Genomic DNA, 51,943 nt, shown 5'->3' with positions numbered 1-51,943 from the left:
CCCCTCAAGATGAGATTTCCCATAACTTTAAGTTAGTAAGACCCCTTAGAGATGATGAGGTTGATAGGTCTGAGGTGGAAGCGTGGTGACACGCTTGAGCTGACAGATACTAATCGGTCGAGGACTTAACCAAGAAACTTCTGTTTAAAAGCAAGGAACGTCGGTTAAAGACGTCACGTCCTGTGACAACACCGATACTTGCATGATGTACGACGCACTTTCACTTTCAGTTTTGAAGGATTACCTTCATATGTCTAGTGGCAATAGCGAAGAGGTCACACCCGTTCCCATCTCGAACACGGAAGTTAAGCTCTTCAGCGCCGATGGTAATTGGGGGCTGTCCCCCTGTGAGAGTAGGACGTCGCTAGGCATTTTTTGTATATAATGAAATGATCATTCCACAGTAGCTCAGTGGTAGAGCAATCGGCTGTTAACCGATCGGTCGTAGGTTCGAATCCTACCTGTGGAGCCAATGCTTCCATAGCTCAGTAGGTAGAGCACTTCCATGGTAAGGAAGGGGTCATCGGTTCAAATCCGGTTGGAAGCTCTGTCTAGTGACAATGGCGAAGAGGTCACACCCGTTCCCATCTCGAACACGGAAGTTAAGCTCTTCAGCGCCGATGGTAATTGGGGGCTGTCCTCCTGTGAGAGTAGGACGTCGCTAGGCAAAGCGAGAGCAGTCAACTTAAGGTTGGCTGCTTTTTTGTACATAAAAAAACAAAATTGTTCTGGATTCAAGTGGAACGAGAATCGAGAATGCGGCAATAATAATAGATGTCTTGGTGATAGAATACTGTTGATCTAATTGTTAATGGTGGAGAAGATGTTTTTAGTAATCTGATCTTCCCTCACCTAAGTTCAGATTGATTAAGGTTGTAGACGGATGATCGTGTTCACTTAAAGTAAGAGCAACCAATAGGTCTCTATAATTAATTAAGGTTATTTTTTGAGTATCAATTGTTCAAACCACGACGGGAAGGATTAGAGAACATGATACCCAAGTGGTTTGATGAATTTGCTAAAATAAGAAGTAAACAAAGAATGGAATGTACAGTTCGAATGACTTTGAAAAACAACATTAAATACATTAGGTATCTTAAAAAATAAGCCATCATTAACCCAAATGGATACCAGGTTGATACTAGAGTGTTGGGAAATGTAATCTAACAAATATATATGTAAAAGGAGGAAAACTAAATGATTATTCCTATTAAAGACGGATTCACGATTTCAACTAATAAAAATGATTTAGATATTAATGTTATCTATAACTTTCTTCACAATGAAGCTTATTGGAGTAAAGGGATTCCAATGACTATTTTAGAAGATTCTATTCAGAATTCCATTTGTTTTGGTGTTTTTAATGGAAATCCTCAAGAAGGAAATGCAAAGCAAGTGGGATTTGCACGCCTTATAACCGATTTGGCTACTTTTGCTTACCTTGCAGATGTCTTCATTTTACCAAGCTATAGAGGTATAGGTCTCAGTAAATGTCTAGTGGAGCAGATTGTGAATTATTCAGGTATTAAAAATGTACGTAAAATTGTATTAGCCACTCTTGATGCCCATGATTTATATTCTAAGTATGGTTTTACCCCAGTAGATCCAGAAAGATATATGGAAATCAGCCACCCAAATATTTATATGCAAAAATAAAGTGAAGCTTCCCTCGCCGATTGTTAGTCTGACCAATCTAGCCTTTTTTTAGAATAGTTATCCTCTACAAAGGCACTTGATTATACTTTTAACCTTTTGAGATGGGGGTTTTACGGCCCATTAATGTGAGATAAAACTACGATTCTATAATCTTAATTACATATTTTCCTAAATTCTGATAGAATAGTAGTAAATAGATTAAGCAGGAGGGAGGCTTTTCGGTGCGTTTTAAAAAGTCAATCATTGTCTTTATTTCGTGTCTAATGGTTACTGTTTTTTTATACGGAATGTTTCCTTTACAAAATCAGGCCAATGCAATGTCAAAAAGTATTGCCCATGGGACTAGCACTTTAACTGTACGAAGTACCCCCAATGGCAAGTATATAGGTAAGTTAGCGAAGAATGAACCTTTTTATATTTATGGACAAACGGGTTCTTGGTATAAGATTATGTTTAATCATAAATATGCTTATACATACAAGACACATGTTTCAAAGAGTAAACCTCCATTGTGGTACAAAGGCTATGCTGGTTCGAGGCTAACGGTCTATGATATAAACACAAGTAAATCGGTGGGTACACTCCCTAAAAATGAACCGATAAATGTTTATGCCCAGCAGGGGAGTCAGCTTTCTATTGCTTATAAGACTGGTTATGCACATGTAAATGCGAAAAGTGTTAAAAAGGGTTCTCCCAAGGTATGGTATACAGGTTATGCAGCTGATCAATTGGTTGTACATGATCAATATAGTGATAAAGTTATTGGGACCCAATCTCTCGCTTCAAAAGTATCTGTATATGCACAGCAAGGGAATTGGTTAACGATTGGTTATAAGGGAAAATATGCACATACATATTATACTCATGTCTCGCGTTATTTGAAGAAAGGTATTGATATAGGAAATGCTCAGCACCTAAGGAACAATCCAATTATCGATTTTAAAAAAGTCAAGGCAGCGGGCTATGGCTTTGTTGCCATTAAGACAACTGGCGGACTACTCGATGTGAATCCGTATTTTCAAAAAGATTTAAAGGATGCTAATGCTGCGGGTCTTAAAACAAGTGTTTATCATATGTTTAATGCAACATCGACAGATAAAGCAAAGAAAGAAGCAGAGTACTTTGCTAGTAAGTTAAAAGGACAAAAAATTACAGGTTACGTTTTTGTTGATGTGGAATATGAAAATTTATTAAAACAAACAACGAGAGAAAATTTAACCTCCTACGTAAATACATTTTATCAACGATTGAATCAATTAGGATATAAAAAAATTGGCATTTACACGAGTACATCTATTCTACAATACGAATTGGATGAGAAGAAACTGAATAAAGGTATGTTATTATGGGTCGCGCGTTGGGGTAATACACTCGGACGTACAGCAAGCATGTGGCAATACACGAGTAAAGGAAAGGTCCCGGGCATTCAAGGAAATGTTGACATAGATGTCGCCTACACAAATAAAATTGGCGGTTGATTACTAAGCATGTGATCTTGATAAAATTCAAAAGACACCATCTCAGGTACTGCACCCCAAAAGCTAGAGTAAAAATCTAACTTTCGGGGGTTACTACCCGTGGTGTCTTTTTCATATCATGTATTGGTAAAAATGAACATCGCGATATGCATTAAATTTGTAACCTACTTCTTTAAAGCAGCCGATGTATATAAAACCAAACCTTTCATGAAGTTGAATGCTTCCCATATTACCACCGACGATACCTGAAATGACGGTATGATAGCCAAGTTCATGTGCACGCTGTAAAATTTCAGACATTAAGGCTTTTCCTATCCCCTGACGTCGATAACTTTCTGAAACATAGATCGATAATTCTACGGTTTGGGCATACGCTAATTTTTGCCGATAGGGGGATAAAGAACAATAGCCAACGACTTCATCGTTTATCTCTGCCACAATTAGCGGAAATCTGTCCCCGTGATGATCAAACCAAATTTTACGTTGTTCATAGGTTTGTTTGTCTAAATCAAATGTTGAAGTGAGTTTTACTATCGCGTCATTGTAAATACTGAGCATGGCAGGAAGGTCATCTAGTACGGCATCTCTTATTTTCAACAATATCACTTCCGTATTTTTATTAGATCAAGGGTGAACACTATCCATTCCTAGAGAACCGCATTGTACAGGATTCACCCAAATTCCGATTAAGTAAAAGCATATCATGGATTTAGATTTTAGGTAGTTTTTTTGAAATATAGAGCGGATTGTTGAAAGACACGTGCGGAAGGTATGAGCCTCCTACACTACAAGAAAAACAAAAGGCGACTGAAAAACCAATATTTTTAATAAAATTCCTTGTTTGTATCAGAAGAATACCGCGGGAAAGGTATTGGTCGTGGATTGATACAAGTAGTTTTTGACAATGCAAAAACACAAGTCATTCGTGAAGTATCTCCGAACGTCGATGTTGAAAATTTACGAGCATATGATTTATATAACAGGATGGGCTTTAAGTGCGTGTTCAAAAAGGTGGCAAATTAGAGGCAAGAAGGAAAAGAGCGGCGCTGTTTTGAGGACCGGCATTCCACATGACGTGGTAGCTTCAGGCGCCCGCCACAGGACGTGAGCGATTTTAGTTGAAGGTCCTCCTGTATCCCACTACATGAGGACCGGAAAAACAAGAGGGCGCCGAGATTCGCAGCTTATCATTTGGTGACTTTTTAAACAACTTCTTTAAGTTCACTGATGAAATAAAATTATATGATTTTGGTACAAACGCATGGTTAAAGATGTGTAAGAAAAGGACCTCTCGTATTGTAAAATGTCCTTTATAAAGGGTACATTTTATTGAACGAGGAGTCCTTTTGAATTAATCAAAGATATCGCCGAGCATATCCATAACTGATTTTTTCTTTTTTCTCTTTGGATATTTGTTATTATCATAATCTTGATGGTAATGTTTTTGATGATGATAATCGTCGTAATCATCATTATAGTTTTTATAATGGTGATCTTCGTTGTATTCAGGAGGACGATCATATCGTTGTCTATCTATATAGGGACCTTCTACATCGCTGACTTGTTTAAGAAGCTTATCTAATTCGCCTCGATCAAGCCATACTCCCTTACAATTTGGACAAACATCCACGAGAACATGGTTTTTATTGACTTCTTTCATCCGAACATCATCGCAAACTGGACAATAGATAAGAATCACTCCATTCTTTAATTTAGATAGTTTATTTACGATCAAAATTATAAAACGGTTTCATTAATTTATCGTGAATATACAAAAAATTAGCTTTATAGTGCGTGTTCAAAAAGGTGACAAACAAAAAGGGTTATTAGCTTTAAGTACGCTGGCATCCTGCAAGAAACGCCAGTACTAGCCCGTCCTGGGCGTCGGAGGCAAAGAGCGGCGCTGTTCCTTAGGACCGGCATTCCACAAGATGTGGTATCTTCACGTCAGCCACAGGACGTGAGCAATTTTAGCTAGAGATCCTCTTATATATACTACATGAGGACCGGAAAACAAGAGGACGCCGAGATTCGAACGATCATTTGGCGGCTTTTTGAACAAACTCTAATAGTTAAATTAATGGAATTCTAACATGGAGTTAACAGTACTTTTACATCATTTAGTTATACTCAAGGTAGAAAAAAGTAGGAGGTAGATGAAATGATTGATGATCGGGGTACTTTTTCTGAGAATGTAATGCTACAAAAGGAATCATCCCAAGCTAAACAATTGGAAATCATGAACATTAAACTCCGTAAGAAATTATTTATCACCAATGTGGTTCTTGGCATCACCATTACGCTTCTCGTCCACTTATGGCTTCAATAGATACCCTTCCTCAAATATGTTAATCCAATAAAATATAAATAACTTGTAACCGTACGCTTATGTAGGGTTTTATTTTTTGGTTAAATTTATAAGTGCCGTGTTTAAAAAGGTGACAAATAAAAAGGGTTACTGGCTAAGTACGCTGGCATCCTGCAAGAAACGCCAGTACTAGCCCGTCCTGGGCGTCGGAGGCTAAGAGCGGTGCAGTTCCTTAGGACCAGCATTCCACATGATGTGGTAGCTTCAGGCGCCAACTACACGTTGAGCGTTTTTGGCTGGAAATCCTCTTTATCCTCTACATGAGGATCGTACTAACAAATGGGCACCAAGATTCGCGTTATCATTTGGTGACTTTTTGATCAACCTCTATAAAGTAAAGGATCTAAAATCCCCTATTTTGGAAATAGACAACGAATGATATACTATTAACATTGAAAATAAAGTTAGGGAGTTGCTTATGCGTTTAATTTCAAGTGCTATTTTATTCATTTTGCTTTTGGCTGTTTTTTCTGGATGTTCAATTTGGACACGTTATTTTTCAGAGCCTCCTGAAAAATCAATTAAAACAACACAACAATTAGACACCCATGTAGAACAAAAATCCGAAACTGAAGATAAACCAAGTGTCAAAGTAACATCACAAAAAAATAACGATGGATTACCTGTTGTTGCTAACCCTGATAGTGTTTCAGTGCTTGTTAATAAACAATATGCATTACCAGATAATTATGCGCCTAAAGATTTAGTGTATCCGAATGTACCATTTCTATTTCAAAATAAAATAGAGAAAAGACAATTACGTAAACCAGCCGCAAAAGCGCTTGAAAAGTTGTTTGCAGGAGCAAAAAAGGACGGCATTGATTTGGCGGGAGTCTCCGGTTACCGTTCACATGCCACACAAACCGTTTTATTTAATAACTATGCAAAAAAGGATGGGAAAGAAAAAGCATTGATGTACAGTGCCTTACCAGGTACAAGTGAACACGAGACTGGGCTTTCCATTGATGTCTCGGGAATTGATGGAAAATATGCAGCGACTACCGCTTTTAACCACACGAAAGAAGCTAAATGGCTCATTAAGCATGCGAGTGACTATGGTTTCATTGTTCGTTATCCAGAGGGTAAAGAAAAAATAACGGGTTATGAATTTGAAGCGTGGCATATTCGATATGTTGGTGTAGCTATCTCAAAAGAGCTAGCTAAACATGGTTGGACCCTTGAAGAATATTACCATGCTGTTCCAGTATCAAAATAACAGGGCCGTGATCTGCATAGCATGATCGTTACCAATAATTATCGATAATACTTCTAAAAATGAAGGGTAATATATCTAATGTTCACATGATGTGAACCAAATAAGATTGCGGTGGTGGTTGTGTTGAATAAAGGAATAGGCTGGTTACCTATTATGGCAAGTATCGGTATTGGCGCTGTTGCTTATCAAATGATGAAACCGAACAACAAAATGGGTCAAGCAGTTAAAGGCCGTATTAATAAAATGATTGATCAAAAAGAATTGTTTCCAAATAGCTAATATGTTAAAAAAACGGAACCCTATTCGGGTTCCGTTATGAATATATACGCTTTATTTAGACATAAAAAGAAGCTCCTTAAGTCAAATCATGAATTTCTTTCTAAAAGCATAGGCATGTACTAGGGCCTGCTTTTAGGAGGAATGAAGAATGAATGATGATCAACGTAGAAGTATTATATATAATTCCATTGGTCTATTTATTATGTGTGTAAATATTATTGTTTTTTTTACGTTTGTCTACATTCTTCTTGATGTTTTTGATTTAGGAATTATTATTGATCATCATGATGCTTATTCTGAAATGCCATTGTGGGCGGATCATGCTTCACGAACGCTTTATTTTAGTGCGATTACCTTGCTTTCGGTAGGCTACGGGGATATCACGCCATTCGGATTATCTAGAGGGGTAGCGACGATAGAAGCGATTATTGGTTATATTTTACCTGCTGTCATCACTGTTCAATACATTAGCTTATTTCCTTTTAAATTTAAAAATAATAAAAAGTGATCAACGATGTAATAACCGTTTTTACTGACAAATAAAATGAAAGATTCGGAATATAAAAGCTTTTAAAGAATGGCTTTACAAGTTGGGACAAACTAGATATAATAAAAAACGTCGATTGGGGAGTTAAACGGCCCGTTGGTCAAGCGGTTAAGACACCGCCCTTTCACGGCGGTAACACGGGTTCGAATCCCGTACGGGTCACCAATACATATGGAGGATTAGCTCAGCTGGGAGAGCATCTGCCTTACAAGCAGAGGGTCGGCGGTTCGAGCCCGTCATCCTCCACCATATGCCGGTCTAGCTCAATTGGTAGAGCAACTGACTTGTAATCAGTAGGTTGGGGGTTCAAGTCCTCTGGCCGGCACCACCAATTTTGGAGGGATAGCGAAGTGGCTAAACGCGGCGGACTGTAAATCCGCTCTCTACGAGTTCGAAGGTTCGAATCCTTCTCCCTCCACCACTCAACAAATATATGAGCCATTAGCTCAGTTGGTAGAGCATCTGACTTTTAATCAGAGGGTCGGAGGTTCGAATCCTCCATGGCTCACTTTTACTTAGTACACGGATATTGCGGAACAGATACTGCTAAATTCTAGATGTCGTCGTCAACGGACGCATTTGATTCAATTCCCTTTACCGTATCCCATTTTAAAGGCGCGGAAGTAGTTCAGTGGTAGAACATCACCTTGCCAAGGTGGGGGTCGCGGGTTCGAATCCCGTCTTCCGCTCCAAAATTACATAAATAGTATGGGGCCTTAGCTCAGCTGGGAGAGCGCCTGCTTTGCACGCAGGAGGTCAGCGGTTCGATCCCGCTAGGCTCCACCATACATATGGAAAGCCAAAACGTAGACACCAGCTGTTTGCGTTTTTTTATTTTGGTTAAATTAAATGTAGATTCTTACCTTTCTTAAGTTATAATGGATTGAAAAAAAACGAAAGACAGATGATCTTTTTTAATTTATCCCGCCTTAACGGTTAGTAAGCTTTCCACTGATGGAAGTTTCACCTTTTCAAAGGCTACTTCGTGATTCTTTAAGAATGAAAAGGGTAAAAAGTCTAAAATTGTTTCATTTTTCCCCTTTTATATGAAAAAATTTGATAAAATTATTTTGAAACCTTTTAGTAGAGGCATCCGTATACAATATTGTTTCAAAAGAGAGGAACCGATGGAAGAAGATATTAATCGACTTATAAAGAAAATTAAAAAGGGAGATCATTTGGCATTTGCTGAAGTCGTGGATATGTATAAAAATGGCGTATACAACATCTGTTTGCGTATGGTTGGGAATAGACAAGAGGCTGAAGATTTATCCCAAGAAGCCTTTATTCGAGCTTACACGAAAATAGACAAGTATGATGTTGAACGCAAATTTTCAACATGGCTCTATCGCATTGCCACAAACCTCTCAATCGACTATTTACGAAAAAAGAAACCAAGCGTTTACCTAGATGCTGATTTGCCTGGTACTGAGGATTTTACATTAAAATCTCAACTAGCGGATGGTGAGCCACTGCCAGAGGAATCGATTGTTAATAGTGAAACCCAAGCACTCATTCAACAAGAGATTAATCAACTTCCTCTAAAATATCGTTCAGCCATCGTTCTAAAATATATTCAAGACATGAATTTAAAAGAAATCAGTGAAATATTGAACATACCTGTGGGAACAGTTAAAACAAGAATACATCGTGGACGAGAAGCACTACGGAAACGTTTGCGTCATGTCAATAAGGGGTGAACATCATTTGGCTTGTTCAGAAAGAATCATTCAGCTCATGCATAAAGTCTTGGATGGAGATGCAACAACCGATGAAGAAGATAAACTGATGAAGCATATTGAGACATGTGAGAGATGCCGCAAACACTATGAAGAGTTACAAACTTCAACTTCATTATTAGGCCAATTGCCACATCCGAACCCATCCCTTGGATTTACGGATTCGGTGAGGATGCGTCTCCCTTCAAATCGGAAACCATTGGTAGGCGGATGGTTTACTCGGCATCCTGTCATTGTGGCAGCTGCCATATTTATGATTCTTATGTCAGGGTATATTTTTTCAACTTGGAATGATAACTCGTTTCAAGCGACTGTAGACGGGAAGGGACATATCGCCTATCGGGGAAATACGGTCATTGTACCTAAAGATGAAGTAATTAACGGAGATCTTATTGTACAAAATGGAAAAGTGAAAATTGAGGGAAAAGTTAAAGGTGATGTCGTTCTCATCAATAGTCAATCTCTGCAAGCTTCGGCAGGACACGTAACGGGTGATATCGAGCAGATTAACAAACTGGTTTCTTGGGTTTGGTATCATATCAAGCATTTCTTTCAAATTATATTTTAGATAAATATTCAGTGCATCGTCTAGAGATGTTGAATAACGGAGAATTTATTTGTTCAATATGAATATTGGAAGAATTAAATACGCAAAATAAAGGAATATGAGTATAAGCTAAAATGGGTTGCTCTTTAAAGAGTAACTCATTTTTAAGTCATGACCGACATAGTATAATATTAGTCTTTCGAATAATGCTATATAGGTGGTTTTACATAAACGAAAAAAAGTTTAATCATCAGGTCATGGTATAAATAAAGTTTCATTTAGTCTTGTGATATAATGAATAGACAAGTTATATGAACCCCCCAGTTATCAGTTATCCTATTTGCTGCTTTTAAGAACTCATAATTAGTTCGAAAAAGTGCAAATAATAAGCAGCGAATCTCGGATGTTCGTTTTGATCGATTATCTTGATTGTTAATTGATGAACACATCCGAAGAGCATGGAAGTCTCCATATAAGTGGAAACCAGTTCATATCTGGCACCATCCTAATCTTCTTGCTCCTCATTCGGCTACTTTCACTTTGTAATAGATAATAACAGTTTTGAATTTTAGATAGCCTACTTGCATTATGAAAGATATACAAGTAATGAATTTGGAGGACGACAGCCATGTTTTCATGGGCGCATTTTAATATACTTAACTATTTAACTGACATCATTGATATTTTAGTTGTGACTTATGTTGTCTATAAACTGATTATGGTGATACGTGGAACCAAAGCTGTTCAATTAGCAAAGGGGATACTTGTCATCATTGTTGTCTGGTTCTTGAGTAGTTTCTTTGGTCTTAGAACTTTAGAGTGGATCACAAACAAAGCGATTACATGGGGATTACTTGCTATCATTATCATTTTCCAACCAGAATTACGCCGCGCACTTGAACAACTTGGCCGTGGAAGATTCTTTTCACGTGGGGTCGTTGCAGAAGAAGAAAAGCATAATCATACAATTGACGGTATTGTTAAAGCCTCATCCTATATGGCCAAGCGTCGTATAGGGGCCCTTATGTCTATAGAACGAAAAACTGGTTTAAATGATTATATCGAGACGGGCATTCCTTTAAATGCACATTTGACATCACAATTATTAATTAATGTTTTTATACCAAATACGCCGCTTCATGATGGTGCTGTTATCATTAGGGAAAATGAATTGATAGCCGCCGCGTGTTATTTACCACTGTCAGAAAGCCCTTTTATTTCAAAGGAACTCGGGACAAGACATCGCGCAGCCATGGGTGTAAGTGAAGTGACAGATAGTGTAACAGTTGTGGTTTCAGAGGAAACTGGAGGCATTTCTGTTACAAAAAATGGAGAACTATTTAGAGACATTACAGAAGATCGATTAAGAGAATTGCTCTCACAAGAATTAAATTCTGGAGTCAATAGTTCCTCACTATGGAATTGGAGAGGTAAGCACAATGGATAAATTGTTACGCAGTCCGTGGTTTGTAAGAGCCATATCACTATTTACTGCCATTCTATTGTATGCCTTTGTTTCATCAACGGAGCAGCCATCTAATGGAAGTCAGGCTAATCTATTAGGAGATAATCAGCAGTCTACATCGATGACAGAAAAGCTAGATGTAAAATTCGACTCCAATCGGTATGTTATTACCGGTGCTCCAGATTCTGTAAAGCTTGAAATAAAAGGTCCCAGTGATAAAATTTTAAAAGCAAAATTACTTAATTCTAAGTCTGCTTCGATTAATCTAACAGGAAAGAAAGCTGGAACTTATAATGTTAAAGTGGAAACGGATGGGTTTCCATCAGGTCTGAAAGTGGTTTCTGTACCTGATTCAATAACCGTCACTTTACAAAAAAAAGTAACCAAATCAATGCCTGCAAGTGTCGACATTCTTAATAAAAATGATGTCGCTAAAGGTTATGATATTGGTGATCCTGCGATTACACCTGATTCAGTAGATGTCACTGGTGGCGAGGATATGATCAATTCCATTGCTTTTATCAAGGGTGTTGTGAGTGTAGAAGGTCTTAACCAGACCGTTAACAAAAGTGTGACTCTAAATGCCTATGATGCAAATGGGAATCAATTGAATGTTGCGATCGATCCAGCGACTGTCAACGTTCAAGTGCCTATATTTAGTGTTTCTAAGAATTTACCTATAAAATTGATAGAACAAGGTAGCCCAGCTGATGGTTACCAAATTGATGGAATGGATCCTAACGTTAATAAAGTCACGATTTTTGCAGATAGAAGTATATTGGATAAGATAGACACCATTCCACCCATTGAAGTACCTGTTGATGGATTAACATCAGACAAAACAGACAAAGTTAATGTTCCGATTCCTAAGGGTGTTGAAAGTATAAGTCCGCAAACCATCAGTGTAGATGTTCAAGTTTCAAAATCGGATAATAATAAAAATAATGGTAGTAAAACGGAATCAGGGACAGAATCAACGGATAAGACCACATCAACAATGGATAGTGATTTATCTACAAAAGAATTTAATGCGGTGCCCATACAATTCAGTAGAGCCGATTCTACCAAGACATTGACATTTGAAAAACCTAGTAATAAGAAAATAGATGTAACCGTCACAGGTAAGAATGACGATTTAAAGAAATTAAGTTCTTCCGATATTACTGCAAGCATTGATGTTAGTGATTTAGATAATGGCGTTCACGAAGTGCCCATAAAATTAACAATGCCTAAAGGATTTGAAGGAAGCGCATTACCAAAATATGCGACCGTCAAGATATCTGATCATTCGTCTGACACATCAACGTGATATAAATAGATTATTTCACATAGATATTTAGGAACATGATATGAAGGAGAGATTGATAATGGTAAAGTATTTTGGAACGGATGGGGTAAGAGGAATAGCCAATAGTGAGCTTTCCCCAGAGCTTGCCTTTAAATTAGGGCGCTATGGTGGATATATCTTAACAAAAGAAAAGGAGCACCCTAAAGTGTTAGTTGGACGTGATACACGAATATCCGGCTATATGCTCGAAGGGGCGTTAGTGTCTGGGTTGCTTTCGATCGGAGTTGAAGTCATGCGTCTAGGTGTCATTTCTACACCTGGCGTTGCTTATTTAACAAAAGCGATGGATGCAGATGCCGGGGTCATGATATCGGCTTCTCATAATCCTGTTGCAGATAATGGGATTAAGTTTTTTGGTAGTGACGGTTATAAATTAACCGATGAAGAGGAACATGAAATTGAGGGTTTATTAGATAAGGAAGTCGATGATCTTCCGCGTCCAATAGGGCCAAATTTAGGCACGGTTACAGATTATTTTGAAGGTGGTCAAAAATATCTTCAATTCTTGAAACAAACGATTCAGGAAGATGACTTTAATGGTCTCACGATTGCTTTAGATTGTGCAAATGGATCAACATCATCACTTGCCCCGCATCTCTTTGCTGATTTAGAGGCAGATATTGTCACGATTGGAGCAGCTCCAAATGGTACGAATATTAACGATGGTGTCGGCTCTACGCATCCAGAAGGATTAAGTGACTTTGTTAAAGAAAAAGGTGCAGATATTGGTTTAGCCTTTGATGGTGATGGAGACAGACTTATTGCCGTTGATGAAGAGGGAAACATCATCGATGGGGATCAAATTATGTTTATTTGCGCTAAATATTTAAAGTCACAAGGGCAGCTTAATAAAAATACTCTCGTAACGACGGTCATGAGTAACATCGGTCTCTATAAAGCTCTTGAGGCAGAAAATATTGAATCAAAACAAACGGCCGTTGGTGATCGTTACGTGATGGAAGAAATGCGTTCAGGCGGATATTCACTTGGCGGAGAACAATCTGGACATATTATCTTTCTAGATCACATTACAACGGGTGACGGAATGCTCACGGCCTTGCAAATTGTCAGCATTATGAAAGCCACTGGTAAGAAACTATCTGAACTTGCATCAATGAAAACTTTCCCACAAAAATTAGTTAATGTACAGGTGAAAGATAAATATCATGTGACGGAAAATGATCAAGTCGCTCGTGTAATAAAAGATGTAGAAGAAGAAATGTCAGGGCAAGGACGCATCCTTGTTCGTCCATCTGGAACGGAACCTTTAGTTCGTATCATGGCCGAGGCACCGAATGAGGAAGACTGCGCTCGCTATGTTGATAAAATTGTGGCCGTTGTTGAAGAAGAACTAGGTACTAAAACGAACTAAATAGATCCATATAAACTCGTTTCTAAAATATATGCGCACAGGTCACGAAACATGCCTTGAGCGCATATATTTTATATTAAGAACAGTCAACAGATGCGTTTAGGTTAATAGAAATGAATACGAAAGTCATGACTTTTTAAAACGAATTGGATCGAAAACGGATAAATGATGAATTAGAATAGGACATTTAGGGAATAAGAAAATGATTGACAAGGATAGTCCCTTTCGAATAGAATTTATCTTGAGTCTAGAATGGAAAGGTAGGGTCGACAAGTTCATATAAAGCGCCAGAACTATTCCACAGATCGGAGAAGGGAATAGTTGACGAGGAAGAGGTTTATCGAGCGTTCGGCGGATACCTCTCGGGATACTCACACCCGATAGTCTTATACAAACCAGAAGGGCGACCTTTTGTACAAAAGTAAGACGTGAGATTGATAAGAGGAGTCAAAAAGGAGAACAATACGATCAAAGGGATCAATTGTTGACTTTTAATGAAGCCTTAAAAATACTAAAACAAGTGGGGTAAGAAAATTGCCCCCGGTGGTTTTCTTACCCTACAAGGGGGAAATCCATATGTGCGGAATCGTCGGTTATATTGGAAACAAAGAGGCTAAGCCAATTCTATTAGAAGGACTGCGTAAGCTTGAATATCGCGGATATGACTCAGCAGGTATTGCGCTTGCCAACTTAGATGGTGTCCATATCTATAAAGAAAAAGGACGTATTGCGGCTTTAGCTGATCGGATAGATCAAGAAACATTTGCTACGATGGGTATTGGGCATACTCGTTGGGCAACACATGGTAAACCAAATAGAGAAAACGCGCATCCACATCAAAGTGCGTCTGGCCGTTTTTCGCTTGTTCACAACGGTGTCATTGATAACTATGAAGCGCTCCGAGATGAGTATCTCAATAACGTGACACTTCAAAGTGAAACGGATACTGAAGTAATTGTTCAAATGATTGAACAATTTGTCAATGATAGCATGACGGTCGAGGAAGCTCTTCGCCGCACTCTTAGTCTCGTACACGGTTCATATGCCATTGCACTTATTGACAGTGAAGATGCAGAAACCATCTATGTTGGTAAAAACAAAAGTCCTTTATTAGTGGGTCAAGGCGACGGTTTTAATGTTGTTGCAAGTGACGCTATGGCAATGCTACAAGTGACGAACCAGTTCTTTGAAATTATGGATGAAGAAATTGTTATTGTAAAAAAGGAATCCATAACGATCAAGAATTTGCAAGGTGACGTTCAAGTTAGAGAGCCATTCACAGCGGAACTCGATGCCAGCGACATTGAAAAAGGAACTTATCCACATTATATGTTAAAAGAAATTGATGAACAGCCAGCTGTTATGCGGAATATCATCACAGCTTATCAAGGCGTAAACGGGAAAATCGAACTTGACCAGGACATTCGTGACGCCGTCAAAAATGCAGATCGTTTGTACATCATAGCATGCGGCACAAGTTTTCATGCTGGTCTAGTTGGTAAACAACTGCTCGAGAGAATCGCAAAGGTACCAACGGAAGTTCATATTGCGAGTGAATTCTCATACAATATGCCGCTCTTGTCTGAAAAACCACTCTTTATCTTTATTTCTCAAAGTGGTGAAACAGCAGACAGCCGTTCGGTTCTTGTCCAAGTGAAAAAATTGGGCTACCCAACGATTACGTTAACCAATGTCCAAGGATCGACGCTTTCTCGTGAAGCCGATCATACGCTTCTCTTACATGCAGGTCCAGAAATTGCTGTAGCTTCAACTAAAGCTTACACAGCACAGATTGCCGTTCTTACGCTACTCGCTGTTGATATCGCAACAAGTAAAGGCCTTCATCATGACTTTGATGTCATTCACGAATTAAGCTTGGTTGCTCAAGCCATGGAAGTTCTCGTCGATCAAAAAGAATTAATGGAGCACTTAGCTCATAACTACTTTGAAACAACGCGTAATGCCTTCTACATCGGACGTAGCACAGACTACTATGTATGTATGGAAGCGGCTCTCAAACTTAAAGAAATTTCGTACATTCAAGCAGAGGGTTTCGCCGGCGGAGAACTTAAACACGGTACGATTGCTTTGATTGAAGAAGGCACGCCAGTCATTGCTTTAGCTACCCAAAGCCATGTCAATGGAAGCATACGCTCCAATCTTAAAGAAGTAGCTGCCCGAGGTGCGAACACATGCATCATCAGCATGGAAAGCACCGCTGAAGACGACGACCAAATCATATTACCAGAGGTACACGAATACCTCACACCACTTGTTGCCGCAATACCTGTGCAATTGCTTGCTTACTATGCCGCATTGCAAAGAGACTGCGATGTAGATAAACCAAGAAACCTTGCGAAGTCGGTTACGGTTGAGTGAAGGAAAGATTAAGGGATTAAATGATTGTTGATTTGAAATAAAGTCACGATGTTTTAAAAAAGTTGTGAAGTATTACCCCTTTAGATATGGATTATCTAAAGGGGTATTCTTATAGTGAAAGGAAAAGTATTTCTGAACCAAAAGGTGTATTAGAGAATTGTTGAGTAACAATAGAGTTGTTCAGCAATCGAGCTGTTTCCGTCAAACATAAACGGTAAACGGTCAAACAACTTGTAAAATGGTCAAACATAAACGGTAAATAGCACGAGTGAAAATCGGAGCAACTCTCCAGTTTTCCTCGTGTTTTTTGTTTCTAAAAAGCTATGTAGCTGTAACTTTCTTGGTTTCCACGCTACAAAGTTGGTACCCGCTGTTACATAGTCGGTATCAGACCAGCAGGGACACCAATGCCTGTAATCACCCGAATACGAACACTCTTTTTGTTCTTACGGATAACTTCATATAGGGCATAACTATCCGCATAAGGTTCTCGGATATAACGGCCTTTTAGGATTCCTTGTGCTTTACTTTCCTGATCTTTTTGTTCCACTTTTTCCCGGTTCTTTTCGATTTCTTCTAACCACTTATTAACGTCCATTTTTCTTCTCTCCTTTTTCTGCTATTGAAATAAATAATGGTATGTGAGGTTATGCTTTTACCTCAAAATGTGAATGTTTCTTTTCCGTATAGAGATATTGAGCCATCGCCTTTTCATAGTCGGGCTTTTCCTCAATCGTTTCTCCATCCAATGAATGAACGGGTTAAGAACATAAGGAACACAAGCATTCTTCTTGGAACCTTGTCCTTCTTGATAAGAAGATAAGCTCTTCTTCAAATGCCCTTTAAAGCTGGAAGTTTCCTTTTTCTTTTTGTGGAGACGAACAGGCTGTACCTTGTTAACAGGTTGAATCATCTTGAGTTCTCTCATTAAAGAACCTATCAACTTTCTTCACCTCTTTTGGATATAGCTGAATCGCTATTCTAGTTTTCTATTGACCTCTTATACTAATAAGTTGCGTTTCATTTCATTCTCTCTTTCTGATAAAACGCCATTGACTATTGGAAATATATAAGGTAAACCGTCTATAATAATGAGTAATGTAAAAACAAGGTAAGTCGTTAAAGACTTGAGAGGGAGAGGAAAGAAGATGTTGAAAAAGGTATTCGTAACTCTTGTTGCAATGTTAGTTTTATTTATGGGGATTCAAATGAGTGAACCCGCTCATGCTGCTACTAGCAAAACAAAATATGTAACGGCTAGTGCATTAAATGTAAGAACGGGTCCAAGTACGCATTACAGAGTGGTGACAACGATTAAGAAGAATCAATCTGTCAGAGTCACAGAGACAAAAGGTTCTTGGGATAGAATTACGGTTGGAAGTAAAACTGGTTGGGCATCAAACAAATATCTCACTACGAGAAATCTACATCCGCCTAAAAAACCAACTAAAGTTCCTACTAAAAAAGCGGTGGTAGTTAAAACTGCAGTGAAATCAGCAGCTACCAAAACGACAACCATGTATGTCACAGCAAGGTCTTTGAATGTCCGTACTGGTCCAAGCACAAGATACCGTGTCGTAACGACTGTTAAGAAAAACCAAGCAGTTAGCGTTATTTCAAAAGGTTCTTGGGACAAAATCAAAGTTGGAAGTAAAACAGGCTATGTTTCTGCAAAGTATCTAACCACTAGAAAACCAGCAGCTCCAAAAGCTCCAACAAACTATGCTGCGAAGTTGAAGACAGTAGGAAGCAACAAACAGTTAATCCTCGTCACAGCTAATGGTTACAATACAAGCTATGCCCAAATTCACACATATGAGAAGAATTCCAAAGGCCAATGGATTCCTGTTCTAAGCACAACAGGCTATATTGGTAAATACGGATTTGCGACTCAATCTAAAATGAGTGAAGGCGGCAAACGTTCTCCAATTGGTAAATACACCATTGGAACTGCTTTTGGACGTTATAACAATCCAGGAACAAAATTGCATTATAGAAAAACAACGACTGATGATGTTTGGGTAGATGACTCACGTTCTCGCCTATATAACACATGGCAATCAAAACGTAGAACAAGAGGTCAATGGAGAAGTGCTGAAAATATGTATGTTTCAGCCTACAATTACGGTTTCGTTATCAACTACAACACGAAACGTACTCCGTACAAAGGTAGTGCAATCTTCTTCCATGTGGCTACTGGTAACTACCATTACACACTTGGATGTACGGCTACTTCTCAAACCAATGTTGTCAAAATCCTAAAATGGTTGGATCCTAAAAAGAATCCAGTTATCATTCAAACTCCTACTCAGGAGCTATACAAATACTAATTCTCTATCAGGGAATGCAAAGAGCCAACAGAACTTTCTGTTGGCTTTTTTGTTTTGCTCTTTTCTCTTTGAAGTGGCGTTCATCACTTTATTGACTGTGGATAATAGTTTTACAGGAACGGCATAGAATAACAGGAATTCAAAAAAATAGGCAAGTCAAATTAGACTTTTATAACAAGAAGGGAAGAAGAGAAATGAATAAGAATAAGAAAATTTGGGTGAGTGTGTCTGCGATTGTCGTAGTCATCGCATTAGCTTTAGTATTTGGATTAACTACTAATCATGCGGAGAAAACTTCAGCCGCATCTTCTAATCACGAAACAAAAGCCGTAAAGAAAACAGCTATAAGGAAAAAACTGTTGCGAAAGCGGGAATCAAGGAAGAACCGGCAGCCACAACACTATGTATGGAACCATTATTCAACCGTCAATCGAGTAGTTGTTTCAGTATCAAATCAATAAAATTCAGGCTGTATCCAGTAGCGATCCAGTCTTTCTTTTTTGTTCAATATGCCCTCAATCCCTTGCCCAATAAGGGTTTCAGGAATCCTTATTCCGTTTTTCCTGTTTCTAATCGGTTGTTTTCCCCACTGGATAACCCGTAGGGTTTCGGTTCTTTTTCAGGCGTTTCCCAACTGTAACACCATCCCAAAATTGCTACATTTCAAGTCTTTTCTCCTGATTTTCTCTTCATTCCGTTCCCGTTCAGGGAACAACTATTTTACATAGGCGGAATATTCTGCACAACCCAGAGTGGAGAAAAGAGGGGATAATCGAGAAAAGACGGGCCTTTGAGGGAAGAACTTTTTAGCAGTCAAAAGAAGGGGGAAAGAGGGTGTGGAGCCTTGGGGGATAAGGGTTTGAAGGGGATATAGGGAAGGCAGGTGGCGGGAACGGACTTTTTTACAGCTATATAGCAACAAGCACATGGTTTTGACAAATGCTTGCTCAAATGATACTATAAACATAACATAACGTTAACGTAACGTTTGGGGGATGAGCGATGAATGGCCGCATGCGGATAGGTGAATTGACGGAACGAGCCGGAGTGACTCCGCGCACCGTTCGATATTATGAAAGCATTGGATTGATCCCTCCAGGAGAGCGTGAAGGCCAAGGGCAGCACTATTACACAGAGGAGACACTCGCACGCCTAAGGAAAATTAACCAGTTAAAGAAGCTTAGACTCAGCCTTGATGAAATTCGGGACGTTATCGATCTCTATTTCATTGATCCTAGTGGCGTACAGGCTAAACAGAAAGTGCTCGTTGTTCTGCGCCAACATCTCGCTGAAGCAGATCAGAAGATCAGAGAGTACCAGCAATTTCGTGCTGAGTTAGAGGATCATATTGAACGTTTTGAGCGCTGGTTAGAAGAAAAAAAACCTCGATAGGTTTTTTTTACCCAAAACATAACGTTAACGTAATGTTTTTAAACCAACTGATTCAGGAGGATTGATGCAAATGAGTGAAATGATCGGATTTATTGGACTTGGTAATTTGGGTCTCCCTGTGGCGTCCAATCTTTTAAATGCTGGGTATGCTCTCCGGGTGTATAACCGGACTGCAAGCAAAGCGGAACCACTGGTTGCTGAGGGGGCGCAACAGGTGAACCGACCGACTGACGCCGTGACAACCGGTGGAATTGTTGTGACTCTTTTGTGGGATGATGCGGCTCTGGAAAGCATTGTGTCAAGTCCGGGATTTTTAGGACAACTGGGACCAGATGGGATTCATATTTCTATGAGTACAGTGATGCCAGAAACAGCAAAGAAACTTGCAGCCATGCACGCACAACACGGCAGTGCCTACGTTGAGGCTCCCATTTTTGGAAGACCTGAAGCAGCCGTTGCCAAAAAGCTTTGGATTCCTTATGCAGGGTCGCAGCAAGCTAAGAAACGAGTCCAACCCCTACTAAAAGCGATGGGAGGACAGGGTATCTTTGATTTTGGGGAGGAGGTTGGAGCGGCTACGCTTGTCAAGCTCTTGGGAAACTTCCTGCTTACTTCTGCTTCATATTCTCTAAGGGAAGCACTTACGATATCTGAGAAAAACGGTGTCAATCCAAAAGCCGTCGTCAACATGCTGACACAAACGTTGTTTCCTGCTCCGATTTATCAAAGCATTGGAAATATGATTGCCGAGAAAAAAGAGGTAAATCAGAGTGAGATACCACTGAAGGATGTTGGTCTTCTGAAAAAGACAGCACAACAGGTGGAGTCACCTACACCAATCTCAAGTCTTTTACATGATCTCTTAAGAACTGATTTGGAATAAAGTTTGATCAAACTTTAAAAAAACGTTGTGCCGTTTAAAGGGCGCGATTGTTGAACAACTTAGATAGGAAATGATCAAACTTTTTATAAAAATTGAACAATACTTCACAAAGAAAGAGCCCATTTTGATCAATCTTTTTTTTAAAATAGGTTCTTCTTATTTATCATTTATTATAAGGTGTTATAAGTTGGTTTCCTCATTAAAGAAGCCTCTTTTGGTTGTGAGATTTCAAATTCACCTTCTGCATACTCTTGCTCCGCATAATGGCTTCCCCATTGACAGAGCTCCTGCAAGATAGGTTTAAGAGATTCTCCAAGTTCAGTGGATGAATATTCAACCTTCGGTGGTACTTGATTATACATCTTTCTGCTCACAAGTCCACTGGCTTCAAGCTCTCTAAGTGTTTGAATCAGCATTTTCTGAGTTATATTTGGGACAATGCGCTTTAATTCACTCGTTCTCTTTGGTCCTTTCATTAAAAAGTATAATACAATACCTTTCCATTTTCCGCCAATAACTTCTTTTGTCACTTCAAAACCACAACTAAATTTTTTCAAGTCTAAACCTCTCCATTCCACATTTATTACTTTTTAGTTACTATATCACAAAAAAGTGGGTACTTCCGTTAATGTGCTTACTGAAGGATACTATATCTTGTAAGTTGTTCTTCAAGTACTTAAAGGTAATAGACATAAAATAAAATTAACTCTAAAGGAGTGTTAAGTATGGGTAAATTTGAAGGTAAAATAGCGCTTGTAACGGGTGGAACAAGTGGGATTGGTCTTGCTACAGCACAAAAGTTTGTAAACGAAGGTGCATATGTTTATATCACGGGACGCAGACAAAACGAACTTGATAAAGCTGTTAACCAAATTGGAAAGAACGTAACCGGTGTACAAGGGGATATTTCTAAGATTGAAGACTTAGACAAACTATATGACATTATAAAACAGGAAAAAGGTAAGTTGGACATTCTTTTTGCTAATGCAGGAATTGGAAACTTCCTTCCATTAGGTGGAATTACTGAAGAGCAGGTTGATAGAACGTTCGATATTAACGTTAAAGGAACCATCTTTACTGTTCAAAAAGCGTTATCACTATTCCCGAACAAAGTAGGTTCTATTATTGTAACAGGCTCTACTGCTGGTTCAATTGGCAACCCAGCGTTTAGTGTATATGGAGCATCTAAAGCAGCATTAAGAGCACTAGTTCGCAGCTGGATTCTTGACCTAAAAGGAACTGAAATCCGTGTAAATGTAGTTAGTCCAGGAGGTATTCTTACACCTGCCTACGATGAGCTTTTTGGTGATGCACTTGAGGAGGTACTGGAAAATAGCAGAAATACTGTTCCAGCTGGAAAAGTTGGGACACCTGAAGAAGTAGCAAGCGTCGTATCTTTCCTTGCTTCAGACGAAAGCAGTTACTTGACGGGTGCTGAATTATTCGTAGATGGAGGGCTAGCACAGGTTTAATTTCACTGCGCAGAGATTACAAATAGTCCCAAAAAAAGGTTAATGGGGAATGGTGTAACGGAATCGCAGCAAAATATAAAATTTATAGGAGGAGTCAATATGACCAATCAACAAGTTCAACTCAATATTCGTTTATGAGAATCAGGATAGATTAGTTTCAGGATGGGCGCATATTTTTGGCAAACATCTACTGGAAGGCGTATATGCAGAACTTGGTGGAATAGTAGTCGATGCCCAGCACAGATAACGAGGCATAGGACAAATTTTGTTAAAAGAATGTGAAAAGTGGGCAATGAAGCATGGATATTCAGAAATCAGTATGCGTTCAGGTGGGAATAGAGAAAAAGCTCATCAATTTTATATTAAAGTTGGTTATGAGAACACAAAATGGCAAAAGGTATTTAATCGGTCATTGAAGTAGATCGTATATATTTATCCAGCTTTGACACTTTAGTGAAACAAACGATTTGATATAATTATGTTCTTACCGACTATATAAGGAGAAACTTTTTGAACAACAAGAGTCATTACGGTATAGAACAGATGATTTTGCTGAACATGTTTTAAATCCTCCTAATGTGGGACCTTAATATAAATTTTCATGTAACTTTTGTTCAGTTAACGGAGTGCTTTAGTGGAATAGGGAGGATCAAAATAATCAATCTTTTTTATTAAAAACAGTTCTTGAAATTAAAGGAAAGCCAACATTTTGATCAAACTTTATTCAAAATGTTGGCTTTTTATATGCGGTGAAATCAAAAGTTTAGAGTGAATTTTAATCAAACTTTATTATAAATCAACATTAGTGTCTTTTCCAGTGATCTACCTAACAGTTTAGGAGCCAGTGCATCTTCCGTTTTCTATTTCGTTCTTTCCACTCTGGAACATAATTTTTTTATTAAAATCAGTGAAAAATCGTTACATAAACGAGTGAAAATCGAGAAAAAGTCCGGAATTTAATTTTTTTATAACAAAGAGTAGAAGAGAAGTAAAAGAGGGCATGAGTCCTTGGGAGAGTAGGGGTTGAGGGGAGTGAGAAGGGGAAGGGCGGTGGAATTTAATTTTTTTATGGGGACATAGTAGACTATTAATGGAATTATTCAGTGTCTGTTTTTACGAACAAGGAGCCTAGTGAAAGAGAAAAAAAGAAGGGTACAGTTTACATAACTATCCCCTCGGATTCCTCACTATATTTATAATTGAATTTACGACCATTTACCAGTCAATATCTCTGTTCGGTCGGTTGCAAGACCAGGTGTTCTTGACAAACGTGAAATTTCAGCATACATATCTGGTGTCATTTTAAAATCTGTTGCTGCTAATGAATCTTCCAATTGCTTTAAATTACGTGCACCAATGATAGGAGCAGTAACAGAGGGATTAGCCATTACCCACGCTACTGCTAAAGTTGCAGGTTTTACATCATGTTCCCCGGCATATTTGGTAAACTGTTCAGCAGTAACAAAATCTTCATTGGCACCGTAACGGTCTTGATAGCGGGCATTTTGAACAAGTCGGCCCTCCCCTGGACGCTTATTCACTCCATATTTTCCTGATAAAAGTCCAGCACCAAGTGGGCTGTACGTAATGACACCAATTTGTTCAGAAGCAGCCATTGGTAAAATTTCAACCTCTGCTTGCCGTTTAACAAGGTTATACATAGGCTGAATCAATTCAAAGCGAGCAAGTTGCTCTTTTGCAGAAATTCCTAATGCTTTTGTAATTTGCCATGCGGCCCAATTGCTTACTGCCGGATAAAGGATCTTTCCTTGACGCTGTAAGTCATCAAGTGTCCTTAGTGTTTCCTCGATTGGAGTTAGTTCATCAAAGTCATGGACGAAATAAAAATCAATATAATCCGTCTTTAAGCGACGCAGGCTGTTTTCAATCCCTTGCATCATATGTTTTCGAGACAAGCCTCTCGAATTCACATCAGCACTCGTGTTCCAGAACACCTTTGATGTTAAAACGATTTGATCCCTTTCATGAGCGATACATTCCCCTAGAATTTCCTCAGAACGCCCATAAACATCGGCCGTGTCGAAAAAGTTGATACCAGCTTCCCGACAACGCTTATACATGCTTTTAGATGTTTCTTCATCAGCGTCTCCGCCAAAAGACATGGTACCAAAACATAAATTGGAAACCTGAATTCCTGTTTTTCCTACTGTTCGATATTCCATCATGCACCTCCAAAAATTAATCCTTTTCTGCACATACCTGTCTATTATAATTTCCCGCCAAATACTGGGAAGAAGCTATGCTCACCATAATCCTGGATGTGCTCTGCATTCTTCAAAGTCTCCATATCCCCATCGCTTATAGCAAAATCAAGCTCAGAATTGTTTCTCATGTGATCCGGATTTGCCGTCTTAGGAATGACGACAAGACCAAGCTGTAAGCAATAACGCAGGCAAAGCTGAGCAACAGATACTCCATACTTATCAGCGATTACCTTAAACTCTGCATGATCGAGAACTGCACCGTGGGCAATTGGTGAATAGGCCTCGACCAGGATGTTATGCTTCTGGCAGAATTCAATTAGTTCCAAAGGAGTATTGCTCACATGTGCCAATACCTGATTTACCATAGGCTTAATCTCGCAGTTTGCAAGAATATTCTCTACATCATCTTGAAGGAAGTTAGAAAGACCAATTGCCTTTACCTTGCCTGTCTTATAAGCCTTCTCCAAAGATTTCCATATTTCTTTGTTTTCCTCAAAGTAACGGTTCTCCTCCCGGAACTCCGTCCAAGGCTGTGGGCTGTGGATAATCAGAAGGTCAATGTAATCCAGTCCCATCTTTGATAAAGACTCATCAATGGACTGCGTAACGGCATCATAGGTCTTTAATTCCGCCGCAACCTTTGTTGTGATAAAAAGTTCTTCTCTTGCAACACCACATGATTTGATTCCTTCACCAACACCAGCTTCATTCATATAAGCCTGAGCGGTATCAATATGACGATATCCGATAGATATGGCATCTCGCACTGCCTGAGTTGCCTGTGTGTCATCAAGCAACCACGTACCAAGGCCTAATTTTGGAATTTCTACACCATTTGATAATTTATAAGTTTCGTTAAACATGCCTTTTTGTCTCCTTTTGCATTGTTATATTTTTTTGTACCTTGCTTTTTTACTTTTCTAATTTTCCAGAATCATTTCATTGACACAAGCTAATGCGTTCAATGTTCTCGGAAAGCCCATATAGGGGAGGCAGTGGGTGATGGCAGTGATCAAAGTTTCTTTGTTATTTCCCACATTTTTGTTACCCAGCACATGTGACTTTACTTGACCTTCACAACCTCCAAGACTGCTTACGATACAAAGTGTCAGCAATTCTCGTGTTTTCAAATCTAGTCCGCCACGGGTGTAAAAGTCTCCAAAGCAAAAAGCAGAAAGGTATTCCTGAATATGCTTTTGTTTGGCTGGGGCACTCTCTTGCATTTTGGAAATGACATCACCAAAAATCTCTACTTGAGTTGCAAGCCCCTTGTCAAAACGATTATCTTCATCAACCTGTTTTTGGCTTTCAATTGGTAACTCAATATTCTTCGCTTTGAAAACCTCATTGGCTTCATTGATGGCGTTTAATGTTTTCGGGAATCCAATGTATGGAGCACACTGATAAATGGCCTCTTTGATTTCTACAGGTGTTACCCCAATGTTTAGTGCCGCACCAACATGTGCCTTGAACTGAGGCAATGTCTGGTTGGTAGCAAGCACTACCAGAGTGATAAGTTCCCGTTGTTTGTCATCCAAATTTCCTTGATAGAATACTTCCCCAAAAATGAAACGGCTAAGGATGTCCTGAAAATCAGGATCAGTAGCATATGCGGCGGGTACTCCATCACCAAATAGTTGTTTGTATTTTTCGTTGCTCTTTTCAACACGATCCATAAATAAGCCTCCTGGTAGAAGTTAGTTCACTTTTAATATTTCAAAAGGTAGCTGAACTAGATGCTGCAAAAATTAATATTGATTGAATAATCAACATCTGTTTATAATTATAAAAAAACCCTTTTTACTTTCAATGGTTAAATGAATGCAATTCGTTGATTACTCAACAAATCAAGTAAAATTGTTGATTATCTTTGGGAAGTTTGGTGATTTAAAATGCTTAAAGTAGATAGAAGAATAGCCAAAAGCCAAACAGCAATAAAAAATGCTGTTATTGAACTGATGTCTGAAAAAAGTTTTGATGACATTACCATTCAGGATATTGCAGATAGAGCAAATGTTAATCGAGGAACCATTTATCTTCATTACACGGATAAATACGACCTCCTCGATAAAATGATTGAAGAACATATAGAGAATCTCCGAGACCTTTGTCAATCAGCAGCCGATATGACGTTTCAAGAGGGAAATTATGTTTGGTACGAATACTTTGAGAGTCATTATTTGTTTTTTTCAACCAGCTAGCAAGTAAAGGTGCCCCTTATTTTCGCAGTCGGTTCCTAGAGTTAATCGTGGAAGAGTTTAAACCTGAAGTGGATATAGAAGGAGGAAAAAACAAAGGATTAAATGAAGAAGTGTTTCTTCAATTTTTTGGCTCAGCAGTTGTTGGAGCAGTGGAATGGTGGTTTAAAAATGGAATGCCTTTGTCAGCTCGTGTCATGGCTGAACAAACGGGGGCATTGTTGGATAGAAATTTTGAATAATCTAATAGTCAATTTTAAAAGAAATGAAATAACCTGAGTCTATATGAATTACAGGACTCAGGTTATCTATATATTAAATGAGGCTTTCCTTTGTATAAAGTAGTAATTAATGAGCGATTGGCATATTTTTTTGCCATTTTCCTGGATTCGTATCATCTGGTAGTACCTCATTGATAATATCAAGGTAGTGATTTGCTTTTTCCTCCATATATTTGGCTCTTTGTTTTGCTTCCTCCAACTGAGCTAGAGCGGTGGCTTTTTGCTTCATAATAATCCCATAGCGTTCTTGAATGGTAGAACGGCCTTCCAAGCACAAGTCAACATAGGATTTAATGTCTTCTACAGACATGCCGCATTGTTTCAAATGTTTTACGCCTATAAGCCAGTTGAGTGATTCTTCATCAAAAAGTCGGTTATTGTTTTTGTCACGCTGGACACTTGGAACTAATCCCTTATCTGTATAGTAGCGAATGGTATGCTCAGTCAGTCCAAGTAGCTTGGATACTTCCTTTACTGTATACAATGCAGTTCCTCCTCGGAATTTATATAAAAGTCTTTTTAAACTCTTGACTTCGTGTTACTCGAAGGTTATAGGCTTATCATAGTACAAGTTACTAATACTGTATACCCTAAAAAGAAGAAGTATGGTTAGTGACTTGAACATGTAAAAAAATTAGGAGGCTTACATATGCAAAAAGTTACTTTAAACAATGGTGTGGAAATGCCGATTTTAGGTTTTGGCGTATTTCAAGTTCCTGAACTGGCTCAATGCGAGCAAGCGGTGTCAGATGCACTTGAAGCGGGTTATCGTTTAATTGATACGGCTGCAGCCTATTTTAATGAGGAAGCGGTTGGTGCAGCCATTAAAAAAAGCGGGATTCCAAGGGAAGAACTTTTTATTACAACAAAACTTTGGATTCAGGATGCTGGTTATGAAAATGCCAAAAAAGCCTTTGATGTTTCCTTGAAGAAACTAGGGCTTGATTATCTTGATTTGTACCTTATTCACCAACCTTTCAATGATTATTATGGTTCTTGGCGGGCAATGGAAGAACTTTATAAAGAAGGTAGAATCCGTGCGATCGGTGTATCTAACTTCTATCCAGATCGTCTAGCTGACTTAATTCTGAACAGTGAAGTTGTGCCAGCGGTAAACCAAGTGGAGACCCATCCGTTCTTCCAGCAGAAAGAGGCAAAGAAGGTTATGGAGGAATATGGCGTACAAATTGAATCATGGGGACCATTTGCAGAAGGTCAGAAGAATATTTTCCAAAATGAATTGCTTGCTAGTATTGGAGCAAAATATGGAAAGTCAGTAGCACAAGTTATTTTACGCTGGCATATTCAACGTGGTGTTGTAGCAATTCCGAAATCTGTTCATAAAGAACGTATTATTGAAAACCTTAATGTTTGGGATTTCACATTAAGTGAAGAAGATTTGGTGTCTATTGCTACTTTGGATGTTGGAAAAAGTGAAATCATTAACCATTTTACGGCCGATACGGCTAAGAGGTTAAATGGATGGAAAATTCATGACTAATAAACAGTGAAACACTTGGATTTGGAAAGCGGGGTTTTTCAAATGGAATATACAAAACTAGGTAATACTGGATTGGATGTCTCCAGACTTTGTCTTGGTTGTATGGGTTTTGGAGTAAAGGAACGCTGGGTGCATCCATGGGTAATTGATGAGGAAAGCAGCCGTACAGTTATTATAAAGGCCCTTGACTTAGGTATCAATTTTTTTGATACAGCGAATGTATATTCAGACGGAACCAGTGAAGAATTTCTCGGAAGTGCCCTTAAAGATTTTGCAAATCGAGATGAAATTGTCATTGCAACAAAGGTTTATTTTCCATTGGGCAAAGATTTAAACAGCAAAGGTCCGAACAGAAAAGGATTATCCCGAAAGCATATTATGAGCGAAATTGATAAAAGTCTGAAACGCCTTGGAACGGATTATGTAGATCTGTATCAAATTCATCGCTGGGATTACGACACACCAATTGAAGAGACGATGGAAGCTCTTCATGATCTAGTGAAGGCCGGTAAGGTAAGATACATCGGTGCTTCTGCCATGTATTCCTGGCAGTTCTTGAAGGCAATACATGTAGCTGAAAAAAATGGGTGGACCAGATTTGTGTCCATGCAGGATCATCTTAACCTCATCTATCGTGAAGAGGAGCGGGAGATGCTGCCGTTATGTAAGGAAGAAAAAATCGGTGTAATCCCATATAGTCCGCTTGCTTCAGGTAGATTAACTCGTGATTGGTTGGAAGACACTCTTCGTTCTGAAACAGATCAAACTCAGAAATCTAAGTACGGTGCGACTGAAAATAACGACCGTCTTGTTGTGGAGCGAGTTTCGGAAATCGCTAAGAAACATGGTGTACTAAAATCCCAAATAGCATTAGCCTGGTTGCTACAGAAAGAGCCAGTAACAGCTCCAATTGTTGGGGCAACAAAAATTTCTCATCTTGAAGATTCCGTGGGTGCTCTATCGGTTAAATTAACGACGGAAGAAGTTGCATATTTGGAGGAGCCTTATGTTCCACACCCGGTAGTGGGTGCTTTAAGTTCTAATTGACAGCAATAGTAAAACCCCTGATGAACTTTTTCGGGAAATCAGGGGTTTTTAATGAAAAGAAACTACTTTCTTAATTCATTCCAAACAGGTATTCTTGTACATCAAAAGTGTGTTTTTAAACTAAACCTTACCACCCATTATAGATTCCTCTCTAACAAAATTCCAACTTGTTCTGCCATGGCTTGAGGTGAATAAGGCATTCCATTCGTAATCCACCATTCCACAATCCCTACGTATGAAGTAACAATAAATTGAAGAAGAACATCTTCACTTAATTCTTGGTTTTCTTCTTTTGATGTATCTACTTCATCTTTGAACTCTTCAATTAGAAACTCATGAAACTGCCTGCGAAAAGAGGGGGCTCCTTTACTTGCTAGCATCGTAGAAAAGAATAAATAATTACTCTCTAGGTATTCAAACCATGGAAGATTTGCATCTTTATACTCCATTTCAGATGTAGATTCACAGATTTCTCCCATTTGGTGAATATGTTCCTCAATAAGTTTATCCAGTAAATCAAACTTATCCACGTAATGAAGGTAGATGGTCCCTCGGCTAACATTTGCTCTGTCGGAAATATCCTGTATCGTGATGTCATCAAAACTTTTTTCCGACATCAGTTCAATTAAGGCCTTTTTTATGGCTTCTTGGCTTTTCGCTATTCTTCTATCTACTTTAGGCATCTTTTGATCCACCAAACTTTCTTAAAAGATAATGAACAATTTTAATTAATTTGTTCACTACTAAACAAATCACGTTGAATTAACAATTGTAATCATCCTATATCTGCCTATAATTATAAACAGATGTTCAATTATGTATCAATATTAATTTATTCACGAGCGTCAAATTGGGCTATCTTGGGAATTATAAAGGTAACCACTTGGTAGTAAGGAAAGGATGTTATCTACTATGTCTAATATTCAAGATAAAGTTGTCATTATCACGGGTGCTTCAAGTGGTATTGGTGAAGCTGCAGCAAAAGAACTTGCATCTAAGGGTGCTAAATTGGTCCTGGCTGCCCGTCGTGGCGAACGCTTAAAGAAACTACAAGAAGAAATTCAAAACAACGGTGGGCAAGCTATTTATAAAGTAACAGATGTAACTTCCCATGATCAAATGGAAGAGTTGGCTGAGTTGGCTCTACAGGAATTTGGAAAAATAGATGTTCTAGTTAACAATGCTGGAGTCATGCCACATTCCTTTCTATATAAGAAAAGAATCGACGATTGGAACAAGATGATTGATGTTAACATCAAAGGCGTACTCTATGGAATCGCTGCTGTTCTTCCTACAATGAGGGAACAGAAGTCTGGGCATGTCATTAATCTTTCATCAGTAGCTGGACACTTTGTTGGAGCAGGAAGTACTGTCTATGCAGGAACGAAGTTTGCTGTTCGTGCCATTTCGGAAGGCCTTCGTAAAGAAGAAGCTGCAAATAATATACGTTCAACCATTATCTCACCAGGAGCGGTTACTTCTGAGTTAATTAATGCAATTACAGACATGGATTTAAAACCAGGAATTGAAAAAATCTATGAAGGTGCGATTGATGCTGATGCTATTGCTCGTGCCATTGCTTTTGCTATTGAACAGCCGGCTGATGTAGCGATTAATGAAATGATCATCCGTCCTACAAGTCAAGAACGTTAATTTAACTGAAGGAGGACATATACAATGAAAGAAGTTATACTTTGGACCGGTGCTGGACGGATTGGCATGGCCATAGCTAGAAGAATCGGTTTTGGTAAGAAAATTATTGTTGGTGATAAGAACTTAGATAATGCCAAGGCTATTACAAAAATTATGAAAGAAGCGGGATTTGATGTGGTACCTGTCGAAACGGACATTTCTTCCAGAGAATCTATTTTAAATTTGATTTCAGAAGGTCAGAAGTATGGTGAAATCACTGCTCTTATTAATGCAGCTGGCGTGTCACCTAGTCAGGCATCTATTGAAACCATTTTGAAGGTAGATTTGTACGGAACGGCAGTATTGCTGGAGGAAGTAGGGAAGGTCATAGCTCCTGGAGGCGTTGGTGTGACCATTTCAAGTCAGTCTGGACACAGAATGCCTCAATTGGGAACGGATATAGATGAGCAGCTGGCAATAACACCAACTGAAGAACTTCTTAGTTTGGAAGTCCTTCGACCAGAAAATATTAAGGATACGTTGCACGCTTATCAAATGGCAAAACGGTGCAATGTAAAGCGGGTTATGTTTGAATCTATTCGCTGGGGAGAAAAAGCTGCTCGTATCAATTCCATTTCTCCGGGGATTATCGTAACGCCACTTGCTATAGACGAGTTCAATGGTCCAAGAGGCGAGTTTTATAAGAATATGTTTGCCAAGTGCCCTGCCGGACGTCCGGGAACAGCTGATGAGGTTGCAAATATGGCCGAACTATTGATGATGCCCCAGGGAGCTTTTATCACCGGATCTGATTTCCTAATTGATGGTGGAGCGACGGCTTCTTATTTTTACGGGCCACTAAAACCAGCAGAATGATGAAAGAAAAAAGTAGTATATAGGGGGAATTTAGGATGGAAACTGTCACTTTATCTAATGGGATTAAGATGCCAATTTTAGGATTTGGAGTATATCAAATTCCTGACCTTGAAGAATGTGAACGTGTTGTGAGTGATGCCATTGAAGTGGGTTACCGTTCGATTACTGCTTAGGCTTATAAGAATGAAGAGGCTGTAGGGAATGCTGTCCGTAAAAGTGGCATACCCCGTGAAGAGTTCTTTATTACTTCAAAAGTATGGATTTCCAATGCCGGCTATGAGAAAGCAAAAGCATCCATTGAAGAATCCCTACGGTAAGGAAAGAACGAATGATTGAAAATTTCGATGCCTTTAATTTTGCATTAACAAATCAGGACATGGATAAAATTATGAAATTAGATCAGGGACAAAGTTTGTTCTTCTCCCATTACGATCCGGAAACCGTTGAATTTATAACTGGGCTGATAAGATAACTGAAAAGATGATCAAAAGGGGAGCTAGTAGCTTCATTTTTGAATTATAAGATAGAAAGCAAGCAGAAACCTTTTATAGGAGACGATTAAAATGAAAATGAGAGAATTAGGAAATAGCGGCTTGAAAGTGTCTGCCATTGGTTTAGGTTGCATGGGAATGGATCATGCTTATGGAAAACCGGCTGATCGTAATGAAATGATTACATTAATTCGCAAAGCGGTTGAACTAGGCTGCAATTTCTTTGATACTGCCGTTGTTTATGGTGAGGCCAATGAAGCATTATTAGGAGAGGCTGTAGCACCAGTAAGACACAAGAGTGTGATTGCCACGAAATTTGGAATTACTGGACAAGCAGTTGTTAATGGTCGTCCTCAAAATATATTAAATAGCAGACCAGAATCTATTCGAGAACAACTGGAAGGGTCCTTAAAGAGATTAAAAACGGACTACATTGATTTATATTATCAACACCGTATTGACCCAAATGTAGTACCAGAAGACGTTGCAGAAACAATGAAAGAACTAATGGCAGAAGGAAAAATAAAAGCATGGGGATTATCGAATGCACCGATTGAGTATATGCGGCGGGCTCATGCTGTTTGTCCCATTGCGGCCATTGAAAATCAATACTCGATGATGTGGCGTGAACCGGAAAAGGAATTATTCGATATTTGTGAAGAGTTAGGAATTGCATTTGTTGCTTACAGTCCACTAGGAAATGGTTTCCTAAGTGGAAAATATACAAAAGAAACGAAATATGACGAAGGTGACTTTAGAAGTTTCATGGGAAGATTCAAACCTGAAGTGATGGACCAAAACCAGGCATTGTTAAATTTACTTGCTGATATTGCTGAAAGTAAAAAAGCAACATCTGCACAAATTGTATTGGCATGGGAGTTAGCACAAAAACCATTTATTATTCCAATACCAGGCACAACGAAATTGCAAAGGTTGGAAGAAAACTTAGGGGCAGCTGATATTGACTTAACAATAGAAGAACTTGCCAGCATCAATGAAGCTCTATCCAAAATTGATATTGATGAAACACACTTTTAATAGGAAAAGTTTCAAATGGAAAGGAAGTTTTAAAATTGACGAATGTTTTGATACTTGGAGCTAGCGGCTCTATTGCCCGTGTTGCAATTGATTTATTCCTGAAAGAAACGGATGCACAATTAACCCTTTATCTCCGTAATTCACGTAGGCTAAAGAAGTTGGAATCCAGCCGTGTCCGAATTCTCGAAGGGGACGTTCTGGATATTGAAACATTAAAGGAAGCAATGGTTGGACAAGATGTTGTTTATGCCAATTTAGCCGGCCAATTAGAACGAATGGCAAAAAATGTGGTAGAAGCCATGAAAGCAACGGGTATTAAGCGTCTCATTTGGATTAGTTCAATGGGGATTTATGATGAGGTACCTGGGGAGCGATATAGCTCTATCTTAAATCCGTACCGAGATTCAGCTGCAATCATTGAAAGCTCAGAACTTGACTACACGATTATAAGGCCCGGCTGGTTTACGAGTAAAGATGAAATTGATTATGAGCTTACCCATAAAGGAGAGTCATTTAAGGGTCACGATGTATCCCGAAAGAGTGTTGCGGACTTGGTAGTAAAGTTGACAGTAACACCAGGAATGGAAGTTCGAAGCAGCTTAGGTATCAGTAAACCATAATAAGTAACCATTGTACTAATTTTAAAGGGTGTGATAGGAGGATATATGAGCAGTAAGAGCCAAAGTGGTAAGTTTCGTGTTAAAAGGAAAACCGATAACAAGAAAATGAGAGCTAAGCTACACCAAACTAAGATTTGGCTAAAAGAAAACAGAACCAAAAGTGCCGACTTGATTATGGATAGAATACGAAGGTCACTTATAGGGTACTACAATTACTATTGCATTACTGATAATTCACCAACGGTGGATTTGTTTTGTGATTGTATCAGAAAGTTACTCTACAAATGGTTGAATCGAAGAAGCCAAAAGAAGTCCTTTAACTGGGAGAAGTTTGTACTATTTCTAAAGAAGTTTCCACTTCCAAGGCCAAGGGTGAAAGTAAGTATCTACGATCTAGAAATCACATTACGTAAATTCTGTGAAGGGTGATAGGAAGAGCCGTGTGCGGGAAAACCGCTCGCACGGTTCTGAGAGGGGGTGGAGCACAATCTGCCGGAGGCAGAGAGGTTCCATCCTACTCGACCCTAAATTGAAACAGAGGGCAGATTTTTTTCTACCCTCTGTACCTTTAGTTGCTGAAGTAATGTCCTTTTTCGAGGTCTGGAATGAGCTTAGGATGCACTGGCTGCCATCCTAAGCGCTCCTGAGTCAGCGTACTCGACGTTGGGTTGTCAGCCGACACAAAGGCGCCGAGCCATCCGAAGTGGGCGTCCGCCTCCTCACGGGAAATGCTGACCACCGGCAGGTTCAGGTGACGACCGATGACACCGGCGATGTCACGGAATGGCACTCCCTCATCAGTGACCCCGTGCAGCCATGATCCCCCTGGGGCGGCTTCCACAGCCAACCGGAACAGACGCGCCGCATCGAGGCGATGCACGGCCGGCCAGCGGTTGTAACCGTCGCCGATGTAGGCAGAGACGCCTTTGTCGCGAGCAATGCCGATCAAGCTCGATACGAAGCCGTGATCGCCAAGGCCGTGAACGGAAGGTGCGAGACGGACGACCGATGACCGTACCCCGCGCTCAGCTAGCGAGATAACCACGTTCTCCGATTCGCCTCGGGGTACTGAGTTGTCGACCACATCTTTTTCCGTCCCGATTTGCCCTGGCGGAAGTACGTATGTGAGCATCAATGTTCCCGAGGTGATCACGAATGGTTTGCCTGTACCCTCAAGCACTTCCCCCATTGTCTTGACGGCGCGTAGGTCGTCTGAGATCGCCTTGTCGTAGTCTGAGAAGTCGTGCTTAAACGCTAGATGAATGACGCCGTCCGCAGCAGAGGCTCCGCTGCGAAGGCTGTCAAGATCGTCGAGGGAACCGCGGTGCACCTCGGCCCCTGCAACCTTTAATGTATCGGCAGATTTGTCTGAACGAGCAAGGCCGACGACCTGATGCCCTGCCTCGATGAGTTCACGGACAACCGCAGTTCCGATGAAGCCTGTCGCTCCTGTAACAAAAACACGCATATTCTTACCTCCTTTGGATATTTCATATCAGAATGTTCAACTACAAAAAGAATTATATAACACAAAATTAACAAAGTAAACTAATTTAATTAAAATAGTTAATTTAATAATTAACGTAAAATACGTTTGTGATAATAAAGCGATGTCGGTATAATATAAGTGTCAAAGGAGGTTTCATTCGTGAGAAAACCCGTGAGCGTCGATCAATATATTGAAAAAATAAAACCTGTTATAAGAAGAAACAAATTCAGCCAATTAAAAATAGACGAGATCGCAAAATATATGGATATCAGCAAAGTGACACTTTATAAGCATTTTTCATCCAAAGATGAAATCATTCAACGGGTTGTCATGTATTATATTAATTACTTGCAAGGGGCTGATACCGTTGTAAAAGATGATTCCGTCTCTTATGTTGAACGCTTTCAAATGACGTTTTTGCAATCGTTGATATGTGTAACTTTTATATCTGATTTGTTCTTAAATGATCTCAAAGAATTTTACCCGCACCATTTTGAGGATCTTGCAGCTGCACAACAAAGTCGAATTAAAAACTTACAAACCTTTTTTGAATCCGGAATGAAGAAGGAAATATTCAACAAATTGAATGCAGTATTGTTTATGGTTCAAGATGACGCTGTGTTACGGCGTTTCATGGAACCCTCATTTTCAATTCAGTATGATGTTACCTTGAAACAAGCGATTATAGATTTTTATAAAATGAAAGAATATCAATTGCTTAAGCCTGAACATATAGATACTGTGGATGATTCCGTTATTGAAAAAGGGGTTTCTAAAGTTTTACAAACCATTTCATAATCATGTTCGCGCTCCCAGATTGTCTTCAGCAAAAGGGCGCAATTCTGCAATAAGAATTGCGCTCTTCTTCATGTAAAGGGCCAGATTGTTGAAGAAAAACCCGTTCTGCTAGAAACTAAATGGAATACTAATCATAAAATGCTTTAAAAAGTGGGGATATCAATGGCTGCAAAGAATAAAGAGGATTTTAATGGATTAAAAGTAATTGGTGAAATTTGTGGGGCGATTCGAGATGAACTAGTCCTTGTACGAAACCTAGAATTACCACAAAAGAACAAGAGAGATATTTGAAAAAGCAGGAGCTCAATCTGCCCCAAAAGGAGAATACAATTTTCCTGGATATACGTGCATTAGTATAAATAAAGAAGTAGCGCACGGGATTCCGAAGAGGAAACGGACCATTCAAGAAGGGGATATAGTAAATATTGATGTTTCAGGTTCAAAAGACGGGTATTTCGCAGATACCGGAATTCCCTTTGTAGTAGGGGAAAGAGAGACAACTTTACAGAAAATACGTGACGTTGTTTAAAGAAGCATCGACGCTGGACTTAAGAAGGCAAAGCCAGGTTCAAAAAATACGTGCTCGGAAAAGCTGCACACAATGTAGCGAAACAGCATGACTTAACAGTCATAAAAAATCTTACTGGACACGGTGTTGGGCGTTCGATTCATGAAGAACCAAAACATATTTTCAATTACTTTGCCCCATGGATAACTCTCGGGTGGTGGGCACCTAAAATAATTAGAATGCATTGTTCATAAACATACTTTATGAACCTTTCTAATTAGGAGGAAGTTATGGACCGTTCAAACCACCATAGAGTGGAGCCATATTTATCGACGCATAGTTTGTTACCGGAAAATCAGGAGACACCCATTCAATTTATCAAGACTGACGATACGGATAATAAATTATTTTATAGGCGGAACCACTTTTCTTATCCACCTCTTTCTTACTCAAACTATTGGCTCCCGATTAATGGGATAGTATCAACACCAATACTGCTTTCCATGCAGGACATTCTTCATTTACCTTCAAAAACAATACAAGTTGTCCTTGAATGTTCAGGAGATAAACGTAACCTTTTCGAGCCTAAAGTATTTGGAGTGCAATGGGGAAAGGGGGCTATTAGCCAAGGCTATTGGAAGGGTGTACCTTTACGAACCCTACTTGAACTATCTGGAATAAGAGAAGGTGCAAAAGAAATTGTCGTGGAAGGATATGATTTTGGAGAAAGAACCGATATAAATAAGGTTTTCTCCTACGCTAGAAGTTTGCCTATTGAGAAGGCGATCCACCCTGATACCATTATTGCATATGAATACAATAATCAGCCAATTCCGTTTAAACATGGTTATCCACTGAGATTAATTGTTCCACAGTGGTATGCGATGGCATCCGTTAAATGGATTAAGCAGATTAGGGTTATTGATTTTAATTTTACAGGACCTTTTCAGACAATCGATTATGTGTATTACCCAAATAAAGAAAATAATAAAGATGCCTTCCCCGTTACTACAATAAATGTAAACTCGACTATTCAAAAGCCCTTAGATATGGAAATTTTAAATACTGGTAAGCATTTGATTAAAGGGATTGCTTGGACAGGTAATGGTTTTATTACAAAGTTAGAAATAAGTGTAGACGGTGGGAGTACCTGGTTAAATGCAAAATTAGAGCCTACTAAAGATTTTAGTTATGGCTGGCAATCTTGGTCCTATGAATGGACTATATCAAAGAAAGGTGAATATATGATTGTGTCAAAAGCAACAGACTCATATGGCCGAATCCAGCCAACTATACCTTTTTGGAATAAAAAGGGTTATGGGTATAATGCCATTGATAAAATCAAGGTTAAGGTAGAATAGCGGAAGGAAAGTTCCCATATCTCGCTGAAAGGAGCATTTGAACCAACCCAATCGACGGAAGCGTTCGCCCAATTTTGATGAATTAGAAGTAAACGCTGGAATCAAGAAAACATTTGGTTTTACTTGTTCTTATTTATTCCAACTTGTGTTTTGCTTGATCTTCAAAGAGAAAAATTGGCTCCGTGCGTGAACTCGATTGGGCTACGGCATTTGCCGGTTTGTTTGAAATTTTTGATGATGTGTTAAAGCAAACAACGAAAAAAATCAGTAAATTAATCAAAATTCAATCGCACAATGGATGGCAGTTTTGCCAAACTATATCAAGTCCTATCCCTCTAATTTGGGGAGCAAAAGTTGAGTCATTTATCATAAGAATCTCTTTTTGTTCACAAGTTCGTCACAAAACAGTTGCGCTATGTAAGCGGTTACTATAAACTGAGTATACTATTCTTTTTTTCATTGATTGTACAGCTTAAATGGGAAGAGGGTAATGTCATTATGCATTGGGTTCAAAATTATAATCCATTCGGTAACTTAGCTGTGTCCTTCTTTGTTGCTTGCATACCTATCATCTTTTTTTTCTGGGCATTAGCTGTGAAAAAGATGAAGGGATATGTTGCAGGGTTGTTAACTGTCTTCGTTGCGGTATTGGTGGCGATCATCGTCTATAAGATGCCTGTTTCGCTGGCTGTCAGTGCGACTGTATTCGGCGGATTTCAAGGGTTATGGCCGATTGGATGGATCATTGTAACCGCTGTCTTTTTGTATAAACTTACTGTTGTATCCGGTCATTTTAAGATTATTAGAGATTCTATTGCTTCAATCACAGAAGATAGAAGGTTACAAGCGCTGTTAATTGCTTTCTCTTTTGGAGCCTTTTTGGAGGGAACAGCTGGTTATGGGACACCTGTTGCGATTGCCGGAGGATTGTTGGCAGGTCTAGGATTTAATCCCTTTTATGCAGCTGGGTTGTGCCTGATTGCCAACACAGCACCCGTTGCTTTCGGAGGTGTCGGTATCCCTATTCTGACATCCGCACAAGTTGCTGACATGGATGTTATGGCGATCAGTCAGATGGTTGGCCGTCAAGTGCCTTTATTGTCACTCTTCGTTCCATTCTGGCTGGTATTTATTATGTCTGGGTGGAAACGGACAATTGAAGTACTTCCAGCCATTTTGGTTTGCGGCCTTTCCTTTTCACTAACACAATTTATAACAGCCAACTATCTTGGCCCGGAACTTCCGGATATTACTTCAGCCATTGCTAGCCTGGTTTCTTTGACGATTTTCTTAAAGGTTTGGAAGCCAAAAACAATCTTCCGTTTTAAGAATGAAGAGTCTCAGGAAGGTCTGATTTCTGGATCAGAGGTAACAGAACAAGCAGCCGCACAGTCCAGGGATATGCATCATTCACTGAAACAGATTATACAGGCATGGTCGCCCTTTATTTTGCTTGTCGGAATCATCTGTATTTGGGGCGGCCTGGATATTGTCAAAAAGGCGTTAAATTCGCTGACCATGATGATATCCGTTCCATTTCTTGATGGTGCGATTGATAAAACTGAACCCATCGTTAATGAATCTGTGCCTTATGAAGCGGTGTATAAGTTTGATCTGCTTGCGGCAACAGGAACAGCTATTCTTGTTGCATGCCTCATTAGTAAATTTCTTCTTCAACTCAGTTGGAAAAAATGGATTCAAACGTTCCGTGATACGATAAAGGAGCTGACTTTTCCGCTGATTATGGTTGTGTCGGTGCTTGGGTTTGCGTACATTGAAAATTACTCGGGCATGAGTGCAACGTTAGGTCTTGGATTGGCTTCCACGGGTGTTGCTTTTCCTTTCGTCGCTCCGATTATTGGCTGGATGGGTGTATTCTTGACTGGATCGGATACGTCATCAAATGCTTTGTTCTCCAATCTTCAGAAGATAACGGGGCATCAGATAGGCGTAGATTCAACGCTTCTCGTAGCTGCAAATTCAACAGGAGGCGTCACAGCAAAAATGATATCGCCTCAATCCATTGCGGTGGCAACGGCGGCGACTGGCTTGGTTGGAAAAGAAGGCAGTTTATTCATGTTCACCATCAAGCACAGTCTGTTTTTCCTCGCAATAACAGGGTTGATTACGTTGCTTCAGGCTTATCTTCTGCAGTGGATGATTCCCTAATGGTTTCCTATACGTATTTGGTCAAGCGTGCACGGCTGACAGCTGGAGCACGCTTGTTTTTTTAGTGATTTTAGTCAAGTGAGTACGTGAAACGTGCGAACAATAAACCGCCTGCTATGCGGGTGGGGATCAAAATGTTATACAATAAAGCTCTTCCTTTCGCTAGATCATCCTCATATAATTGACTTCCTACATCCTTTGTGTTTTTTACATCATTCATCCATTCTTGAACCAATTTCTCATCACACTTCTCATCGTATCAACGTAAGAACTCCGTCTACATCTGTTGCCGTAAAGACTCATCTTGAATATCTTTTCGTATGTTATTTTTTTTAAAGAAATGATCTTTCAGTGATAAGAGTCCCCGGTTATGTTTACCTCAGTGGCGTGATAGAGGACACGGTCCAAGATGGCATTGGCTATTTTAATATCCTGAATATGTCACCTCAAGATTTAAAAATTGCCATAATTGCGACCTTCTTCTGCTGCAAGTGCATCTGCTTTGGTAACATGAACGGTTCCGAATGGGTGATTAGGGGGAGCATATATAGAGTAAAGTTTTAAAGGAATATTCCCTGTATTGGTTACATTATGCCATGTTCCAGCGGGTACGACTATTGCAAAATCATCATAGACATTTCTTTTAAAGGTTAAATTATTTTTATTCTTTCCCATTTGAACAATCCCTTGACCTTGCTCAATACGTAAAAATTGATCAACGTTGGGGTGCATTTCCAAACCGATATCTTCTCCAATTCCAAGACTCATTAAGGTCACTTGTAAGTGTGTTCCAGTCCATAAAGCAGTGCGAAACGTATTATTTTGCCTCGATGCTTCATTGATATTAATAACAAACGGTTTGGCCCCATAATCTTTTAAGGAGAAACTTCTATTATTGTTGAAATAACGATGATAATCAAATCCATTTGGCTGTTGTACCTCATTAGGAAAAGGTCTGTAATCAGACTGTCTTTCAAAGTCATGCATGGGTGCATTTACATTATAAGGATATTGATATGGATATGGATACATATAAGGATCATAGTACATTTTCCTCAATCCCTTCACAAATTATATAATTATCCTATGCACTTATTAGGGAAATGTATATAGAATCAAGATGACTCGAACGTGTGTTTTTAATTATTTTCAAGTAAGTGAAACGTGAGTAAATTATTTAAAGAGAAAATGTAACCCATTGTTACCTTAAATAACCAAAAGCAATAGATCTTTTACGTCGTTTATCCCACTAATTAAGAACAAACTCATTCAAAATTCAAATTCAATTTTTGATCTATTTTTTTTACATATGTACTTATCGATTAATTTTTATCAAACTGAATAGCTGCACTTATCCAGTATCATTTATTATAAGATTGTTAACCCGAAATTTAAAAATCCTCACCCGAGAAATAATGGGTGAGGAAAAAGATTACAAAAATTAATTTTAAACCGTTACTTTTGTTTGTTTTTCGGCCTTATCTATCGTCTCACGTTGTTTTGTGAGTGTGCGTTTACTATAAATTGTCTGAAAAGCTATTAAGACAAGTAGTAATATTTGAGCGATAACAGTTTCCCAAGTTGGATATACCCCTAACCATCCGATAGCCGGAAAACCACTAATCGGATGTGCTGGCAGTTTCTCAACCACTTGCAAAGCGTGAAGGCTTTCCCCAGTAAATTTAAAGGCAACATAATATATTAATACCGTAATGCAAAGGAACAAAGTACTAATTGGCAATTTAACGCTACACTTGATAATGGCAAATCCTATAGCTAATAAAATGGCAAGCGCAGTTAAAATACCAAGCATTAATTGTCCGGCGGAAATATCCCCGGCTATGCCAAGGTAAAAGATAACCGTTTCGGCCCCTTCACGTACGACAGTTAAAAAGGCCACAAAGGCTAATGACCATAGACTTCCACGTGCCAGAACTGTTCCTACCTTATCCTTAATATATTTATTCCATGATGCAGTATTTGATTTATTGTGTAACCAAGAACCGACAGTAAACATGACAACAACCGCAATTAATCCCGTGATTCCTTCAAGAAATTCCCGTTCTTCACCGGCTGATGCTACAGACATAATGGATGTAAGTAAGAAGGCAATGGCAACGCTAGCTAGGACACCAACACCTGCTCCACCCCATATCCACGGACGTTTATCTGCATTGTTGGATTTTTTTAGGAAGCCCAATAGCGCAGCTATGATTAAAATAATTTCTAACCCTTCACGTAATAAAATGATCGCAGCATCCCAGAAATTATAATTGGTTTCTTTAGTAAGTGGTTGTAATTGGGTCTTCATACCCGTTATCAGATCTTTTGCCTTTTCCATCTTTGGAGGTGTTGATGATAACAGACTAAGCGCCTTCGTCATATTATTCTCAGTATCCTCATATGCCTCGGCAGAACGTGTCTTGACTTGACCTTCGATCGTTGGCCAAATGGTTATAAATTCGGTTATTTCTTCTTTAGCTTTTTCCGCATTCCCCGCATCAATAGCGGCTAATGTTTCTTTTAAAACATGAACAAGTGTCCTTACACTTTTTTCTTTTGATTGAACGTCTTCAGATCCTTTGCCGTTTGCATATTGCTCAATTGCTTCACCAAGCCCATCGATATTTTCTTTTACTTGATCAGCTTCAGGAGGATTTGCGTTTAGCGCCGCGCTAACGAGGCCCATTTTTGTTTCGATTTGCTCATATGCTTCAATGTCAGATGATCGAACGGAATCCTCTACAGATTTCCAACCTTCATGAAATGCCCCATACTCTTCTTTTGCTTTATTCCATTGGCCCCTACCAGCATATTCCTTTGCTTCATCTAGCTCACCGGAAAGTCCAAGTAGCATACTAGCTCCAGGTGCCCTTTCATTAGAAGCTTCCGACGCACCGTCTGCATAGCCTCCAACAGCATGTCCTAATTCTTCTAATGCCCTTTCGACCTGTTTGGGATCTGGGTTAGTGCTAGTTGCAAGAGCATTTGCTTTTGCATAGGAAGTCTCGATTTGTTTATAGGATTCGGGAGCTTCTTGACGAATTTTCCCTTCAACAGTTTCCCATCTTTCATGGAATCTGTTTAAGAGTGCCGTAGCCTTAGAAATTTCTCCTTCTTCGGCCTCATGAACACCTTGTTCTACCATAGATGCCAATGTTTTTCCATTGGCTTTTTCACCACCAGCTGCCCATACCGGTTGGGCGAATAAAAGAACGATAAACCCGATTACTGATAATTTGAAAATGGCACGCATATCATTTTTCCTCCTGTTGTATGTAAATGAGAATGTTTTTCACTGATAATGATTCTCATTATATATTGGAGAAGGTAATACGTCAAATACTTTTAAAATTTGGAAAATATTAAGAAGTTGTTTTTTAAAAAGGTAGGGATAAGAGAACCTATTAAAAATTTTGCATGTTATTAAGTTTTATTAAGGGGTTGAATTCATAAGAGTATAAAAGCTATAGGACAACCTTGCTAAAAATAGTTCATGAAGAACAAGAAGGACTTTTCCGATTTGGCAGGCTTTTAGTTGAAGATGAAAAAGTCATTTTTTCAATGAAAAATACGGTAGAACATTTTAACGCAGCAATAAGAAAGTTTGATTTATATTTTTAAGTCTAAAACATTGCTCTATTATAATTTGGGACGATCGTCTGAACCTCAACAAAATTTCACGCCTAAGTTAGAAAATAATTTTCTCGAAAGTCGATACGATAGAGCGGGAATCATACATAATCCTCGAAAAAATACCCTTCTTGTTTAATACCGAAGAATTTGCTTCGTATAAGTCGTAAAGTCATCTAAGTGCTTCTCTAAAATTTGCTGCAAGATCTCGATATTGATGGTTTGATAGTCATGAACGGCAATATTACGAAATCCAACCATGGCTTTCATTCGAAGGGCCATTTTCTTTGTAATAATAGACGCTGATTCCAACATATCAAATGCTTCTCGGCTCGTTTGAGGCAATCCGAGTCGCTTTTCTGAAACAACATGCATAGCTAAATCTATGCAGGCTTCACAAGCGCGTTGGATATTTAAAACAATGGAATCTTGTTTTGTATAGTCAAGTAAGTTTTGAGGATTCTGATTATACACTTCTAAAATACGTTTCTTGCAGCGTTCTATCACACTGATCTTATTTAGAATCACATCATTTTTCATAGATACTCCCGCTTTCGTCAACTTTTTTTAGAATGATTTTTCGTTCCTCATTGAGTTTTGCATACATGCTTAATGCCTTCATCTGTTCTTTCATTCTCAATAATTCATCGTTGCAATATATGACTTTCCCTGTTGTATAAATCTGTGCTTGGAAGACTGTTGAAGCTTCGGTTATATTAATTAAATCCACTTCTTTTTTTAATAGATCAGCCAGTTCCTGGGCAAGCATAAACGTGTCGTATTTTGTTATTTCTACGTCTTTCTTAAAAAAAGCGATATCTATATCGCTTTGAATATGCATTGTATTCTTTGCATAAGATCCAAAAAGGACAATGAAGGAGGGGTTCAATTTTTCTATTAGAAAATCAGTGATCAATTTATCTATGTTAGTCGGCATTCGATCACTCCCACATATATTTATAGAAGTATTATAGCAGTTTTTTATAATCTTTAGACACTCTAACTTCATGGTATATTAATCAATTTTATAAGAATTTCAATTGTTTTTTGTTATACAGTTGACACATAGGAAATTATGTAATAAAATTATCTCGAATTAGAGATAAATGAATTAAAGATATATTTTTTTAAATAAATATCTCGAATTCGAGATAATGCATCAAAATACTTTTGTACAACAGAATGACAAGATCATGTCAAGGAGGGGATGCAAATGAACAAAAGAACAGCAGGAATACACCACATTACAGCCATTGTTGGTAATCCGCAAGAAAATGTTGATTTCTATGCTAGTGTATTGGGTTTACGCCTAGTTAAAAAGACGGTGAATTTCGATGATCCAGGGACTTATCATCTTTATTTTGGAAATGAGGGAGGTAAACCAGGTACCATCATCACATTTTTCCCATGGGTAGGCGCCTATCAAGGTAAAGTGGGCGGCGGCCAAGTAGGTGTGACATCTTATGTTGTTCCTCTAGGCTCATTAAGTTTTTGGGAAAAAAGGCTGTCTAAATATGATGTTTCATTTGTTAAAACAGAACGATTTGGTGAGACTTATTTAACATTTGATGATCCACATGGACTTCATTTAGAAATGGTCGAGAGAGAAGAAGGTGAAATCAATCATTGGAATTTTGGAGAAGTGACACCAGAAGTCGCCATTAAAGGGTTTGGTGGCGCAACGTTGTTATCAGTTCGACCGAATGAAACGGCGCATCTTCTAGAAAACATCTTAGGTTTTGAAATAGTAGGAGAAGAAAATGGCATCACACGTTTTCGTTCTAGAAGTGATATTGGAAACATTATCGATTTGAAATTAACCCCAGTAGCCAGCGGACAAATGGGAGTCGGTACGGTTCATCATATTGCATGGCGAGCTAACGATGACGAAGATCAATTAGCATGGCAGCAATATATAAACAGTGAGGGTTATGGGGTTACACCTGTTCAAGATAGACATTATTTTAATTCGATTTATTTCAGAGAACATGGGGAAATTCTATTTGAAATAGCCACTGATCCACCAGGATTTGCACATGATGAATCACAAGAAACGATGGGAGCAAAATTAATGTTGCCCATGCGTTATGAACAATATAGAGATCAATTAGAGCAAAGATTAATGCCAATTAAAGTCAGGAATCTGGATGGATAGAAGAGGCGAGAACTTTATTTTTAAAGTCTCCCTTTATTCCGAAAAAAGAAGCTAAATTAAAGTTAACCATTGCATTATTAAGTTTAGAAGAAGTTATTAATGTATCAAAGCATTAAATAAGAAAATAAAAATTTTGGAGGTATTTTATTATGACAGACTTAGGATTATTTTTGATTCGAATGATTATAGGAATTGTATTTTTATTTTATGGAAGTCAAAAATTGTTCGGATGGTTTGGAGGACATGGGATTAAAGGAACCGGAGGATGGTTTGAATCGATCGGCATTAAACCAGGTATTCTAGTCGCAACACTTAGTGGTCTTGGAGAAATAGTGAGTGGAATATTGTTTGTATTTGGTTTCCTTCTTCCAATCGGAGCGATTATAATAACGATCATTATGCTCGGAGCGATCATTAAGGTACATGGATCAAAAGGTTTTTCTAATACTACAGGCGGGTTCGAATATAACTTGGTACTGATTGTTGTTTCCATTGGCTTGGCACTTATTGGTCCTGGGGGCTATTCATTATAGAATGAATAAAAGAAAAGCATTTTAGAGTTGTTATTGCTTTATGTAAGGATGGCAAAGACCTAAATCTATCAATATACTAATAGTCCCCTCTACTCGATAGGGGACTATTTTATTATTTAACCGTTATCAGTGGAAGCCGTGAACGCTGGGTTGGTAAGAACCGCATTCACTCCTGGCTTCCTCAAGACTACCATCATGGTTTTAGCTACTGCATGAACAGCTACAAACCCTTTTGGATTACATTTATCCAGATACTGAGAAAATGCAGAGCGAGACAAGAGAAACTATCGTCAAGGCCATTCGTTTGTTAACAAAAAGTAAAGAAGACATGGCAAATTCAAAAAATAATTAGGTGTTAATTTTAGAATGGAAAGCATAAATGGATATGTTAGCTTATAGTTAAAGTCATACAAAATGCATATCGGGTTTTAAACTCATTTATTCATCTAATGTGAGCTTTTAAGGATCTATACTGAATAAAGAAAATTCGTCTAACATAAGGCGAGTTTTTTTTACTATAAGTGAGTGTTCAAAAAGGTGACAAATGAAAAGGGTTACTGGCTAAGTACGCTGGCATCCTGCCAGAACGCCAGTACTAGCCCGTCCTGGGCGTCGGAGGCTAAGAGCGGCGCAAGTTCCTAAGGACCGGCATTCCACATGATGTGGTAGCTTCAGGCGCCCGCCACAGGACGTGAGCGATTTTAGCCAGAGATCCTCTTGTATCCACTACATGAGGACCGGAAAAACAATCGGGCGTCGAGATTCGTAGCTTATTGTTTGGTGACTTTTTGAACAACCTCTATAAACTAATATTATTTTCATTTGAGGAAAGTATCTTAAATCGAATTTTTAAAAAGAAAGTGGTTTTACAATACTAATAGTCTTGTTCTTGAATCATTTTCGTCTGTTATATATTCAATGTCTTTAAATTCATGGCTATATAAAAATTTAATCGTTTTCTATTAGATTTTTGAGTTCGGTACCTTCAATAATCTCTTTATCTACTGGGAAAAGTTCCTAATCTAATCTGTTATTAACAACTAAATATGACTCACCCCCAGCCCATGCAATAGCGAAAGGCAGTCATATCAATTGGTTTTAACATTTCTCCAAGCATACTTCCCTATATGTTTAGCATCTTTAAGCAAATTCCTTTCTTCATGAAAGGCACCTCCTGAAGTATTCAAGAAATACTTTTACTTAGTAGATCTTGAGAAATAAGTTTGTATTTAGAAAAAGGTCTGAAATTTCACAGTAATAATCCCCCATGCTTTTATAGATACATGAGGGATTACTGTGGGAACCTTGTTGTTAGTTATTCTTCTGTTTTGACCAGATGGAGGCTATTTCTGACACCTTGAGGTTATCAACTATCGCTTTTCCTCCTGTGGAGAATAGCTGAATACCATCACTGGTTGTGTTAGGGAAAATCTGGTCTGTTATAGCTACTCGGCCCCCATCAGCGAAAATTTCCACTGAGGAATGGTCCACATAAATTTCTAGTGATACCTTACCATCACGAACAGGTACTGCTACCCGTTCTACACTAGGAAAGGATGAGTTAAATTGGACATCTCCCGATTGTGTGCGATCAAGGTAAAGTTGTTCGCTTGCTACGTCGTACCCAATCACCGTTTTTTCACTGTTACCGGTTCGGACATTTATCCCAAAGCTTTTAGCTTTGTTTGGTTTAAAGGTGACATCCAGACGGTAAGCTTTGCTCGAGGCTTTGGAGCCAAGATTGGTATTTCCTTCGGCAAGGGTGGCATTTTTGAGCTGGTATATCGTCTCTCGAGTCAGATTAGCCGTCTGTTGAACAGGTGACTGAACGATCTGAGGCTTGCCGTCAATGGTCTGTAGTTTCAGTTCTCGTGGAAGAGACTGCACTCCCCGCCAAGGAGAAGTTGGGATGTCATTGGCGTAGTTCCAATTGTTCATCCATCCAATCATGATTCGGCGGTCTTTAGGCACGTCATTGTAGGTGACCGCCGCATAAAAATCCTGTCCATGATCAATCCAATGCGCACGCTGCAATGTATTGGTGGCGGGAGCATCAGCTAAAGTGAACTGGTCAGTGAGTATATGTCCCCATCCACCTGTACCTTGGTCAACGATCTGAATCTGAGCTTGTTTTCCTTGCAAATCACCTAAATCCCAAGATGTCCAGTCTAACGTTCCGCTGTTGTTTCCAGTTGCAGTACGGACCATTTTACCGTTCACTAATAGATTCACAGCCGTTTCCATGGCCCATGGTTTCGCCTTCACATCTGAGAAGACAATGTGATCCACCATGAAGTGTCCCCAGCCGGTACTTCCGTCATTTTGATCAACAATTTGTAATGTGGCCTGCTTACCGCGATACTTCGAAACATCGAAGGATGTCCAGTCTAAACTTCCACTATTATTACCAGTAGCACTAGCAACAACGTTGCCATCGATGACGAGGCCCAGAACGGTTGGTTGACCTGTCGAGGAAGGGTGGTTACCTCCGCCAATAAGGAAATTGATGTAATCAGAGGAAATGGTGAACGGTTTAGACGTCACCGTACCTTCTGCTCGATCACCGGTTTGAAATGTGTCTAACACTTTATCTCCCAATTGACCACTCAATTTTTCTTTGGTTGGTCCAATGTCGACGAAATCACCCGTCCCGGTCCAGTTAGACAAATCAGATCCTTCGAAGTCTTCAAAGACCTTTCCAGAAGGTGGAGTGGTTGAAGCATCCTCTACATAAGGATGGTTACCACCTCCAATAAGAAAATTAAGATAAGATTGATTGATCGTAAATGCTGGAGATGTGAGTGTACCTACTTCGCTGTCGTTGCCATGGTAACTATCCACAAAACCGTGTCCGAGATATCCTGTTGGACCAGACACGTCCTTTACCGGACCAGTCCCAAAAGCGGTACCCGTTGTCGTCCATGAACTGTAGTCCGAACCCTCAAAATCGTTCAGAATTGTTCCGGTTGGTGGAGTATAAACAGGTTCTTCATCCGTGAATTTACTACCGTTAAATTTTCCGACAAAGTATTCGGCTTTTCCAGCGACGTTGACTGTCAGTACCCATTTGATGTCTTTTTTGTTGCCGTCCAAAGCCATAGGAAATAGATCTGGACACTCCCAGACTGAACTTGTGACTCCAGCAGGACCGAATTCGCTGAGTAATGACCAGTCTTTCAGGTTCGGTGAGGAATAGATTGCTACCTTATGTTGATCTGACAAGGCAACTACCATACGCCAGCTTTTTGTTGGTTCGTACCAGAAGACTTTAGGATCTCGGAAGTTACGTGAACCAATGTCTAGTACTGGGTTACCAGCGTACTTTGTCCAAGTGGTACCGCCATCGGCACTATAGGCCAAGGATTGCTGCTGAAGTCCACTATCCTTTGGTGCGCTTGTATAAACGGCAATCAGCGGAGGATTGTTTGCTGTTCCCAGTCCACTTGAATTGGTTTTATCAAATACAACACTACCCGACCAAACTTCCTCGTGATCATCTACTGGAATGGCAATAGGTAATTCCTTCCAATGTGTGAGATCCTTGCTCACAGCATGTCCCCATGAAGCATTCCCGCCTGTACTCCCATACTTGTTATATTGGTAAAATAGGTGATATTCACCTTTATAATAGATAAGTCCATTTGGGTCATTCATCCAGTTTTTAGCTGGCGAATAATGAAACTGTGGCCTAAAAGATTCTTGATAGGTTTTCTGATCTCCTTTTCCAGTGGAATTTCCAATAGCGTGTGTTTCAAATGGATAACCAACCGTCAAACCTGTTAAAAGAGATAATCCGACTGCAGTCTTAAGTAGACGATGTTTGCAAGACGATTTTTTATAAGATAGCCATGTTCTTAATGAAACCACAATAGCACCTCCAATAGTTTATAAAAAGTGTTAATTGACACTTGCTTTCAGCATTCAGTAGATTACATTTTGACTGTTCATCCAGTTATTTCTGATATTTATAACTTGACGCAGCTTAGTAACTGAATCATATGTGTTGCTCCTCTCTTGTCATGTCTTGCACTATTTAACTAAGCAAATTACATGCCATATTGGAGTATTAAGCGCTTACATTTATTTTTAAAATGCTTTTAATACACAGTTCATTGGAATTTATATTTTTCAATACGCATTTATCTGAAAATGGTTATTTTTTGATACACACGAATGTAAAAAAGCCAACCTGTATCAAGTTTGCTTTTACAAATAGGAAAAACCATATATGAAAAGGCAAGATCTAACCTTAATAAAGTTAAATTATAACCAAGCTTTTTTAATAGATTAACACCAAGTTCCATATTTAGTATTGCCATTAAAGCGGTTAGAGACCCGAACCATCCGGAGCAGTATCGCCCTGGTTGTCATGCAGAAGATCATTTTCATCCAAATAATAAAGGGTATCAGGCTATGGCCAATTCCATTGATCTATCTATTTTTATTTTTAGTGCCTATCACCACCCAAGCTTGGGGATTAATAATAGTGAAAAAATAAGGTAAATAGGGGAGGAGCCTTTAAGCTGTAATGGACTGAGGGGGATCCGGTGAGGGAATAACTTTTTTACAGGGTAATAGAAATATAGAGTGACAATAAAATTGTTTAATATTTGAAAATTAACATCCGTTTGTTTGAATCAAAATAAGTGAATGGACGTTTCTGTTTCAGGGTATGTAATGGTGAAAATATTAAAATTAAATCGTAGGGACCTTACTTTTAAAAAAGTTATAGTCAGCCGAATTATAATGGTAAAACTATTTATATTAGTGAAGCTCGAGACTACGTAGAATTACGGCTGAAAAGGAATAATAATGATGCTAAATTTTATTGGCAACAAGATAAACAGTTTTATGAAATAGCCGAGAACACTCGTAACTTTAGTCATGAGAGGTTCAGGAAACAACGTTAACTGTCCT

At 39.0% G+C, this 51,943-nt stretch carries 47 protein-coding genes, 9 tRNA genes, 3 rRNA genes and 5 pseudogenes; 48 read left to right on the top strand and 16 right to left on the bottom strand.

All coding sequences use genetic code 11. The features are described from left to right. From FG390_RS09390 to FG390_RS09360, 7 genes are all read left to right on the top strand, one after another. Positions 1–133, top strand: a 23S ribosomal RNA gene (locus tag FG390_RS09390); the annotation flags it as partial. A 120-nt stretch (positions 134–253) separates the two neighbouring features. Continuing rightward, positions 254–370, top strand: a 5S ribosomal RNA gene (gene rrf / locus FG390_RS09385). 27 nt (positions 371–397) lie between these two features. Continuing rightward, positions 398–472 (top strand) — tRNA-Asn (locus FG390_RS09380). A gap of 2 nt (positions 473–474) precedes the next feature. Next, positions 475–547: transfer RNA gene (locus tag FG390_RS09375), tRNA-Thr, on the top strand. A gap of 3 nt (positions 548–550) precedes the next feature. After that, positions 551–667 (top strand): 5S ribosomal RNA (rrf, locus tag FG390_RS09370). 530 nt (positions 668–1,197) lie between these two features. Then, positions 1,198–1,656 (top strand): GNAT family N-acetyltransferase, encoded by a 459-nt coding sequence (locus tag FG390_RS09365; protein WP_141190779.1) that lies wholly within the window; start codon positions 1,198–1,200, stop codon positions 1,654–1,656. A 221-nt stretch (positions 1,657–1,877) separates the two neighbouring features. Then, entirely contained in the window at positions 1,878–3,134 is a 1,257-nt protein-coding gene (locus FG390_RS09360; protein WP_141190778.1) for a GH25 family lysozyme, read from the top strand. A gap of 111 nt (positions 3,135–3,245) precedes the next feature. On the opposite strand, the gene FG390_RS09355 is transcribed toward FG390_RS09360, so the two are convergent. Continuing rightward, positions 3,246–3,740, bottom strand: coding sequence for a GNAT family N-acetyltransferase (locus FG390_RS09355; RefSeq protein WP_373681544.1), 495 nt, complete (start codon positions 3,738–3,740; stop codon positions 3,246–3,248). Between the two features lie 231 nt (positions 3,741–3,971). On the opposite strand from FG390_RS09355, the gene FG390_RS16240 reads away from it, so the two are divergent. Beyond that, the gene (locus FG390_RS16240; protein ID WP_141190776.1) at positions 3,972–4,157 is read left to right on the top strand and encodes a GNAT family N-acetyltransferase; all 186 of its coding nucleotides are present in this window, start codon (positions 3,972–3,974) and stop codon (positions 4,155–4,157) included. Between the two features lie 328 nt (positions 4,158–4,485). On the opposite strand, the gene FG390_RS09345 is transcribed toward FG390_RS16240, so the two are convergent. Beyond that, positions 4,486–4,824 (bottom strand): TFIIB-type zinc ribbon-containing protein, encoded by a 339-nt coding sequence (locus FG390_RS09345; RefSeq protein WP_141190789.1) that lies wholly within the window; start codon positions 4,822–4,824, stop codon positions 4,486–4,488. Positions 4,825–5,295: 471 nt separating this feature from the next. Between FG390_RS09345 and FG390_RS15775 the strand changes: the two genes are divergently transcribed. The 17 genes from FG390_RS15775 (at position 5,296) to glmS (ending at position 16,394) form a co-directional block, all read left to right on the top strand. Beyond that, positions 5,296–5,463 carry a hypothetical protein gene (locus FG390_RS15775; RefSeq protein WP_181406445.1) on the top strand — a complete coding sequence of 56 codons (168 nt, stop codon included), beginning with the start codon at positions 5,296–5,298 and terminating at the stop codon, positions 5,461–5,463. 457 nt (positions 5,464–5,920) lie between these two features. Further along, positions 5,921–6,718 carry a M15 family metallopeptidase gene (locus tag FG390_RS09340; protein ID WP_141190775.1) on the top strand — a complete coding sequence of 266 codons (798 nt, stop codon included), beginning with the start codon at positions 5,921–5,923 and terminating at the stop codon, positions 6,716–6,718. 123 nt (positions 6,719–6,841) lie between these two features. After that, positions 6,842–6,997, top strand: coding sequence for a hypothetical protein (locus tag FG390_RS15770; RefSeq protein ID WP_181406444.1), 156 nt, complete (start codon positions 6,842–6,844; stop codon positions 6,995–6,997). A gap of 148 nt (positions 6,998–7,145) precedes the next feature. Then, positions 7,146–7,505, top strand: a complete 360-nt coding sequence (locus tag FG390_RS09335) for an ion channel (RefSeq protein WP_141190774.1) — start codon at positions 7,146–7,148, stop codon at positions 7,503–7,505. A 129-nt stretch (positions 7,506–7,634) separates the two neighbouring features. Continuing rightward, positions 7,635–7,709: transfer RNA gene (locus tag FG390_RS09330), tRNA-Glu, on the top strand. An 8-nt stretch (positions 7,710–7,717) separates the two neighbouring features. Beyond that, positions 7,718–7,793, top strand: a tRNA-Val gene (locus FG390_RS09325). A 3-nt stretch (positions 7,794–7,796) separates the two neighbouring features. Then, positions 7,797–7,872: transfer RNA gene (locus tag FG390_RS09320), tRNA-Thr, on the top strand. An 8-nt stretch (positions 7,873–7,880) separates the two neighbouring features. Then, positions 7,881–7,965 (top strand) — tRNA-Tyr (locus tag FG390_RS09315). Between the two features lie 14 nt (positions 7,966–7,979). Further along, positions 7,980–8,052 (top strand) — tRNA-Lys (locus FG390_RS09310). 109 nt (positions 8,053–8,161) lie between these two features. Next, positions 8,162–8,236 (top strand) — tRNA-Gly (locus tag FG390_RS09305). Between the two features lie 18 nt (positions 8,237–8,254). Then, positions 8,255–8,330, top strand: a tRNA-Ala gene (locus FG390_RS09300). A 341-nt stretch (positions 8,331–8,671) separates the two neighbouring features. Then, on the top strand, positions 8,672–9,244 hold the full coding sequence (gene sigW / locus FG390_RS09295) for an RNA polymerase sigma factor SigW (protein WP_141190773.1): 573 nt from the start codon (positions 8,672–8,674) through the stop codon (positions 9,242–9,244). Positions 9,245–9,251: 7 nt separating this feature from the next. Then, positions 9,252–9,851, top strand: coding sequence for a zf-HC2 domain-containing protein (locus FG390_RS09290; protein ID WP_181406443.1), 600 nt, complete (start codon positions 9,252–9,254; stop codon positions 9,849–9,851). A 607-nt stretch (positions 9,852–10,458) separates the two neighbouring features. Then, a complete protein-coding gene (gene cdaA / locus FG390_RS09285) occupies positions 10,459–11,277 on the top strand; it encodes a diadenylate cyclase CdaA (RefSeq protein ID WP_141190771.1) in 819 nt (272 codons plus the stop codon). Then, positions 11,270–12,604, top strand: a complete 1,335-nt coding sequence (locus FG390_RS09280; RefSeq protein WP_141190770.1) for a CdaR family protein — start codon at positions 11,270–11,272, stop codon at positions 12,602–12,604. Before cdaA ends, FG390_RS09280 begins: the two co-directional genes overlap by 8 nt. Before the next feature lie 58 nt (positions 12,605–12,662). Then, positions 12,663–14,015: a phosphoglucosamine mutase gene (glmM, locus tag FG390_RS09275; protein ID WP_141190769.1), complete on the top strand. Its 1,353-nt coding sequence runs from the start codon at positions 12,663–12,665 to the stop codon at positions 14,013–14,015. 576 nt (positions 14,016–14,591) lie between these two features. Continuing rightward, entirely contained in the window at positions 14,592–16,394 is a 1,803-nt protein-coding gene (glmS, locus tag FG390_RS09270; RefSeq protein WP_141190768.1) for a glutamine--fructose-6-phosphate transaminase (isomerizing), read from the top strand. Positions 16,395–16,767: 373 nt separating this feature from the next. Here glmS and FG390_RS09265 read toward each other — a convergent pair whose 3' ends face one another. Beyond that, positions 16,768–16,992: a hypothetical protein gene (locus FG390_RS09265; protein ID WP_141190767.1), complete on the bottom strand. Its 225-nt coding sequence runs from the start codon at positions 16,990–16,992 to the stop codon at positions 16,768–16,770. A gap of 550 nt (positions 16,993–17,542) precedes the next feature. Between FG390_RS09265 and FG390_RS09260 the strand changes: the two genes are divergently transcribed. The 4 genes from FG390_RS09260 (at position 17,543) to FG390_RS09245 (ending at position 20,999) form a co-directional block, all read left to right on the top strand. Next, the gene (locus FG390_RS09260) at positions 17,543–18,724 is read left to right on the top strand and encodes an SH3 domain-containing protein (RefSeq protein WP_141190766.1); all 1,182 of its coding nucleotides are present in this window, start codon (positions 17,543–17,545) and stop codon (positions 18,722–18,724) included. 194 nt (positions 18,725–18,918) lie between these two features. Beyond that, on the top strand, positions 18,919–19,185 hold the full coding sequence (locus FG390_RS09255) for a hypothetical protein (RefSeq protein ID WP_141190765.1): 267 nt from the start codon (positions 18,919–18,921) through the stop codon (positions 19,183–19,185). A 541-nt stretch (positions 19,186–19,726) separates the two neighbouring features. Next, positions 19,727–20,116, top strand: a complete 390-nt coding sequence (locus FG390_RS09250) for a MerR family transcriptional regulator (protein ID WP_141190764.1) — start codon at positions 19,727–19,729, stop codon at positions 20,114–20,116. Positions 20,117–20,180: 64 nt separating this feature from the next. Continuing rightward, positions 20,181–20,999: an NAD(P)-dependent oxidoreductase gene (locus FG390_RS09245; RefSeq protein ID WP_309147187.1), complete on the top strand. Its 819-nt coding sequence runs from the start codon at positions 20,181–20,183 to the stop codon at positions 20,997–20,999. Between the two features lie 170 nt (positions 21,000–21,169). Here the strand turns inward: FG390_RS09245 and FG390_RS09240 are convergent, their stop codons facing one another. Beyond that, entirely contained in the window at positions 21,170–21,556 is a 387-nt protein-coding gene (locus FG390_RS09240) for a winged helix-turn-helix transcriptional regulator (RefSeq protein ID WP_141190762.1), read from the bottom strand. A gap of 168 nt (positions 21,557–21,724) precedes the next feature. Between FG390_RS09240 and FG390_RS09235 the strand changes: the two genes are divergently transcribed. Then, positions 21,725–22,471, top strand: a complete 747-nt coding sequence (locus tag FG390_RS09235) for an SDR family NAD(P)-dependent oxidoreductase (RefSeq protein WP_141190761.1) — start codon at positions 21,725–21,727, stop codon at positions 22,469–22,471. A 253-nt stretch (positions 22,472–22,724) separates the two neighbouring features. Further along, a complete protein-coding gene (locus tag FG390_RS16235; RefSeq protein WP_373681547.1) occupies positions 22,725–22,892 on the top strand; it encodes a GNAT family N-acetyltransferase in 168 nt (55 codons plus the stop codon). Positions 22,893–23,676: 784 nt separating this feature from the next. Here the strand turns inward: FG390_RS16235 and FG390_RS09230 are convergent. The 3 genes from FG390_RS09230 to FG390_RS09220 are packed head-to-tail and all read right to left on the bottom strand — an operon-like array spanning position 23,677 to position 26,372. Then, positions 23,677–24,657: an aldo/keto reductase gene (locus tag FG390_RS09230; RefSeq protein ID WP_258311633.1), complete on the bottom strand. Its 981-nt coding sequence runs from the start codon at positions 24,655–24,657 to the stop codon at positions 23,677–23,679. Between the two features lie 41 nt (positions 24,658–24,698). Continuing rightward, positions 24,699–25,559, bottom strand: a complete 861-nt coding sequence (locus tag FG390_RS09225; RefSeq protein ID WP_141190760.1) for an aldo/keto reductase — start codon at positions 25,557–25,559, stop codon at positions 24,699–24,701. A gap of 57 nt (positions 25,560–25,616) precedes the next feature. Beyond that, the gene (locus FG390_RS09220) at positions 25,617–26,372 is read right to left on the bottom strand and encodes a carboxymuconolactone decarboxylase family protein (protein ID WP_141190759.1); all 756 of its coding nucleotides are present in this window, start codon (positions 26,370–26,372) and stop codon (positions 25,617–25,619) included. A gap of 216 nt (positions 26,373–26,588) precedes the next feature. Between FG390_RS09220 and FG390_RS09215 the strand changes: the two are divergent. Next, positions 26,589–27,136: pseudogene (locus tag FG390_RS09215) on the top strand (TetR/AcrR family transcriptional regulator). 106 nt (positions 27,137–27,242) lie between these two features. Here the strand turns inward: FG390_RS09215 and FG390_RS09210 are convergent. Next, entirely contained in the window at positions 27,243–27,659 is a 417-nt protein-coding gene (locus tag FG390_RS09210; RefSeq protein ID WP_141190758.1) for a MerR family transcriptional regulator, read from the bottom strand. Between the two features lie 165 nt (positions 27,660–27,824). On the opposite strand from FG390_RS09210, the gene FG390_RS09205 reads away from it, so the two are divergent. Next, positions 27,825–28,676 (top strand): aldo/keto reductase, encoded by an 852-nt coding sequence (locus tag FG390_RS09205; protein WP_141190757.1) that lies wholly within the window; start codon positions 27,825–27,827, stop codon positions 28,674–28,676. A 42-nt stretch (positions 28,677–28,718) separates the two neighbouring features. Continuing rightward, on the top strand, positions 28,719–29,723 hold the full coding sequence (locus FG390_RS09200; RefSeq protein ID WP_141190787.1) for an aldo/keto reductase: 1,005 nt from the start codon (positions 28,719–28,721) through the stop codon (positions 29,721–29,723). Between the two features lie 137 nt (positions 29,724–29,860). On the opposite strand, the gene FG390_RS09195 is transcribed toward FG390_RS09200, so the two are convergent. After that, positions 29,861–30,406, bottom strand: a complete 546-nt coding sequence (locus tag FG390_RS09195) for a TetR/AcrR family transcriptional regulator (protein WP_141190756.1) — start codon at positions 30,404–30,406, stop codon at positions 29,861–29,863. 229 nt (positions 30,407–30,635) lie between these two features. Here FG390_RS09195 and FG390_RS09190 point away from each other — a divergent pair, with 229 nt between their 5' ends. The 7 genes and pseudogenes from FG390_RS09190 to FG390_RS09165 all read left to right on the top strand — a co-directional run bounded on the left by FG390_RS09190 (position 30,636) and on the right by FG390_RS09165 (position 34,809). Continuing rightward, on the top strand, positions 30,636–31,376 hold the full coding sequence (locus tag FG390_RS09190; protein WP_141190755.1) for an SDR family oxidoreductase: 741 nt from the start codon (positions 30,636–30,638) through the stop codon (positions 31,374–31,376). Between the two features lie 24 nt (positions 31,377–31,400). After that, positions 31,401–32,231: an SDR family oxidoreductase gene (locus tag FG390_RS09185; RefSeq protein WP_141190754.1), complete on the top strand. Its 831-nt coding sequence runs from the start codon at positions 31,401–31,403 to the stop codon at positions 32,229–32,231. Positions 32,232–32,266: 35 nt separating this feature from the next. Further along, positions 32,267–32,545 (top strand): annotated as a pseudogene (locus tag FG390_RS16230) (aldo/keto reductase); the annotation flags it as partial. A 14-nt stretch (positions 32,546–32,559) separates the two neighbouring features. After that, a complete protein-coding gene (locus FG390_RS16225) occupies positions 32,560–32,703 on the top strand; it encodes a hypothetical protein (protein WP_373681543.1) in 144 nt (47 codons plus the stop codon). A 91-nt stretch (positions 32,704–32,794) separates the two neighbouring features. Beyond that, positions 32,795–33,760 carry an aldo/keto reductase gene (locus FG390_RS09175; RefSeq protein ID WP_141190753.1) on the top strand — a complete coding sequence of 322 codons (966 nt, stop codon included), beginning with the start codon at positions 32,795–32,797 and terminating at the stop codon, positions 33,758–33,760. A 35-nt stretch (positions 33,761–33,795) separates the two neighbouring features. Further along, complete coding sequence (locus FG390_RS09170) at positions 33,796–34,380, top strand: SDR family oxidoreductase (protein ID WP_141190752.1); 585 nt, start codon at positions 33,796–33,798, stop codon at positions 34,378–34,380. Between the two features lie 45 nt (positions 34,381–34,425). Beyond that, a complete protein-coding gene (locus tag FG390_RS09165) occupies positions 34,426–34,809 on the top strand; it encodes a group II intron maturase-specific domain-containing protein (RefSeq protein WP_141190751.1) in 384 nt (127 codons plus the stop codon). A gap of 139 nt (positions 34,810–34,948) precedes the next feature. Here the strand turns inward: FG390_RS09165 and FG390_RS09160 are convergent, their stop codons facing one another. Beyond that, on the bottom strand, positions 34,949–35,848 hold the full coding sequence (locus FG390_RS09160; protein WP_141190750.1) for an SDR family oxidoreductase: 900 nt from the start codon (positions 35,846–35,848) through the stop codon (positions 34,949–34,951). A 180-nt stretch (positions 35,849–36,028) separates the two neighbouring features. On the opposite strand from FG390_RS09160, the gene FG390_RS09155 reads away from it, so the two are divergent. The 5 genes and pseudogenes from FG390_RS09155 to FG390_RS09140 all read left to right on the top strand — a co-directional run bounded on the left by FG390_RS09155 (position 36,029) and on the right by FG390_RS09140 (position 40,705). Next, positions 36,029–36,667 carry a TetR/AcrR family transcriptional regulator gene (locus FG390_RS09155; RefSeq protein WP_141190749.1) on the top strand — a complete coding sequence of 213 codons (639 nt, stop codon included), beginning with the start codon at positions 36,029–36,031 and terminating at the stop codon, positions 36,665–36,667. A gap of 162 nt (positions 36,668–36,829) precedes the next feature. After that, a pseudogene (locus FG390_RS09150) lies at positions 36,830–37,378 on the top strand (M24 family metallopeptidase); the annotation flags it as partial. An 87-nt stretch (positions 37,379–37,465) separates the two neighbouring features. Further along, positions 37,466–38,536, top strand: a complete 1,071-nt coding sequence (locus FG390_RS09145) for a sulfite oxidase (RefSeq protein ID WP_141190748.1) — start codon at positions 37,466–37,468, stop codon at positions 38,534–38,536. Positions 38,537–38,573: 37 nt separating this feature from the next. Continuing rightward, positions 38,574–38,714, top strand: a pseudogene (locus tag FG390_RS16290) (IS4 family transposase); the annotation flags it as partial. A gap of 317 nt (positions 38,715–39,031) precedes the next feature. After that, entirely contained in the window at positions 39,032–40,705 is a 1,674-nt protein-coding gene (locus FG390_RS09140) for an L-lactate permease (protein ID WP_181406446.1), read from the top strand. 277 nt (positions 40,706–40,982) lie between these two features. On the opposite strand, the pseudogene FG390_RS16220 reads toward FG390_RS09140, so the two are convergent. The 5 genes and pseudogenes from FG390_RS16220 to mntA all read right to left on the bottom strand — a co-directional run. Continuing rightward, positions 40,983–41,140: pseudogene (locus FG390_RS16220) on the bottom strand (ATP-binding protein); the annotation flags it as partial. A gap of 18 nt (positions 41,141–41,158) precedes the next feature. Continuing rightward, entirely contained in the window at positions 41,159–41,755 is a 597-nt protein-coding gene (locus FG390_RS09135; protein ID WP_141190746.1) for a cupin domain-containing protein, read from the bottom strand. A 397-nt stretch (positions 41,756–42,152) separates the two neighbouring features. After that, complete coding sequence (locus FG390_RS09130) at positions 42,153–43,961, bottom strand: FTR1 family iron permease (RefSeq protein ID WP_141190745.1); 1,809 nt, start codon at positions 43,959–43,961, stop codon at positions 42,153–42,155. Positions 43,962–44,473: 512 nt separating this feature from the next. Then, entirely contained in the window at positions 44,474–44,878 is a 405-nt protein-coding gene (gene hepT / locus FG390_RS09125; RefSeq protein WP_141190744.1) for a type VII toxin-antitoxin system HepT family RNase toxin, read from the bottom strand. Further along, a complete protein-coding gene (mntA, locus tag FG390_RS09120) occupies positions 44,868–45,275 on the bottom strand; it encodes a type VII toxin-antitoxin system MntA family adenylyltransferase antitoxin (protein ID WP_141190743.1) in 408 nt (135 codons plus the stop codon). Before mntA ends, hepT begins: the two co-directional genes overlap by 11 nt. Positions 45,276–45,551: 276 nt before the next feature. On the opposite strand from mntA, the gene FG390_RS09115 reads away from it, so the two are divergent. Together FG390_RS09115 and FG390_RS09110 are read left to right on the top strand one after the other, a co-directional pair. Beyond that, the gene (locus tag FG390_RS09115; protein ID WP_141190742.1) at positions 45,552–46,493 is read left to right on the top strand and encodes a ring-cleaving dioxygenase; all 942 of its coding nucleotides are present in this window, start codon (positions 45,552–45,554) and stop codon (positions 46,491–46,493) included. Positions 46,494–46,642: 149 nt separating this feature from the next. Further along, positions 46,643–47,026, top strand: a complete 384-nt coding sequence (locus tag FG390_RS09110) for a DoxX family protein (protein WP_141190741.1) — start codon at positions 46,643–46,645, stop codon at positions 47,024–47,026. A 1,311-nt stretch (positions 47,027–48,337) separates the two neighbouring features. On the opposite strand, the gene FG390_RS09100 is transcribed toward FG390_RS09110, so the two are convergent. Next, on the bottom strand, positions 48,338–50,893 hold the full coding sequence (locus FG390_RS09100; RefSeq protein ID WP_141190740.1) for a GH32 C-terminal domain-containing protein: 2,556 nt from the start codon (positions 50,891–50,893) through the stop codon (positions 48,338–48,340). Positions 50,894–51,943 lie beyond the last annotated feature (1,050 nt).

The organism is Terrilactibacillus laevilacticus (genome assembly GCF_006517395.1).
Lineage (GTDB): Bacteria > Bacillota > Bacilli > Bacillales > Sporolactobacillaceae > Terrilactibacillus > Terrilactibacillus laevilacticus.
The sequence above is the reverse complement of the archived record's forward strand: the minus strand, read 5'-3'. Positions and strand labels throughout refer to the sequence as shown.

Bases quoted from the DNA above. Each gene is read 5' to 3' on its own strand.
- FG390_RS09365 (WP_141190779.1), top strand. From the start codon at position 1,198: ATGATTATTCCTATTAAAGACGGATTCACGATTTCAACTAATAAAAAT.
- FG390_RS15775 (WP_181406445.1), top strand. From the start codon at position 5,296: ATGATTGATGATCGGGGTACTTTTTCTGAGAATGTAATGCTACAAAAG.
- FG390_RS09340 (WP_141190775.1), top strand. From the start codon at position 5,921: ATGCGTTTAATTTCAAGTGCTATTTTATTCATTTTGCTTTTGGCTGTT.
- FG390_RS09335 (WP_141190774.1), top strand. From the start codon at position 7,146: ATGAATGATGATCAACGTAGAAGTATTATATATAATTCCATTGGTCTA.
- sigW (WP_141190773.1), top strand. From the start codon at position 8,672: ATGGAAGAAGATATTAATCGACTTATAAAGAAAATTAAAAAGGGAGAT.
- cdaA (WP_141190771.1), top strand. From the start codon at position 10,459: ATGTTTTCATGGGCGCATTTTAATATACTTAACTATTTAACTGACATC.
- FG390_RS09280 (WP_141190770.1), top strand. From the start codon at position 11,270: ATGGATAAATTGTTACGCAGTCCGTGGTTTGTAAGAGCCATATCACTA.
- glmM (WP_141190769.1), top strand. From the start codon at position 12,663: ATGGTAAAGTATTTTGGAACGGATGGGGTAAGAGGAATAGCCAATAGT.
- glmS (WP_141190768.1), top strand. From the start codon at position 14,592: ATGTGCGGAATCGTCGGTTATATTGGAAACAAAGAGGCTAAGCCAATT.
- FG390_RS09265 (WP_141190767.1), bottom strand. From the start codon at position 16,992: ATGGACGTTAATAAGTGGTTAGAAGAAATCGAAAAGAACCGGGAAAAA.
- FG390_RS09260 (WP_141190766.1), top strand. From the start codon at position 17,543: ATGTTGAAAAAGGTATTCGTAACTCTTGTTGCAATGTTAGTTTTATTT.
- FG390_RS09255 (WP_141190765.1), top strand. From the start codon at position 18,919: ATGAATAAGAATAAGAAAATTTGGGTGAGTGTGTCTGCGATTGTCGTA.
- FG390_RS09250 (WP_141190764.1), top strand. From the start codon at position 19,727: ATGAATGGCCGCATGCGGATAGGTGAATTGACGGAACGAGCCGGAGTG.
- FG390_RS09245 (WP_309147187.1), top strand. From the start codon at position 20,181: ATGCAAATGAGTGAAATGATCGGATTTATTGGACTTGGTAATTTGGGT.
- FG390_RS09235 (WP_141190761.1), top strand. From the start codon at position 21,725: ATGGGTAAATTTGAAGGTAAAATAGCGCTTGTAACGGGTGGAACAAGT.
- FG390_RS09230 (WP_258311633.1), bottom strand. From the start codon at position 24,657: ATGATGGAATATCGAACAGTAGGAAAAACAGGAATTCAGGTTTCCAAT.
- FG390_RS09225 (WP_141190760.1), bottom strand. From the start codon at position 25,559: ATGTTTAACGAAACTTATAAATTATCAAATGGTGTAGAAATTCCAAAA.
- FG390_RS09220 (WP_141190759.1), bottom strand. From the start codon at position 26,372: ATGGATCGTGTTGAAAAGAGCAACGAAAAATACAAACAACTATTTGGT.
- FG390_RS09205 (WP_141190757.1), top strand. From the start codon at position 27,825: ATGCAAAAAGTTACTTTAAACAATGGTGTGGAAATGCCGATTTTAGGT.
- FG390_RS09200 (WP_141190787.1), top strand. From the start codon at position 28,719: ATGGAATATACAAAACTAGGTAATACTGGATTGGATGTCTCCAGACTT.
- FG390_RS09195 (WP_141190756.1), bottom strand. From the start codon at position 30,406: ATGCCTAAAGTAGATAGAAGAATAGCGAAAAGCCAAGAAGCCATAAAA.
- FG390_RS09190 (WP_141190755.1), top strand. From the start codon at position 30,636: ATGTCTAATATTCAAGATAAAGTTGTCATTATCACGGGTGCTTCAAGT.
- FG390_RS09185 (WP_141190754.1), top strand. From the start codon at position 31,401: ATGAAAGAAGTTATACTTTGGACCGGTGCTGGACGGATTGGCATGGCC.
- FG390_RS16225 (WP_373681543.1), top strand. From the start codon at position 32,560: ATGATTGAAAATTTCGATGCCTTTAATTTTGCATTAACAAATCAGGAC.
- FG390_RS09175 (WP_141190753.1), top strand. From the start codon at position 32,795: ATGAAAATGAGAGAATTAGGAAATAGCGGCTTGAAAGTGTCTGCCATT.
- FG390_RS09165 (WP_141190751.1), top strand. From the start codon at position 34,426: ATGAGCAGTAAGAGCCAAAGTGGTAAGTTTCGTGTTAAAAGGAAAACC.
- FG390_RS09160 (WP_141190750.1), bottom strand. From the start codon at position 35,848: ATGCGTGTTTTTGTTACAGGAGCGACAGGCTTCATCGGAACTGCGGTT.
- FG390_RS09145 (WP_141190748.1), top strand. From the start codon at position 37,466: ATGGACCGTTCAAACCACCATAGAGTGGAGCCATATTTATCGACGCAT.
- FG390_RS09135 (WP_141190746.1), bottom strand. From the start codon at position 41,755: ATGTACTATGATCCTTATATGTATCCATATCCATATCAATATCCTTAT.
- FG390_RS09130 (WP_141190745.1), bottom strand. From the start codon at position 43,961: ATGCGTGCCATTTTCAAATTATCAGTAATCGGGTTTATCGTTCTTTTA.
- hepT (WP_141190744.1), bottom strand. From the start codon at position 44,878: ATGAAAAATGATGTGATTCTAAATAAGATCAGTGTGATAGAACGCTGC.
- mntA (WP_141190743.1), bottom strand. From the start codon at position 45,275: ATGCCGACTAACATAGATAAATTGATCACTGATTTTCTAATAGAAAAA.
- FG390_RS09115 (WP_141190742.1), top strand. From the start codon at position 45,552: ATGAACAAAAGAACAGCAGGAATACACCACATTACAGCCATTGTTGGT.
- FG390_RS09110 (WP_141190741.1), top strand. From the start codon at position 46,643: ATGACAGACTTAGGATTATTTTTGATTCGAATGATTATAGGAATTGTA.